Source organism: Salipiger marinus, assembly GCF_035481585.1.
Lineage (GTDB): Bacteria > Pseudomonadota > Alphaproteobacteria > Rhodobacterales > Rhodobacteraceae > Salipiger > Salipiger marinus.
Window position 1 is genome coordinate 1 of sequence record NZ_JAYKSL010000012.1, and the last position, 42,658, is coordinate 42,658.

Here is a 42,658-nt window from a genome sequence, read left to right on the forward strand (position 1 = left end):
CTTGCGCATCTGCATCTGGTGCTGGCGCAGCCCGACCTGCCGCAGCCGCTGCTGCGCGACCGGCTGGCGCTGCGCGCGGCAGAGGCCAGTGTCGCCTTTCAGGGCCGCCGGGAATCTGCGCGCGAGCTGCGCGATGCCCTGCACCTGCTGCGGCCCGGCGATCTGCCCGGCCCGGCGGGCGACAGCTATCAAAGCTGGCGGCGCGCCGTTACGCGCCCCATTTCGGTCGCGGCGCTTCACCGGGCGCTGCCCGATGTCGCGCCCGACCAGCTTGTGCTCTGGCTGGATGCCGGTCAGGGCGGCCCCATCCCGCGCGCGGCGCTGGTGCTGGAAACCGTGCTGGCCGAGGCGCCGCGCGCCGAAGGGGTGGCGCTGATCCTTGCCGATGCCGCGCTGGCGCAGGCTCTGGGCTGGGACCATCTGCTGCCGCTCTTGGCCGCAGGACTGACCGCTGCCGATCTGCGCAAGACGGGCGAGCCGCTGCGGCGCGCCTGCCATCGCGCGGTGACCGCCTCGGCGCAGGAGGCGGCGCGTCTGGCGCAGGAGGTCACGCGCCGGGCCGTGGGGCTGCGGGCCGTGGCGCCGAAGCTGCGGGCGAAACGGGCGGGGGAGGCGGTGGCGCTGTTCCTGTCCCATGATGCGCTGGCGCCCGCTGCCCTGCCGCTGCCGGACCGCGCGGCGCGGCGGCTCTGCGACCGGCTGGTGCAGCTTGGCGTGGTGCGGGAACTCACCGGGCGGGACAGTTTCCGCCTTTACGGGCTCTGATCATGGCGCCAGAGGAGCTTGACCGCGACCTGACCGACCTGCCGGCGGCGCTGCGCTGGCGCGAATGGATGCGCCGGATCGAGGCGGTGCTGTTCGCGAGTGCCGCCCCCGTCGCGCGCGTGGATCTGGCACGTGTCGTGGGGCAGGGGGCGTCCGTCGATCTGCTGATCGAGGATCTGGCCTCCGATCTGGAGGGCCGGTCGTTCGAACTGGCCCGAGTGGCCGATGGCTGGGTGCTGCGCACCCGGGCGGCCTATGCCCCGGCGATCCGCGCCGTAACCACCGCCCGCGACCAGCTTCCGGACCTCAGCGAGTTCGACCTCGCGGTGCTGGCGGCCATCGCCTATCACCAGCCGGTCAGCCGCGACGGGCTGAAGGACATCTTCGGCAAGGAAATCAGCCGCGATCTGATCGGGCGGCTCTCCGCGCGCAACCTGATCGGCACCGGTCCGCGCGAACCGCGCCGGGGCGCGCCCTATACCTTTGTCACGACGGACCGCTTCCTGATGGCCTTCGGGCTGGAAACCCTGCGCGACCTGCCCGACCCCGAACAGCTGGCGGAGGCGGGGCTGTCGCGCGCCTGAGGCGGGTCAGGGCCGGGCCGCGCGCACGCTGCCGCGCCCCACGAATTCGCCGCTGATCAGCACCTTGGTGGCGGGTTCCGGGCGGGTGGCGATCAGCATGTCATCCAGCAGGCGAATGGCCATGGCGCCGATGCGCCGCTTCGGCACCTCCACCGTGCTGAGTGCCGGATCGCTCATGGCACTCATCGGCAGGTTGTCGAACCCGGCGATGGACACGTCTTCGGGGATGCGCAGGCCGCGCTCGCGCAGCGCCTTCATGAAGCCGAAGGCGATCATGTCATTGGCGCAGAAATAGGCCTCCGCCACCTCGCGCCCCTCGGCCAGCTGCCGCAGACCGTCCTGATAGGCGCCGTCCAGCGTCGAATCCACCGACAGGATCAGCGCCTCGTCCGCGGCGAGGCCCAGTGCTGCCATGCCGCGCAGGAAGGCGCTGCGGCGCAGGGCGAAATTGGTCACCTCGGTGTGGCTCGCCACCATGCCGATGCGCCGGAACCCCTGCCCGGCCAGATGGCGCAGCACCGCGAACACCGCCTGATCGTTGTCCATGTCGACAAAGCTGACATCAAGCTGCGGATGATAGGTGTCGATGAACACCATGGGCAGCGGCACACGGGCCAGCACCTGCACCTCCTCCTTGGTCAGTTCGGTGCCAAGGATGACCGCGCCGCGCACGTCGCCCGCGCGCAGCGTGTCGGCGATGCGGTCCACCTCGGTGCCCTCAAAACTTTCGACCTGCAGCGAATAGTCCCGCCGCGTCGCCTCATAGGACATGCCGTCGATGTAATCGGCGATGAAATGGCTGTGGTCGCGGTTCACCGTGTGGCCATGGCGCGCGATCTTCAGAAAGCGCAGCGTGTTGACGGCATCGGGCCGGGTCCGGTCGGTGCGGGGCTTGTATTTCATCTGCCGCATCGCGCTCAGCACGCGCTTGCGGGTCGCCTCTGAAATGTCGCCCTTGCCGTTCAGCACCAGCGAGGCCGTCGCCGCCGAAACCCCGGCCTGTTCCGCCACCTGCCGCAGCGTGACCGGCTTTTTCGCGTCTGTCGTCATGGCGTGCTGCAGATCCCGTGCGGCGTTTGGTGTTTAGTAAACATCTGGCCAAACGCGCCAAAGCGCAAGCAGGAACCCGGCAGAGATCAGACCAGAAAACCTGTTGAGTGCCGCAAAATTGTTTGTTATCGATTTAGTAAATCAAGAATAAGTTTACTAAATCCCAGGGGAGGAGAGGATGCGTAAGCTTGATGGCCGTCTGGTCATTCTGTCCGTGCTTGTGCTGGTCCTGCTGGGTGCGGGCGGCCTTGTGTCAGGCGGCACCTATCTTTCGCTCTTCAACCTGCAATCCATGGCGACTCAGGTGCCCGAGATCGGGCTGCTGGCCATCGGGGTCATGCTAGCCATGTGCGCGGGCAATGGCGGGATCGACCTGTCGGGCATCGCCCTCGCCAATCTGGCGGGGGTGGCCTCGGGCGTGGTGGTCACGCAGTTTGTGTCGGCGACAGAGGCGCCTTGGCTTTTCACGCTTGCCTTTGCCGCCGGGGCGCTGGTGGTGGGCGCGCTTGGCGGGCTGCTGAACGGGATCATCATCGCGCGGCTTGGCATCACGCCGATCCTCTGCACGCTGGGCACGCAGATGCTGTTCACCGGGCTTGCGGTGGTGGTGTCGGACGGGCGGTCGGTGACCATCGGCTCGCCGGACCCGATGTATGAGCTGGGCAATGGCGTGATCCTTGGCGTGCCCTACAGCTTTCTGATCTTTCTGGCCGTGGCGCTGGTGCTGGGGGCGGTGCTGCGCTTTACCCCCTTCGGGATGCGGCTGATGCTGACCGGGGCCAATGCCAAGGCCGCCGATTTCAGCGGCTTTCCGAAAAAGACCATCTTCACCGTGACCTATACCCTGTCCGGCCTGCTGGCGGGCCTGTCCGGGGTCATCATCGCCGCGCGCAACGTCAACGTGAAATGGGATTACGGCACCAGCTACCTGCTGATCGCGATCCTGATCGCGGTCATGGCGGGGGTGCGGCCCGAAGGCGGCTATGGCCGGATCGTCTGCGTCGTGCTGTCGGCGGTGGTGCTGCAGCTGCTGTCCAGCCTGCTGAACTTTATCGGCCTGTCGAATTTTGTGCGGGATTTTGCATGGGGGGCCCTGCTGCTGGGCTTCCTTGCGGTGGGGCGGTTCGGGCTCATCGAAAGCCTTGCCGCCGCAGTTACCTCGGCGCGGTCCCCTCGCGCGTCGAAGGGCTGAGCACGAGGGAACTCTAGGGAGGAGTTGACCATGAAGAAAACCTTGAAACTGGGTGTCGTGGCGGCGCTGCTGGCCTCGGGCGCCACGGCGGCGCTGGCCGAGGGCACCATCACCACCGTCGTCAAGATCAGCGGCATTCCGTGGTTCGACCGCATGGAAACCGGGGTGGAACTGTTCGCAGAACAGAACCCGGAAATGTCCATCAGTCAGGTCGGACCGGCCTCTGCCGACAGCGCGCAGCAGCTGCAGATCGTGCAGGATCTGGTCGCCAAGGGCACCGACGCGCTGGCGGTGGTGCCGATGGATCCGGCGATCCTTGAGGGCATCTTCAAGCGCGCGATGGACCGGGGCACGATCATCGTGACCCACGAGGCCGACAACCAGATGAACACGATGGTCGACGTGGAGGCGTTCGACAATGCCGAATACGGTGCGGCGCTGAACGCGCGGCTGGCAGAGTGCATGGGCGGCGAAGGCAAGTGGACCACCTTCGTGGGCTCGCTGGGCAGCCGCACCCATATGCAGTGGGTCGGCGCGGGCGAGGAGAACGCCAAACAGCATGCGGGCATGGAACTGGTCGATCCGAACAACGAAAGCTTCGACGACGCCAACGGCACCTATGAAAAGGCCAAGGAGATCCTGCGCAAGCATCCCGACATCAAGGGCTTCCAGACCTCTGCGGGCAATGACGTGCTGGGCGTGGGCCGCGCCATCGAAGAGGCCGGGCTTGCAGGCAAGGTCTGTCTGGTGGGCACCGGCCTGCCGAACCCCTCGGCCTCCTATCTGGACAGCGGCGCCATCACCGCCATCGGCTTCTGGGATCCGCAGAAGGCGGGCATGGCGATGAACGCCGTGGCCAAGATGCTGCTGGAGGGCAAGGAGTTGACCGACGGCATGGATCTGGGCGTGGAGGGCTATAACAGCGTGACGCTCAAGGACGGTCCCGGCGAGGGCAAGCTGCTGATCGGCAATGGCATGGTTCTGGCCGACAAGGACACCTACAAGGACTACCTGTTCTGAGGCTGTCTTATCGTGCGGGGGTGCGGCGTGCCGCGCCCCCGGTCTTTCCGATCAAGAGGCGCATTTCCCCGTGACCCAGAGCGATCTTTTGGACCATCCGTTTCTTGAACTGCGTGGCATCCACAAGCGGTTCGGCGGCGTGCACGCGCTGCGCGGCGTCGATCTGACCCTGCGCGCGGGCGAGGCCTATCATCTCTTGGGCGAAAATGGCTGCGGCAAGAGCACGGTCATCAAGATCATGTCCGGCGCCCATGCCCCGAGCGAGGGCGAGATCCTGCTGGACGGCGAGCGGCACGCGGCGCTGAGCCCGATCATGGCGCTGCAGGCCGGGATCGAGACGGTGTATCAGGATCTGTCGCTGCTGCCCAATCTCAGCGTGGCGGAAAACGTGGCGCTTGGCGAACAGCTGGTCGGCGGCGGCGGGCGGATGCTGCGCTGGCTCGACCGGGGCAGGCTGGGCCGGACCGCCGCGCAGGCGCTGCGCGAAGTCGGGCTGGAGCCCACGCGCGCACTGCTGGCAACGCGGGTGTCCGATCTGCCGCTGGCGCTGCGCCAGCGCGTCGCCATCGCCCGCGCCATCGCGCAGGAAGCGCGGCTGGTCATCATGGACGAACCCACGACCTCTCTCACCCGCCACGAGGTGGAAACGCTGATCGAAGTGGTGGGGCGGCTGCGCGCGCAGAATGTCGCGGTGCTGTTCGTCACCCACAAGCTGGAGGAATGTTACCGCATCGGCGGGCAGGCCATCGTGTTCCGCGACGGACAAAGCGTGGCGCAGGGGCCGATCGCGGGCTACAGCCGCTCGGAACTGAGCGAGCTGATGACCGGGCGCGAGATCGAGGCGCGGCGCTACCGCACGGGCCAGCCCGAGGGCGGCGAGCTGCTGCGGCTGGAGGGGCTGGGTTCGGGCGAGGCGTTTCAGGATGTCAGCGCCACGCTGCACCGGGGCGAGATCCTTGGCATCACCGGCCTGTCGGATTCGGGGCGCAACGAACTGGCGCTGGCGCTGGCCGGGCACCGCCAGATCACCGAAGGCCGCGTCAGCATGGATGGCGGCCCGGTGCGGCTCGACACGCCCGCGCAGTCCATCGCACTTGGCATCGGCTATGTGCCCGAGGACCGGCTGGGCGAGGGGCTGTTCATCGAGAAATCCATCCTCGACAACGAGGTGCCGCTGATCCTTGACCGGCTTCTGGGCCCGCTTGGCACCATCGACCGGTCGAAGGCCCGCGCCGCCGCACAGGACATCTCGGCAGAGATGACGCTCAACACCTCCGACATCGACCTGCCTGCGGGGGCGCTCTCGGGCGGCAACCAGCAGCGGGTGCTGATCGGGCGCTGGCTGAGCATCGCACCGCGGCTTCTGGTGCTGCACGGGCCGACGGTGGGCGTGGATGTGGGATCGAAGGACACGATCTATCGCGCGATCCAGTCCATGGCCGAACGCGGCATCGGGCTGATCATCGTGTCCGACGACCTGCCCGAACTGCTGCAGAACTGCGACCGCATCCTTGTGATGACCGCCGGGCGCATCGCCGCCGAGGTGCGCGGCGACGCGGCCTCCGAAGATGACATCTATCAGGCAATGCTGGCCTCCCGTCCGGAGGCTGCGGAATGACCATGACCCGATCCGATCCCCAGACTGCCGCCCGTCCCGGGCTTGCCGAAACCTTCGCCCGCCGTCCCGAACTGGTCAGCCTCTGCCTGCTGGTGGTGATCTGCGTGGCGGTGGCGGTCATCAACCCGGCCTTCCTGTCGCCGGGCTCGCTCATCGACATGGGCCGCGCCTCGGTGGTGACCGGGCTTTTTGCGCTGGGGGTCTTCGCCATCCTCGCGGCGGGGGGCATCGATGTCAGCTTTACCGCCATCGCGGCGCTGACCATGTATGCGCTGACGCTTTTCGTGCTCAATGTCGCGCCGGGCCTGCCCATGGCTGTCATCCTGCTGATCGCGGTGGCGGGCGGCACGGTGCTGGGCGCCATCAACGGCTGGCTCGTGCACACGCTGCGCGTGGCCGCCCTGATCGTCACCATCGGCACGCAATATCTGTTCCGCGGCATCCTGCTGGCCTTCATCGGCACGGTCTGGCTGATGGAACTGCCGCCGCAGATGACCGCCTTCGGCAAGGCCTCGCTGCTGGACTTCACCACCGCCAATGGCGCCACCGTGACGCTGCCGTGGTATTTCCTGATCTTCCCTGCCGCCGCCGTGCTGACATGGCTCATCTTCAACCGCACGCTGATGGGCCGCGCGATCTTTGCCACCGGCGGCAATCCCGAGGTGGCGGCCCGGCTTGGCTATGACCAGCGCACCGTGCATCTGTTCGTCTTTGCCTTTGCGGGCGGGCTCGCCGGGCTTGCGGGCATCGTGCATGTCTGCGCCAACCGCATGGCCAATCCTTTTGACCTCGTGGGCACCGAAATCGGGGTCATCGCGGCGGTGGTGCTGGGCGGCGCGCGCATCACTGGCGGCACCGGCTCGGTCTTCGGCACCGTCACCGGCGTGCTGCTTATCACCGTCGTCAACAACGTGCTGGTGCTGGTGGGCATTCCCTCCACATGGCAGCGCGTCGTGGTCGGTGCCTTCATCCTTCTCGCGGCGGCCTTCTTCGTGACGCGCCGCCGCAAACTGCAATCCCAGATCCGGAAGCAAGCGATATGAAAAAATTCCTCAACACGCCCGAAGCCTTTGTCGACGAGATGCTGGAGGGCATCTATCGCGCGCATCCGCAGGTGACCCATGCCGCAGGCGACCTGCGCTGCTACGTCACCGCCAATCCGGTGCCGGGCAAGGTCGGCATCGTCACCGGCGGCGGGTCGGGGCACCTGCCCACCTTCCTTGGCTTCGTGGGCGAAAACATGCTGGACGGCTGCGCCGTGGGGGGCGTGTTCCAGTCGCCCAGCTCCGACCAGATCCTCGAAGTGACCAAGCATGTCGATCAGGGCGCGGGGGTGCTGTATCTTTACGGCAATTACACCGGCGACATCATGAACTTCGACATGGCGGGCGAACTGGCCGAGCTGGAGGACATCACCACCCGCACCGTCATGGGCAATGACGATGTCGCCTCTTCGGTGGTGGGCGAAGAACACAAGCGGCGCGGCGTGGCGGGGATTTTCTTCCTCTACAAGGCTGCCGGGGCCGCCGCCGCCGAGATGCTGCCGCTCGACGAGGTGGCGCGCATCACCGACAAGGCCCGCGCCCGCACCCGCACCATGGGTGTCGCGCTGTCGCCCTGCATCGTGCCGGAAGTCGGCAAGCCCAGCTTCACCATCGGCGAGAACGAGATGGAGATCGGCATGGGCATCCATGGCGAGCCGGGCATCTCGCGCGAGCCGCTGAAGCCCGCCGACGAGGTGGTGGACGTGATGATGGCGCGCATCTTTGCCGAAACCGACTACAAGAGCGGCGACGAGGTGGCGGTGCTGATCAACGGGCTGGGCGCCACCCCGCTGGAAGAGCTGTATATCCTGTTCCGCCGGGTCTCGATCCTGATGGAAGAGCGCGGCGTGACCATCCGGCACTGCTGGCTGGGGGAGTTTGCCACCTCCATGGAAATGGCGGGGGCCTCGATTTCCGTGCTGCATCTGGATGACGAGCTGGAGCCGCTGCTGGCCAAGCCGGTGCACACGCCGTTCTTCAAACATATCAAGGTGTAAGCCATGGCGATGACCGCAGAGCAGACCCGCGCCTTCTATCCCGCATGGGCGGAGCGTTTTGCCGCCGAACGCGAGGCGCTGATCGCGCTGGATGGCAAGGTGGGCGACAGCGATCTGGGCATCACCATGTCCAAGGGCTTTGCCGCCGCGCGTGACGCGGTGGCAGCGCTGGAGGAGGCCACGATCGCCGGACAGATGAAGGCGGCGGGGGCGGCGCTGGCCAAGGCCGCGCCTTCGACCATGGGCACGCTGATGGCGACAGGGTTCCTGCGCGGCTTCAAGGCGCTGGAAAGTGCCGAGCAGTTCGGCACCCCCGAGGCGGCGACCTTCTGGCGCGCCTATGCCGAAGGTGTGGCGCAGCGCGGCAAGGCGCAGCTTGGCGACAAGACCGTGCTCGACGTGCTCGATCCCATCGCCGCAGCGCTGGAGGCCAGCGGCTCGCCCCTGCCGCAGGCGCTGGACGAGGCGGTGACGGCGGCAGCCGCAGCGCTGGAGGCGACCAAGGACATGGTGGCCCAGCATGGCAAGGCCGCCGCCTTTCAGGAGAAATCGCGCGGCCTTCCCGATGCGGGCGGCACCGTCGCCGTGATGCTGGTGGAAGTGATGCGCGACGTGGCCCACCGCCCGTAAGCCGGGCAGGGACCACGGCAGCTGCCACGAACGCGCGGGCCGCAGGGTCCGCGCGTTTTGCCATGTTCTGCAGCCGCAGCGGCGCCCATGCTGCATGTGCGAAAAGCCTCATCCTGTGATCTGATTCGCTCATGTGGCGGGCCGAAAGCGCGCCTGCTGCCCTGAATGCGCGCGATGACACCTACCTAATGCCCTGAAATGACGCAGTTTTATATACGATGTGAGTTTTTGTTTGCAGAAAGATGAAATTACATCATTCTGGCGCCAAAGAGGGGGAGTCCGATGAGCGAAGCGCACCGCCATCATGCCATTGCCAATCTGCTGGAAGAGCGGCCCTTCGTTTCGGTGAAGGAGCTTCAGCTGATGCTGCGCGTCTCTGCCGCCACCGTGCGCCGCGACATCGACAAGCTCGACGATGCCGGCGTGGCGCGGAAGGTGCATGGCGGGCTCGCGGCGCTTGAAGGCGGGCGCCAGCGCAAGGCGGTGTCGCTGCCCTTTGTCGAAAACCGCGACATCGCGGTGGAGGCAAAGCGCGCCATCGCGGTGGAGGCGTCAAAGCTGGTGCGCGATGGCAGCCTGATCATCGTGCATGGCGGATCCACCTGTTTCGAATTCGGCACCCGCATCGCCAACCGCAATCTGCGCGTCTTCACCAATTCCATGCCGCTGGCCGCCTATCTCAGCGAACAGGGCACCTGCCAGCTGACGGTGGGCGGCGGCGATCTGCACCGCGAACCCGGCATCCTTTATGATCCGGCGCGGGGCGGCTACGAATTCTACGCCGCGCAATTCTATGTCGGCGCGCTGGGGGTCAGCCAGGACGGGCTCTTGGAAAACCACCCGCTGCTGGTGCGCTTCATCAACGACATGTGCGGGCTCGCCAACGAGATCATCGTGCTGGTCGACAGCCGCAAGTTTTCCGAACGCCCGTCCAGCGTGGCGCTGCCGCTGAGCCGGGTGACGCGGCTTATCACCGATGACGGCCTGTCGGACCGCGACGCCGCCATGCTGGAAGAGGAAGGCGTGGCCTTCAGCATCGCGCCAACGGCACGGGGGGCGGCATGACCGAGGCTCAGGGAACCCCGCTTCTGGAAATGCGCGGCATTTCCAAGACCTTCGGCCCGGTGCGGGCGCTGGCCGACGTGTCGCTGACCGTCTGGCCCGGCGAGGTGCACGCCCTGATGGGGGAAAACGGCGCGGGCAAGTCGACACTGATGAAGGTGCTGTCGGGCGCCTATGTCGCCGACCGCGGCGGCGAGGTGCGGGTGGATGGCGTGCCGGTGCCGACGGGGGATCCGAAACAGGCCCGCGCGCGCGGCATCGCGGTGATCTATCAGGAACTGTCGCTGGCCCCGAACCTGAGCGTGGCCGAAAACATCTTTCTGGGGCGCGAACCCTCTGCCGGCGGGCTGGTGAACCGGGCGCGCATGTATGACCGCGCCCGTCCGGTGCTGCGGCGGCTTGGCGTGGATTTTGGCCCGGAAACCCGGGTCGCGGGCCTGTCTCTGGGCGAGCGGCAGCTGGTGGAGATCGCCCGCGCGCTGGCCTCGGACGCGCGGATCATCGTCATGGACGAACCCACCACCTCGCTGTCCAGCCGCGAGACGGAAAAGCTGTTCGAGGTGATCACGGCACTGACCGGGCAGGGCATCGCCATCATCTATATCAGCCACCGCATGGACGAGGTGTATCGCCTGTCCGACCGCTGTTCGGTGCTGCGCGACGGCAGCTATGTCGGCACGCTGGACCGCGACGAGCTGTCGGCGCGCAAGCTGGTGGCGATGATGGTTGGGCGCGATCTCAGCTCGTTCTACAAGAAGGACCATGTGGCCAGCGAAGGCGCCCGCAACGTGGTGCTGAAGGTGGAGGGCATGTCGGATGGCAGGCTGGTGAAGGACTGCAGCTTCGAGGTGCACGAGGGCGAGGTGCTGGGCATCTCGGGCCTTGTCGGGTCGGGGCGGACGGAACTGGCGCGGCTGATCTATGGCGCCGATCCCGCCAGCGCAGGCCGGGTGTGGCTGAACGGCACCGACGTGACGCCGCGCAGCCCGCGCGCGGCGCTGGATCACGGCATCGTCTACCTGACCGAGGACCGCAAGTCGCTGGGCCTGTTTCTGGACATGACAATTCAGGAAAACATCTCCATGTGCGTTCTGGAAAAGGATGCAGGGACGGCGGGCACGCTGAATTTCCGCGCAGCGGCCAGCCGCGCGGCCTCGGCCATCAAGAACCTCGCCATCAAGACCCCTTCGGCGAAGCTGCCCGTCGGGGCGCTGTCGGGCGGCAACCAGCAGAAGGTGCTGCTGGCGCGCCTCTTGGAGGCCAAGCCCCGGGTCGTGATCCTCGACGAGCCGACGCGCGGCGTCGATGTGGGCGCAAAATCCGAGATTTACCGGCTGATCGACCAACTGGCCCGCGAGGGGCTGGCGGTGGTGATGATCTCGTCCGAACTGCCCGAGATCGTGGGCGTCGCGGACCGGGTGCTGGTCATGCGCGAGGGTCGGATCGTGGGCGAGGTCCGCGCCGCCCCCGGTCGTCCGGTGGAACAGGAAGAGATCATGACGCTGTCGACGGGAGCCGCCGCCTGACGGCAGCCCCGCGACCGCAAGGGAGGAAAGAATGAGCGACGCGCAAGAGGGAACCGGGGCGGCCAAGTCCGGCGGCACCGCCGCCCGGATGAAAGGCGCCGTCATGGCGATGGGGATGCTGCCGGTGCTGATCCTGCTGGCCATCGGCTTCGAGCTGATGACCGGCAAGTTCCTGTCGGTGAACAACCTGTCCATCGTGACGCAGCAGGCCTCCATCAACGTGGTGCTGGCGGCGGGCATGACCTTCGTCATCCTGACCGGCGGGATCGACCTGTCGGTGGGCGCGGTGCTGGCGGCCTCGGCCATGGCGGCGGTCAGCATGTCGCTGATCCCCGATCTGGGGCTGCTCGGCATTCCGGCGGGGCTGGCCGTGGGGCTGGTCTTTGGCCTCGCCAATGGCTGCCTCATCGCCTTTCTCGGCCTGCCGCCCTTCATCGTCACGCTGGGCTCGCTGACCGCCGTGCGCGGCGTGGCCCGGCTGATGGGGGATGACACGACGGTGTTCAACGCCGATCTGCCCTTTGAATTCATCGGCAACGGCACGCTGTTCGGGGTGCCATGGCTGGCGATCTTTGCCCTGATCACCGTGGTGGTGTCGTGGTTCATCCTGCGCCGCACCGTGCTGGGCACATGGATCTATGCCGTGGGTGGCAACCCCGAGGCGGCGCGGCTTACCGGCATCAAGGTCAGCCTCGTGCTGCTCTTCGTCTATGCCATGTCGGGCCTGCTGTCGGGTCTGGGCGGGGTCATGTCGGCGGCACGGCTTTACGCGGCCAACGGGCTGCAGCTGGGTCAGGCCTACGAGCTGGACGCGATCGCGGCGGTGATCCTTGGCGGCACCTCCTTTGTCGGCGGGGTGGGGTCGATCTGGGGCACGCTGATCGGCGCGCTGATCATCGCGGTGCTGTCCAACGGGCTGATCCTGACCGGCGTCTCCGACATCTGGCAGTTCATCATCAAGGGGCTGGTCATCATCGCCGCCGTGGCGCTGGACCGCTACCGGCTCAAAGGCGGGGCGCGGACCTGACCGGTCTGCCCCTGGAACACGCTCACGCATCATAGGGAGGAAACCATGCGTAAGATCACCACATTGCTGACGACCGCGACCTGCGCGGCGCTGCTGGCCGCAGGCGGCGCGCAGGCTCAGGACAAGAAACTGGAAAGCATCGGCATTTCGGTCGGCCTGCTGGGCAACCCGTTCTTTGTCGCCACCATCAAGGGCATCGAGGACCGCGCCCGCGAGATCAATCCCGACGTGCAGGTGACCTCGGTCTCGGCGGATTACGACCTGAACAAGCAGGCCAGCCAGATCGACAACTTCATCGCGGCGGAGGTGGACATCATCATGCTGAACGCGGTGGATGCCAATGCCATCGCCCCGGCGGTGAAGCGTGCCAAGGCGGCGGGCATCGTGGTCGCGGCCTTTGACGTGTCCGCCCCCGGTGCCGATGTCACCGTGATGACCGACAACGTCGATGCCGGGCGCAAGGCCTGCCAGTATATCGTCGACAACCTCGAAGGCGGGGCAGGCGACGTGGTCATCATCAACGGGCCGCAAAGCTCGTCGATCATCGACCGGGTGGCGGGCTGTCAGGAGGTGTTCAGCGCCCATGACGGCATCAACGTGCTGTCGGACGACCAGAACGGGCAGGCCTCGCGCGATGGCGGGCTGGACGTGATGCAGGGCATCCTGACCCGCTATGACCATATCGACGGCGTCTTCGCCATCAACGACCCGACCGCAGTTGGCGCGGCACTGGCGGCCAAGCAGCTGGGGCGCGACGAGTTCATCATCACCGGCGTCGATGGCGCCCCGGTGATCGAGGACGAACTGTCCAAAGGCGACGGCTCGCTCATCAAGGCTTCCGCCTCGCAGGATCCGTATGTGATGGCGGGCGAGGCGCTGAAGATGGGCTATGACGTGTTCATGGGCAACACCCCGGCAGAAGACACCGTGCTGCTGGAGCCGGAACTGATCACCGCCGACAATCTTGAAGGCTATCAGGGCTGGACCGACCCGCGCTGATCGCTTCCCCGGACGGTGCCCTGCGGGGCGCCGTCCCTCTCCGGACAGAGGTCCGGACCCCCGGACGTGACAAACCACGAGGAGCAGCGATGACGCTTGCCGCACTCAGACAGGCTGTTCTTGATGCCAATCTCGCCACCGTGCAGCACGGGCTGGTCAAGGCGACCTTCGGCAATGCCAGCGGCATCGACCGCGCCTCGGGACGCATCGCCATCAAGCCGTCGGGCGTGCCCTATGACGACATGACGCCGGACCATATGGTCATCACCGATCTGGACGGCGGCACGCTGGACAACAGATACCGCCCGTCTTCGGATCTGGACACGCATCTGGTGCTTTACCGCGCCTTTCCCACCATCGGCGCGATCATCCACACCCATTCCACCTATGCCACGATCATGGCGCAGGCCCGGCGCCCGATCCCGCCGCTTGGCACCACCCATGCCGATTACTTCCACGGCACCATCCCGGTGACCCGCGACCTGACCCCCGAAGAGATCACCTCGCGCTATGTGGAGGCGACGGGCGAGGTCATCGTCGAGACGGTAGGGGCGGGCGATCCGCTGGCGATCCCGGCGGTGCTTGTGGCGGGGCATGGCCCCTTTGTCTGGGGCCGCGATCCCGAAGAGGCGGTGCTGAACGCGCTGATCCTTGAAGAAGTGGCAAAAATGGCGTGGCATGGCGCCGCGCTGGAGGCATCGCCGCCGCCGATCTCGCAGGCGCTGCTGGACCGCCACTTCCTGCGCAAACACGGGGCGAACGCCACTTACGGGCAGTAGACGCTGCCACAGATGTCAAGGGAGGAGCCGTCGATGCCACTGGTCGCCGGAGCAGATTTCGGCACGCTCAGCGTGCGGGTCACCATCATGGACACCCAAAGCGGCGAGATCCGCGGATCCGCCTCTGCGGGCTACCCGCTGCACCGCGATCCCACCGATCCGCTGGTCGCGCGGCAGTCGCATGACGACCAGATGGAGGCGCTGTGCCGCGCCATGCGGCAGGCCATCGACGCGGCGGGGATCGACGGCGAAAAGATCGCCGCCTTTGCCGCCGACACCACCGGATCGAGCGTGATCCCGCTCGACGACCGGCTGCAGCCCTTGGCGGACTATTACCTGTGGTGCGATCACACCGCCCATGCCGAGGCCGCCGAGATCACCGCCCGCGCCCGCGAGGACGGGATCGAGGCCATCGACTGGTGCGGCGGCACCTACAGCCACGAATGGGGCTATTCCAAGCTGCTGCATTTCCTGCGCCATAATCCCGGCCTGCGCGACCGCGTGGCCACGGCGGCGGAAAACTGCGACATGATCGCGGCCACGCTCTGCGGCATCACCTCTCCGGCGGACATGCCGCGCAGCATCTGCGCCATGGGGCATAAATGGATGTGGGGGGAGCGCTGGGGCGGGCTGCCGCCGCAGGAGTTCCTGTCCCGCGTCGATCCGCTGCTCGACGGGATCAACGACCGCATCACCGGGCGCTGGGGCCATTCGCTGCAGCAGGCCGGGCGGCTTGGCGCCGACTGGGCCGGGCGGATGGGGCTGGCGGCGGGCATTCCGCTGCCCTTCGGCGCCTTTGACGCGCATTGGGATGCGGTCGGCACCGGCTGTGCTGCGGGGGATGTGGTCAATGTGGTGGGCACCTCCACCTGCATCATCGCGCTGGCCGATCCGGCCAGCGGTCCGGTGCCCGGCATCTGCGGCGCGGTGCCCGGCAGCGTCGTGCCCGGGGTCATCGGGGTCGAGGCGGGGCAGTCCGCCACGGGCGATCTGTTCGAGGCCATCGCGCGGCGCGCGGGCACCGATGTGGCCAGCCTCTGCGCGGGGCTGGAAAACTACGGCCCCGGCGCCAGCGGCCTGATGCGCCTGCCTTGGGACAATGGCGACCGCACCGTGCTGGTGCGTCCCGATCTGGGTGGCATCACGCTGGGCTGGGATCTGGCGCATGGCCCCGCCGACGAGATGCACGCCGCCATCGAAGGCATGGCGCTGCATGTCAGCCTCATCATCGACCGGATGCGGTCGGGGGGTGCCGAATTCACCCGGGTGATCAACGCGGGCGGCATCCCGCAGAAAAATGACGTGCTGAACCAGATCTATGCCGATGTGCTGCAGCGCGAGGTGCATGTGCCGCAGCGCTCGCCGGTGGGGGTGGGGGCCTGCATCTTCGCCGCCATGGCGGCAGGGGCTTTCCCCGATCTGGCTACGGCGCAGGCCGCCATGTGCCCGCCGATGCGCGTCTTTGCACCCCGGCCCGAGCGGGCGGCGGCCTATGCCGAGCTGTCTGGCATGTTCCGCGACGTCTATCAGGCGTTTGGCGCGGGCGAGCCCTGCGATCTGGGCCGGGTGCTGCCGACGCTGCGCCGCTTCCGCCTGGGCCACTGAGACTGGGGCGCGCGGCGGTCAGAGCAGGGCGGCCTTTTCCGGCACGGCGTTCCAGTAGCCGTCCTGTATGACGCGGCGCATCGCCTCGCGCGCCTCCTGCGGCGCGCCAGAGGCGATGGCGGCCACGATGGCGCGGTGGCTCTGCGCCACCTTCTCGCGCCGGTCCGACAGCGCCGCCCCCTGATCCGACAGGAACAGCGAATAAAGCGCTGTCTGCACCAGATCGCCCAGCGACTGCAGGAACCGGTTGCCCGAGAGCCGCAGCACCTCCTTGTGGAATTCGTAATCGGCCAGCGCAAAATCGGCGCGGCTGTCGGCGCGGGCCAGATCGTCGCAAAGCTCGTAAAGCTGCGCGCAGGCGATGCGGTTGGTCCGTGCGGCGGCCTGAGCGGCGGCGGCGGGTTCAAAGATCATGCGGATTTCGAACAGTTCCTCGTAGAAGCGCGTCGGGTTCTTGACCGTGGCATGCCAGCGCATCACGTCCTGATCGAACATCGTCCATTCATTGGCGGGCCGGACATGGGTGCCGACCTTGGCCTTGGACTGGATCAGCCCCTTGGCGATCAGGGTTTTCTTGGCCTCGCGCACGACGGTGCGCGAGACGCCGAACATCTCGCACAGGTCGGGATCCAGCGGGATCATGGTTTCCGGCGGGTATTCGCCCGCGACGATGGCGCGGCCCAGCTGATCCACAACAAAGGCCGTGTGGTTGGAGGCGCGTTCGCCCCCGCCCCCCGCCTGCACCAGCGTCATGAGGGAGCGGCGGAGCCAGTCGCTGTTCGTCGTCTTGCCTGCGTTGCCCAAGTCAGCCCTTTCTGGAGGAGGATGAACGCGAAAAGCAGCCCTCCGATCACGATCTTTGTCCACCAGCTGGACAGTGTCCCGTCGAACACGATGTAGGTCTGGATCAGGCCCATGATGAGGATGCCGAAGAAGGTGCCCGCCACAAAGCCGTAACCTCCGGTCAGCAGGGTTCCCCCGATCACCACGGCGGCGATCGCGTCCAGCTCCACGCCAACGGTGGCCAGCGAATAGCCGGCGGAGGTATAGAGCGAGAAGACGATGCCGGAAAGCCCCGCCAGCCCCCCCGAAATGGCATAGGTGCAGATGGTGGTGGAGGCGAGCGGCACGCCCATCAGCCGCGCGGTCTGTTCGCCGCCGCCAAGCGCATAGACGTTCTGGCCGAAGCGGGTGCGATGCGCCACCACGATGCCCACAAGGAAGGTCAGCACCATGACCCCGCCGATCAGCCGGAACCGCCCGCCTGACGGATCGCGCCAGTACAGCCCCTGCAGCGTGTCGTAGAATTCATGGGTGATGGGCACGGATTCCGTCGACAGCACATAGGCGGCGCCGCGCGCAAGGAACATGCCCGCCAGTGTCACGATGAAGGGCGGCATTTCTAGGTAATGGATCAGCGCCCCCATGATGGCGCCAAAGACGGTGGCGATGACCAGCGCCAGCGCAAAGGCCATGAGCGGGTGCATCTGCGTGTCCCGCAGCACCACGGCAAGGAACACGCCGGTAAAGGCGATGACCGATCCGATGGACAGGTCAATGCCGCCCGACAGGATGACAAAGGTCATGCCGACCGCCGCGATCCCCAGAAAGGCATTGTCGGTCAGCAGGTTGGCCACCACGCGGGTGGACAGCATCGCCGGATAGGCCGAAGCGCAGAGCGCGAAGGCCAGCACGAAGGTGGCGAGCGTGACCAGAAGCGGCAGATGGGTCGAGCGGATCATCGCGCCGCCTCCTTCTTGCGTTTGGGCAGGGTGTCCGCGGCCCCGGGGCGCGGCTGCGGCTGCGGACCCGCCGCGCGCAGCATGTAAAGCAGATAGCCGATGCGCGGCGACTGGATGACGAGGATGGCGAGGATCAGCAGCGCCTTGATGACAAGGTTGAATTCCGGCGGCAGCCCCGACAGCAGGATGACCGAATTGATGCTCTGGATGATCATGGCCCCCAAGAGCGAGGCGAGGATCGAAAATCGCCCCCCCAGCAGGGAATTGCCGCCGATCACCACGGCAAGGATCGCGTCAAGCTCCAGCCACAGCCCGGCATTGTTGGCATCCGCGCCCTTGATGTCGGCGGCCACGATGACCCCCGCCAGCGCCGCGCAGAGCCCCGACACAAGATAGACGCAGATCAGCAGCACCCGGCTGTTGATCCCCGCCAGCCGCGAGGAGCGTTCGTTGATGCCGATGGCCTCGATCAGCATGCCAAGTGCCGTGCGCCGCACCAGCGTGATGGCCACGGCCCCCAGCGTCACCCAGATCAGGATCGGCGTGGGCATGCCCAGCACCGTGCCCGCGCCCAGATGGATCAGGCCCTCGTTCATGAAGGTCAGGATGCGGCCTTCGGTGATCAGCTGCGCGATGCCGCGCCCGGCCACCATCAGCACCAGCGTGGCGACGATGGGCTGGATGCGCAGCACTGCCACCAGCACGCCGTTCCAGAGCCCGCACATTCCCCCGGCCAGCAGTGCTGCCAGCAGGGCGGTGCCCCAGCCATGCCCCTCCACCACCATGGAGGCGGCGACGGCCCCCGCCACCGCCATGACCGTGCCCACCGACAGGTCGATGCCGCGCGTGGCGATGACCAGCGTCATGCCGATGCACAAAAGCGCCACCGGCGCGCCCCGGTTCAGCACGTCGATCAGGTTGCCGAAAAGACGGCCATTGCGGAAATCGATATGGAAGAAATCCGGAAAGATCAGCACGTTCAGCAGCAGGGCAATGGCAAGGATGACCAGCTGCGGGGCGATCCGGCGCAGGATCGCGGATTTGGGACCGGGCATCAGACAGGCTCCGCATGGGGGTGGGGATCGTCGGCGATGGCCTGCACGATCGTGTCGGGGGTGATCTGGTCGCCGGTCAGTTCGCAGATCTGCACGCGGTCGCGCAGCACCACCACCCGGGTGGAATAGGCCACCAGCTCTTCTAGTTCGGAACTGGCGACCAGCAGCGCCATGCCATCGGCGCGCAGCTGGTCGATCAGCGCGATGATCTCGGCATGGGCGCCCACGTCGATGCCGCGCGTGGGCTCGTCAAGGATCAGGAAGGCCGGGTTGGTGGCCAGCCAGCGCGCCAGCAGCGCCTTCTGCTGGTTGCCGCCCGACAGCAGCCGGATCGGCGTGTCGAGGCTGGCGAGCCGGATGTCCAGCGCGCGCACGTAACGGTCGGCGATCTCGGTCACCTTGGCGCGGGGGATCGGGCGCATCCAGCCCTGCCGCGCCTGCAGCGCAAGGATGATGTTGTCGCGCACCGACAGGTCGCCGACGATGCCTTCGGACTTGCGGTCCTCGGGGCACAGCGCAAAGCCATGCGCCACGGCATCGCGCGGGGTGCGGATGGTGATGTCGGTGCCGCGCAGGCGGATCCGGCCCTGATCGGGCATCACCGCGCCAAAGATCACGTTGGCGGTTTCGGTGCGGCCCGATCCCAGCAGCCCGGCAAGCCCCACCACCTCGCCTTCGTGGATGTCCAGCGAGAAGGGTTCGATCATGCCGCGCCGCCCCAGATCCGCGACCTGCACCAGCGGCTTGCCGACCGTGCCGGTCTTCTTGCTGTGCACCCGCGCTTCCAGCTGGCGGCCCAGCATCATGGTGATGACCTCGCGGCGGGACACCTCGGCCAGCGCGCAGTCGCCCACCACCCGGCCATTGCGCAGGATCGTGGCGCGGTCGCAGATCTCGAAGACCTGATCCAGAAAATGCGTGATGAAAACGATGGCAAGCCCGCGCGCCTTCAGCTGCCGGATCACCGAGAACAGCAGCGCCACCTCGTCGCGGTCAAGGCTGGCGGTGGGTTCGTCAAGGATCAGCACCTTGCCCGACATGTCCACCGCGCGGGCGATGGCCACCACCTGCTGCACCGCCACGGAATAGGCGGTCAGCGGTTCGGTCGGGTCGATCTTCAGCCCGTAGCCCGCCAGCGTCTCCCGCGCCATCGCGTTCATCCGGCGGCGCGAGACGAAGCCGCCGCGCAGCGGCTGGCGGCCCAGAAACAGGTTCTCCGCCACCGTCAGGTTGGGCAGCAGGTTCACCTCCTGATAGACGGTGCCGATGCCCAGCTTCTGGCTGGCGGCGGTGGAGGCGGGATTGATCGGCGCCCCGTCCAGCAGCAGCGTGCCCGCGTCGCGCTGATAGGCGCCGGTCAGGCATTTGATCAGCGTGGATTTTCCCGCGCCATTTTCGCCCAGAAGGGCGTGCACCTCGCCGGGATTCAGCCGCAGCTCCACGTCATCCAGCGCGATGGTGCCCGGAAAGAATTTCGAGATGCCCCGCGCGTGCAGCACCGGGCGGACAGGATCTGTCATGATATACCCTCACCGGATGGGGCTTGCAGGCAGAAGAACAACGGCCCGGCGGAACCGGGCCATCGGGCCGGAGGCGAGTGCGCCCCCGGCCCGGACGGGCCTCAGTAGCCCAGGTTCTTCTTCTCTTCATACACCGCCTGATTGTCGTCGGCTGCGGTGTAAAGCTTCGACTCGGTCTGGATCCATTTGGCGGGTTCGGTGCCATTGGCCAGATACGCCTCCAGCGCGTCCAGCGCCGGGCCTGCCATGTTCGGCGTCAGTTCGATGGTGGCGTTCATCTCGCCATTGGCGATGGCCAGATGCGCGTCGGGCACCGCGTCGATGGCGACGATCTTGATGTCCTCGCCGGGCTTCAGCCCTGCTTCCTTGATCGCCTGAATGGCGCCAACGGCCATGTCGTCGTTATGCGCGTAAAGCGCGCAGATCGTGTCGCCCCCCTCGGCCTTGAGGAAGCTTTCCATCACGACCTTGCCCTGCGCGCGGGTGAAGTCGCCGGTCTGGCTGCGCACGATTTCCAGATTGTCCTGCCCGGCGATGCCTTCTTCGAAGCCCTTCTTGCGGTCGATGGCGGGCGAGGATCCGGTGGTGCCCTGCAGCTCGACGATGCGGCAGTCTTCGCCTGCCATTTCCTCGGCCAGCCATTCGCCCGCGACCCGGCCCTCATGCACCAGATCCGAGGTGACGGCGGTCAGATACAGATCTTCGGGCGCGTCCACGGTGCGGTCCAGCAGCACCACGGGAATCTCGGCGTCCTTCGCCTCTTCCAGCACCTCGTCCCAGCCGGTCGCGACCACGGGCGCCAGCAGGATCGCATCGACGCCCTGCGCGATGAAGCCCCGGATGGCCTTGATCTGGTTTTCCTGCTTCTGCTGGGCATCCGCGAATTTCAGCTCGATGCCCCGGCTCTCGGCTTCCTGCCGCGTCACCGTGGTTTCGGCGGCGCGCCAGCCGGATTCCGACCCGATCTGGCTGAACCCGATGGTCATGTCCGCAGCCAGCAGCGCGCCGGGCGACAGGACGAGCACGCTCGCCAGCAATGTTGCTTTGAGTGTCATGTTTTTCCTCCCTGACGGAGCAACCTCCCGCTCCATGGAGTTCATTAAGTAATACTTTATTAGTTTTGTAAACGCTCTTGTCACAGATCCGTGCAAGCGCCCGGAAAGCAATGGCTTGCCGGGCCGCCCGGGCAGGGCAGCGGCGAATCAAGGGGGGAGTATGGGAGGGAAAAGGGCGCTCAGGCCCCGGCGATCAGCAGGATGCCATCGGCGATCAGCGCGGGCTTGGTCTGGTCCTCGATCTCGATCACCGACTGCAGCGCGATGCGGGCGCCTTGGCCCTTTGGCGTGACCTCGCCCACCTGCTGCCGCAGCCGGATCCGGGCGCCGATCGGCACCGGCGCGGTAAAGCGCACCCGGTCATAGCCATAGGTCAGCCCGGCACCGCGCGCCTCGATCCGGAACAGCTGCCGCTGCAGCCTGGGGATCAGCGACAGCACGAACAGGCCATGCGCGATGGTCCGGCCCCCGGGCTGTTCACGCGCCGCCCGCGCGGCATCGACATGGATCCAGTGATCGTCGCCGGACAGATCAGCAAAGGCGGTGATCTGGGCCTGCGTGATTTCGGTCCAGCCGGTCACGCCAAGGCTCTGGCCCCGGTGCGCGGCCATGTCCAGCGGGGTCTCTACGACGATCATGGGGCTTTCCTTCCTAAAAGATGAAAGAATCATATTTACAATTTTTACCTTGCACAAGCCTCTCCCCTTGTGGATGTTCGGGCCGGAATCGAGGGAGGAAGCAGGATGACCGGAAACCTTGGACATCTCCGGGTGCTGGATCTGAGCCGCGTCTTTGCGGGGCCATGGGCCGCGCAGATGCTGGCGGATTTTGGCGCCGATGTCGTCAAGCTGGAACATGTGGCGGGCGGGGATGACGTGCGCCGCATGGGGGTGCCGCATCTGGGGCCGGACGGCGTGCCGTCGGGGGAAAGCTCCAGCTTTCTGGCGATGAACCGGGGCAAGCGGTCGGTCGCGCTGGATCTGAAATCCGCCGAGGGGCAGCAGATCGCGCGCCAGCTGATCGCGGGCGCCGATGTGCTGATCGAGAATTTCAAGACCGGCACGCTGGCCCGCATGGGGCTGGATTACCAGAGCGTCGCGCAGCTGAACCCCCGGCTGATCTACTGTTCGATCACCGGCTTCGGCCAGACCGGCCCGATGGCGCATCTGCCCGGATATGACCCGATCTTTCAGGCGATGAGCGGCCTTCTGAGCATGACCGGCAGCCCCGAGGACCAGCCCGGCGGCGGGCCCGCGCTGGTGGGCTATTCCATTTCCGACATCACCGCCGGGCAATATGCGGTCGCGGCCATCCTTGCGGCGCTGGCGCATCGCGACGCGGTGTCGGGCGAGGGGCAGTTCATCGACATCGCGCTTCTGGACACGCAGATCCACGCGGCCTCGCATATGGCGATGAATTACCTCTCCTCCGGCAGGCTGCCGCATCGCAACGGCACCGCCTCGCAGATCACCTGCCCGTGGCAGGCCTTTGACTGTGCCGACCGCCCGATCATGATCGCCATCGGCAATGACCCGCAGTTCCGCCGCTTTGCCGAGTATCTGGGGCTAGAGGGCGTGGCGGATGACGCGCGTTATGCCACCAACCTTGCTCGGCTGCAGAATGCCGACAGCCTGATCCCGATGATCGCGGCGCGGCTGGCGGAGAAATCCGCCGATGCCGCCCATGCCGAGCTTGAGGCGATCGGCATTCCCGCCGGGCCGCTCAATTCCATCGAGGACATGCTGCAGATGCCGCAGGTTCAGGCGCGGGGGCTGCTGAAGCAGATGGACCACCCCACCGCCGGGCGCATGTCCTATATCGACAATCCGGTGCGCTTTTCGGGGGCGCCCCCGGCTGACCGCCGACCGCCGCCGCTATTTGCCGAACATACCGACGAGGTGCTGCGCGATCTGGGTCTGACCGAGGACCGCATCGCCGATCTGCGCGCGCAAGGCGCGATCCGATGACGGGGGCAGGCATGGACGACTGGATCGAAAACAGCCGCATGATCCTTGACAGCGCGCGGGCCATCGTGCCCGCCGACGGGGCGCTGGCGCGCATCCGCGGGCTGCGCGGGCAGGGGCCGGGCTTTGATCCCGCGATGGTGGCAGAGGCGGGCGGGCTCGGGCTTTACCTGATGCGCGTGCCCGAGGCGGCGGGCGGGCTGGGGCTTGGCCTGCGCGAAACCTGCGCGCTGATGCGCCTGCTGGGGGAGGGGCTGGTGCCCGAACCGATTGGCGCCACGATCATGGCGGGCGCGCTGCTGGGGCAGGCTTTGCCGGAGCAGGCGGCCAGCGGTGATGCGGTGATGGTTCCCGCATGGCAGGACAGTCCCGGCAGGCTGGACTGGCAGGGCGGCGCCGAGGGCGGGCGGCTGTCGGGGCGCAAATGCGCCATTCCGGGGGCAGGTGGCGCCGATCTGATCGCGGTGCTGACCGGGGCGGGCGTGGCCGTGGTGCCGCGCGACGCGCCCGGCGTCACGCTGCATCTGGAAGAGACGTTGGATGGCGGGCAGATGGCCACGCTGCAGCTCGACGGGGTGCGGGCCGACCTGCATCCCTGTCCCGGCGCGCAGGCGGTGGTGCAGGATGCGGCGCTGGCCCATGCCGCCTATCTGCTGGGCCTGTCGGAGCGCGCCTTTGCCCTGACGCTGGATTATCTGCGGATCCGCGAACAGTTCGGGCGCCCCATCGGCAGCTTTCAGGCGCTGCAGCACCGCGCCACCGATCTGAAAATCCGCATCGAACTGCTGCGCGCGGCTGTAGAGGCTACCGCAGCCCGCATCGATCTTGGCGCGGATCCAACGCTCCGCGCTCGCGACACCGACCGCTGCCTGCTGCGCGCGGCGGAAGCGGCGCTGCTGGTCTCGCGCGAGGCAGTGCAGATGCATGGCGCCATGGGCATCACCGACGAGGCCGATATCGGCCTTTTCGTGCGCAAGGCGATGACGCTGGCCCATCTGTTCGGAGCGCCTGCCGCGATCCGGGCCCGGCTGGCGCAGGGACTGGAGGCTGCGGCATGACCCCCGATTACACTGCGATGAGCGATGCGGAGTTCCGCGCCCTGATCCGGGATTTTGTCGAGACGGAGTATCCCGACATCCCGCGCTTTCCGCTGGAGCGGCTGCACTGGGACGTGGTGAAACCGTGGTATCTGAAGCTGTCGCAGCGCGGCTTTCTGTGCCCGACATGGCCGGTGGACCGGGGCGGCATGGGGCTGACCGCAGCCAAGCATCTGATCATGGTGGAGGAACTGGAACGCTTCGGCGCCGCCCGCGTGCATGACATCGGCCCGGTCATGCTGGGCCCCCTGCTGCTGAAATATGGCACCGAAGCGCAGAAGGACCATTTCCTGCCGCGCATCCTGTCGGGCGAACATGTCTGGGCGCAGGGCTATTCCGAACCGGGGGCGGGATCCGATCTTGCCGCCGTGCGCTGCGAGGCGGTGCAGCAGGGCGGGGACTGGGTCATCAACGGCCAGAAGACATGGACCACGCTTGGCATGGATGCCAACTGGATCTTCATCCTCGCCCGCACCGACAAGACCGTGAAGAAGCAGGCCGGGATCAGCTTCCTGCTGGTGCCCATGGACGCGCCCGGCGTCAGCACCCGCAACATCCTCAACCTGTCCGGCGAGGCGGAGTTCTGCGAGGTGTTCTTTGACGACGTGCGGGTGCCGCTGGATCACATCGTGGGCGAGGTCAATCAGGGCTGGACCGCCGCCAAGGCGCTGTTGGGGCATGAACGGGTCTTCATCGGCGCGCCGCGCCTGTCGGCCAGCGCGCTGGCGCGGCTGGAACATCTGGCCCGGCATATGGGGCAGTGGTCCGATCCGGTGTTCCGCGACCGGTTCGTGGCGCTGCGCTGCGACGTGCTGGACTTGGGCGATCTGTTCCAGACCTATCTGGACCGGCTGCGCGACGGCACAGAGATCGGGGCGGATGTCGCCATGCTGAAGGTCTTCCAGTCCGAACTGTATCAGCGCATCTCGGATCTGACGATGGAGGTGGCAGGCCCCGCCTCTGGCCTGCGCCATCCGCCACAGGGCGACCGGCGGCTGCATGCCGCCGCCACCTATCTGTCGGCGCGTCCGGTGACGATCTTTGGCGGCTCCACCGAGATCCTGCGCAACGTGCTGGCCCGGGCGGTTCTGGGCCTGCCGGGCTGACACAAGTTTCATTGAATCATAGAATTGACTTTTCAATTCATATGACCCAGCATCGGATCTGCGCGACCCTGCCGGGGTCGCGCCCATTCCGGGCAACGGACGTAAAGGGAGGATCTCGTTTGTTTCGCTCAACCATCCTGAAGACCGCGGCACTGGCCGCGGCCCTGGTCTGTGGTCAGGCAGCTTTCGCGGAGGAGGTGACGCTGCCACGCACCATGATCTGGACATCCTACGATCTGGGATCCAGCGGCTATGTCGAGGCTTCGGCCATGGCGGATGCGCTGGACAAGCAGTTCGGCACCACCATCCGCCTTACGCCATCGGGCACCGCCATCGGGCGGCTGCTGCCGCTGGTGCGCGGGCGCGCCAGCTACGGGCTGATGGGCAATGAAATCCTGTTCGCCTCTGATGCGAGCTATGAATTTGCGGCGCGCGACTGGGGCCCGCAGGATCTGCGCGTGCTGCTGGGACGTCCGGCGGGTGTGGGGCTGGTCGCGGGCGGGGATACCGACATCGAGACCCCGGCGGATCTGCCCGGCGTCAGTGTCGGTTTCGTGGAGGCAAGCCCCTCGACCACGCTCAACACCGAGGCGGCGCTGGCCTTTGCCGGGCTGACGCCCGATGACGTGGAAAAGATCATGTATCCCGGCTATGGCGCCATGCTTGCGGCCTTTGTCGCGGGCGAGGTCGATGTGGTGCCGGTGACGCCCGCCGTGGCCGCGCTGCGCGAGGCCGAGGCGGGGCGCGGCTTCCGCTGGCTCGACATGCCGGGCGAGGATACCGAAGGCTGGGCTCGCATCAGCGACCGATCCAGCCTGTTCCAGCCGCGGACCATCACCGTGGGCGCGGGCATTTCCGAAGACAATCCCGCCCAGCTGATGGGCTACAGCTATCCGCAGATCACCGCGCTGGCCACGGCGGACGAGGACGAGGTCTATAACCTTGTGAAGGCGCTTGATCTCAGCTTCCCGGCCTACAAGGACGCGAATGCCGACATGCCGCTCTGGGTGCTGGAGGAGTCGGGCACCACGCCGTCTGGTGCGCCCTTCCATCCCGGCGCGATCCGCTACCTGCGCGAGCGCGGCATCTGGGACGACCAGGATGACGCGTGGAACGACAAGCGGATTGCCGCCATCGAGACGACCAAGGCACTCTGGGCCGAGGCCGTCAAGGAGGCCGATGCCAGCGGCGTGTCCAATGACGACTGGCCGGCCTTCTGGGAAGATTACCGCGCCAGCCACGCCCGGTAATCCCGGATTCCGGGGACGCAGGCCCGGCCCGGTCCGGGCTGCGTCCTGACCGGGCCGCGCGCCCCCGCACCGCCTGTCTTCCGACACTTGCCCACAGGATATGGTCATGTCCCCCGACGCTTCCCCCCAAGCCCCGCAGGTCGCCAGATACTGGCGCGCCACGGACACGCGCCTTTCCGGACCCGCGTGGTTCGCGGTGCTGGCCCTGTCCGCCACCGGCATCCTGTTGATCATCAACCAGATCTTCAACCTGCAGGTGCTGGGCTTCCGCCCGATCAGCACCGCCTATTACTACATGGTGCTGGGCCTGTTCATGCCGGTCGCCTTTCTGGGCACGCCCGCGCGCGCGGCGGATGCGACCCGCGTCCGCTGGTATGACTGGGGCCTCGCGGCGCTGGCCTTCGCGGTCTGCATGACCTTCGCGTGGAACACCGATGCCATCCTCTATCAGGGCTGGGAATTCGAGGCGCCGCCCCTCATCATCGTCATGGCGACCGTGCTTGTCCTGCTGTCGCTGGAGGCGGTGCGGCGCTGCGCGGGCCTGCCGCTTTTCATCATCTGCCTGATCTTCGCGACCTTCCCGCTTTATACCGGGCATCTGTCGGGCTTCCTGTGGGGCGCGCAGATGAGCTTCAGCGAGACGGTGCTGAGCCATGCGCTGGGGGTCGAAAGCATCATCGGCATCCCGCTGCGGGTGATCGCGGATCTGCTGATCGGCTTCATCCTGTTCGGCGTGGCGCTGACCGTGTCGGGGGGCGGCACCTTCTTCATGGATCTGGCCAGCGCGCTGATGGGCCATGCCCGGGGCGGCCCGGCCAAGGTGGCGATCCTGTCCTCGGGGTTTTTCGGCTCGCTTTCGGGCAGCGTCATCTCCAACGTGATCTCCACCGGGTCGATGACCATTCCGACCATGAAGAAATGCGGCTACCCGCCCACCTATGCGGCGGCGGTGGAATCCTGCGCCTCCACCGGCGGGGCGCTGATGCCGCCCGTCATGGGGTCCGTGGCCTTCGTCATGGCCTCGTTCATGAACGTGCCCTATGCCGACATCATGATCGCGGCCACGGTTCCGGCGCTGCTGTTCTATCTGGTGCTGCTGATCCAGACCGACTGCTACGCCGCGCGCAACGGGCTGAAGGGCCTGCCGCGCGACGAGCTGCCGAAGCTCTGGCACGCGCTGCGCTCGGGCTGGATCTATCTGGTCAGCCTTGCCGCGCTGGTGGTGCTGCTGCTGGCCACCAATGCCGAGGCGAAGGCGCCATTTTATGTCACCGTGCTGCTGCTGGTCACGGCACTGGTCCGCGCCCGCAAGGACGGGATGCTGGCCCCGCTTGTCGCCATGGTGCTGGAGGTGGGCGCCACCATCGGCATGCTGGTCGGCGTGCTGGCAGGCGTCGGCATGATCGTGGGGGCGCTGGCCATCACCGGGGTCGGCAACGCCTTCAGCCGCGAGCTTCTGCAATATGCGGGCGGCAATCCCTATCTGCTGCTGCTGCTGGGGGCGCTGACCAGCTTCATCCTTGGCATGGGGATGACGGTGTCGGCCTGCTACATCTTCCTTGCCGTGGTGCTGGCGCCCGCGCTGGAACAGGCGGGGTTCAGCCAGATGGCCTCGCATCTCTTCATCCTCTACTGGGCGATGCTGTCCTACATCACCCCGCCCGTGGCCATGGCTGCCGTGGCCGCCGCCTCCATCGCCAAATCTCCGGCGCTGCAGACCGGGGTGCTGGCGATGCGGCTGGGGGCGATCCTGTTCGTGCTGCCTTTCCTCTTCGTGCTGAACCCCAACCTGATCCTAGAGGGCGAGCCGCTCAACATCGCCATCGCCGTGTCGACTGCGGTGCTGTCGATCCTGATGCTGGCCGCCGCGTCGGAGCGCTGGATCTATCTGCTGAACCGTCGCGCCAAGGGCTGGGAGGTGCTGGTGCTGCTGGCAGGCGGGCTGTGCCTGCTGGTGCCCGAACGGCTGACGGATCTTGCGGGGCTGGCGGCGCTGGCGCTGGTGATGGGCGCGGGCTTCGCCACCCGCGCCCCGGCCCCCAAGACCCCCGCAAAGGAGACCGTGCGATGACCCATCCGTTTCAGGTCACCCGCCCCGATGGCTGCCGCCTGCAGGCCCGGCTTGACGGGCCCGAGGAGGCGCCCTGCGTGGTGCTGGTGAATTCCGTGCTGACCGATCTTGCGGTCTGGGATGCGCAGATCCCCGCGCTTGCCGCGCGCTACCGGGTGCTGCGGTATGACCAGCGCGGCCATGGCGGATCCGACGCGCCCGAGGGGGCGATGGATTTCGACCGGTACGGCGCCGATCTGCTGGCGGTGATGGACGGCGCCGGGGTGGACCGCTGCGCCGTGGTGGGCCTGTCCATGGGCTGTCCCACGGCGCTTGCCGCCACAGCCGCCGCCCCCCACCGTTTTGCCGCGTTTGTGGCGGTGGACGGCGTCGCCAGAAGTGCCCCGGGCCGCGAGGCGTTCTGGGCCGAACGGCGCGACACCGCGCGGCGCGACGGGATGCAGGCCATCGCCGACAGCACCGCGCCGCGCTGGCTGCCCGGCCTTGCCCCGGAGGCGGAGCAGAGCCAGCGCCTGCGCCGGATGATCGCCGCCACGCCAGTGGCGGGCTTTGCCGCCGCGACCCATGCGCTTGGCGCCTATGACCACGCCGCCGCTGCCGCAGCACTTGCCTGTCCGGTGCTGGCCATCGCGGGGGCCGAAGATGGCGCCATGCCCGAGGCCATGGCCCGGCAGTTCGGAGGACTTCCCGGCGCGCAGACCGCCGTGATCCCCGGGGCAGGCCACCTGCCCAATTTCCAGACCCCCGACGCCTTTACCCGCGTCCTGCTGGCCTTCCTTGACGGCAAGGCCTTCCAGACCACGAAGGAGCCCGCCTGATGTCAGGTCCGCTGTCCCATATCCGAGTTCTTGACCTGAGCCGCATCATGGCCGGTCCATGGAGCGGCCAGACCCTTGCCGATCTTGGCGCCGATGTCATCAAGGTCGAACGCGCGGGCGAGGGCGACGACACCCGCCGCTGGGGCCCGCCCTTTCTGAACGATGCCGAAGGCAGGCCGACGCAGGAGGCGGGCTATTACCTGTCGGTGAACCGGGGCAAGCGGTCCGTGGCGCTGGATCTGAAATCCGAAGCGGGCCGCGAGACGGTGCGCGCCCTTGCCGCGCAAAGCGACATCCTGCTGGAGAATTTCAAGACCGGCACGCTGGACCGCATGGGGCTGGGTTATGACGATCTGCAGAAGGTCAATCCGCGGCTGATCTACTGCTCCATCACCGGCTTCGGGCTGACCGGGCCGCGCGCGGGCGATGCGGCCTATGATTTCATGATTCAGGGCATGGGCGGGCTGATGAGCGTGACCGGCGCCCCGGATGACACCCTCGGCGGCGGTCCGCAGAAGGTGGGGGTGCCTATCGTCGACATCATGACCGGCATGTATGCCTCCATCGGGGTGCTGGCGGCGCTGGCGCAGCGCGACCGCACCGGCAAGGGCGATCACATCGATCTGGCCATGCTCGACGTGTCGGTGGCGATGCTGGCCAATCAGGCGATGAATTATCTTGTGTCGGGGCAGCCGCCGGTGCGCCGCGGCAACCGGCATCCGAACATCCAGCCGCAGAACGTCTATCCGGTGGCTGATGGCCATATCGTGCTGGCCGTGGGCAATGACGGGCAGTTCCGCAAGTTCGCCGAGGCCATCGGCCGCCCCGACCTGCCCGATCTGCCGGAATTTGCCACCAATGCCGGGCGGGTGGAAAACCTGCCCGCGCTGGAAGAGATCCTGATCGAAGCGCTGGCGCAGGGCACGGTGGATCACTGGGTCGCCCTCTTTGCGGCGGCGGGCGTGCCATCGGGGCCGATCAACACTGTGGACCGGGTGTTCGAGGATCCTCAGGTGCGCCACCGCCAGATGCTGCGCGACATCCCCCATCCGCTGGGCGGCGATCTGAAACAGGTGGCGAGCCCGCTGAATTTCCGCAACGCGCCGCTGGCCTATGACCGGGCGCCCCCGCTGCTGGGACAACATACGGAGGAGGTGCTGGACATGCTCGGACTGAAGGAGCGCCAGTCATGAACGACCAGATCAGGACCGGCCCGGCCCAGACCGGGGGCCGCATCAGCTTTCCCGCCCCCGCCGAGATGACCGCAGCGCAGCGCGAGGTCTATGACCAGATCGTGTCCGGCCCCCGGGGCGTGCTGGTGGGGCCGCTGCGCGCGGCGCTGCACAACCCCGTGCTGGCGGACCGCTGGCAGCGTCTGGGGCAGGTGCTGCGCTTTGAAACCTCGATCCCGGCGCGGCTGAACGAACTGGCCATCCTTGTGACCGCGCGGCGCTGGAACAGCGATCTGGAATGGACGATCCACGAACGCGACGCCGCGCGCGCCGGGCTTGATCCGCGCTTCGCGGCGGCGATCCGCAGCGGCGGCGCCCCCGATTTCGGCGAGGATGCCGCCGCGCGCGAGGTCTACGAATACACCCGCCAGCTGCAGACGCATGGCAATGTCACCGATGCCGTCTATGACGCCATCGTGGACCGCTGGGGCGAGGTCGGCGTGGTCGAACTGACGGCGGTGATCGGCTATTATTCCATGGTGGCGATGACCCTGAACGTCCACCGCATTCCGCTGCCGGACGGGGCGGGCGACACCCTGCCCGGACCGCATGACACGCTGAGCGCGCTGGCGCCCGCGCGGGAGGGCTGAGCATGTTCTACGATCCCCGCAGCGAAGATCACGGTCTGCCGCATAACCCATGGCTGGCGCTGATCGTGCCGCGCCCCATCGGCTGGATCTCCACCACGTCGGCGGCGGGCGTGCCGAACCTTGCGCCCTACAGCTGTTTCAACGCGATTGCGGGCAAGCCGCCTTTTGTGATGTTTTCGTCCGACAGCCCCAAACACAGCGTGACCAATGCCGAAGAGACCGGGTTTTTCTGCGTCAACATCGCGACTTATCCGCTGCGCGAGGCGATGAACCGCTCCTCCGCGCCCTATCCCGAAGGCACCGACGAATTTGTCGAGGCGGGGCTGACCGCCGTGCCCTGCCGCAACATCCCGGTGATGCGGGTGGCGGAATCGCCGGTCTCCGTCGAATGTCGCCTGTCGCAGCTTGTCACCCTGACCCCCGCCACCGGCGCCGACTGCGCCAACCGCATCGCCATCGGCGAGGTGGTGGGCATCCATATCGACGAGGCGGTCCTGCGCGACGGGCTGGTCGATGTGGAGGCGCTGCAACCGCTGGGGCGCATGGGCTATATGGAATATACCGTGCCGCCCCGGTCCTTCACCATGTCCCGCCCGGTGCTGGACGCGCAGGGAAAGGCCGCAAAATGACCGCCAGTTTTGACACGCTGACGCTGGAAATCCGCGATCTGGTCGCCACGGTGACCTTCAACAGGCCGCCGGTCAACGCGCAGAACAACCGCCTGCGCGAAGAACTGGCCGAGGTGATCGACGAACTGGGCGACCGGTCCGACGTGCGCGCCATCATCCTGACCGGGGCGGGCAAGACCTTTTCCGCCGGGGCCGACCTGTCCGAACGCCCCACACAGGATCCGGGCCGCTACACCGCTCATAACCGCCGGGTGCGCGCCAGCTTCGACTGCCTGCTGGAATGCCCCAAGCCGGTCATCGCCGCCATCAACGGCGCCGCCATCGGTGCGGGCTGCGTTGCGGCGCTTTGCTGCGATATCCTCGTGACCTCGGAGCGGGGCTTTCTGCAGATGACGGAGGTGACGGTGGGTCTGGCGGGCGGGGTCGCCCATGTGCGGCGGCATTTTGGCGAATCCGACGCGCGGCTGCTGATCTACACCGCCCGCCGCATCTATGGCCCCGACCTGCTGCGGATGAACGTCGCCTCTGCCTGCACCGCGCCGGAGGATCTGCTGGACGCGGCATGGACCATCGCCGCAGACATCGCCCGCGCCAGCCCTTCGGCGGTGCGCGCGGCGAAGCGGTCGTTTCAGCTGACCGAAGGCATGTCGATCTATGACGCCTACCGGTTCGAGCAGAACCAGACCAAGGCGCTGTCCACTTCCGAAGACAGCGCCGAGGCGATGGCGGCGTTTCGCGAAAAGCGCGCGCCGGTGTTCCGCGGCTGAGCGTGCGCCCCCGGTCGCCGGACCGGGGGTCAGCGCAGCTTGACCTCGATCTTCATCATGTCGCCGCGATAGATGCCATTGGCCAGCAGGATGATGTCGCCATGCTGGTCCACCGCGATCCGCTGCACCTTGGCCACCGGATCGCCGATCGACACGTTGAGCTGGCTGGCGGTTTCCAGATCGGCGGATCCGATGGTGACGATCTGCACCGCATCCTCCACCGTGTGGCCGGGCAGTTCATGCGCCAGCCGCATCGCGGTCAGCCGGGTATAGGCGTCGTCCGGGATCAGCGGGCAGAGCCGTTCGTCCACATAGACATCGCCCAGCAGGAACGCGGTGCCCGCGCGGCTGTGACGGCGGCGCAGGTGCCGGTAGGTGGGCGCGGGCGTGCCGATGGCGCTTTCCCGATGCGGCAGCGAGGTGCCGCGTTCATCGCCCAGGATCTCGATCAGCGCATTGTCCCGCGCGATCAGCAGGCCGGACCAGTCGGTCTTGACCTCGCACCACAGGTCGCGGCTGGGGCGTTCCACCACGAAGGTGCCCTTGGCGCGGTAGCGCTCGATCAGGCCTTCATCCTCGATGATGTCCAGCGCCTGCCGGATCGTCATGGTCGCCACGCCGCATTGTTCGGCCAGTTCCTTGACCGTGGGGATCTTGGCGCCCACCTTCCACTCGCCAGTCTCGATCCGCTGCCGGAACAGGCTGGCAAGCTGGATGTAGCGGGACACGTTGCTTTTCTGAAGCGCCCTGACCGTTGCGTTATCTGCCCTCACGGGTGGCATGGGTTGCCCCTTGTTGATCTCTGTCCCCAAGATATAGCCGCCCGGGGCCCCGGCATAAAGCCCAAACCCTAGGTTTTTGACACTTGTGCCGCGCCTCGGCGCCTATCCTGCGGAAAACCGCAGCTGGCCTGCGGTGACATCCACCGCGTCGGGCTGGTCGTCCTGCACCATCGTGGCGCTGACGGAATGGCGTGCCTGCCATGCCGCCGCGACCCCGGCAAGCTGCGGGAAATGGCCGCGCCAGTCCGCATCATTCCAGCGGAAATCAAGCTGCCCCAGCGCGCAGACCAGCGCGATCTGGCCAATGCCGAACGGGGCCCCGGCCAGATCCTCCGCCTCTGTCTCCAGCGCGGTCATGGTCGCCTGAACCTTGGCCTGCCAGCCGGAGGTGATGCCCTGCCACGGCCCCGCCTCGCGCAGAAGTTCGGTCCGCCACAGCAGCAGCATCTCCAGCAGCCCGTCGCCCATGGCCTGCCAGCGCAGCTGCCGGAGGCGCGCGGCAGGCTCCGCCGGAAAAAGCCCGGCCTTCGCCCGCAGATCCAGATATTCGCAGATCACCCGGCTGTCGAAAAGCGCGGGACCGTCGCCGGTGACCAGCGCCGGGATCTTGCCCAGCGGGTTGTCGGCCAGCACCGCCGCATTGGGCGGCAGATGCAGCGCCACGACCGACCGCTGCAGCGCCACCTCCGGCAGCAGGCCGGTTTCGTGCAGGGTGATCATCACCTTGCGGACATAGGGCGACCGGGGCGACCAGTGCAGGGTCATGGTCATGGGCGCGGCCTCCGTGCAGGTTGGTAAGTCATCTTGCGTCAGCCTTTCTGTTCGGTCCTGATCTGGTCCAGCACGCGGGCGACCGGGCCCGCGCAAAAGCCGTGGCCGACCGCCTGCCGCAGCGCATCCTGATCGGCCGCAAGTGCCGCCTTCTGCTGCGCTGCAGCCCAGTGAAGCGGCCCGCCGCGCCAGCGCGGAAAGCCATAGCCGTTGGTCAGCGCCACATCCACATCCGACGGGCGCTGCGCCACGCCTTCGTCCAGCAGCAGCGCCGCCTCGTTGACGATGGCGGCCAGAAGCTGGCGCTGGATCGTCGCCGCATCCGGCACCTTGGGCGCAATCCCGGCCTGCTGCCGCGCGGCCTCGATCATCGCCGCCACCTCGGGCGAGGGCATGGGGGCACCGTCGGGGTAGTCATACCAGCCCGCGCCGGTCTTGCGGCCCAGCCGTCCGGCCTCGCAGAGCTGATCGGGGATGGCCACATATCGCGCCTGCGGGTCGCGCCGGGGGGCCTGCCGCTTGCGCATGGCCCATGCGATGTCCAGCCCCGACAGGTCGGCCACCGCAAAGGGCCCCATGGCGAAGCCGAACTCTGTTGCTGCCGCGTCGACCTGCTCCGGGCTTGCGCCATCCAGCACCAGCAGTTCGGCGCGGCGGCGATAGGCGGCGTAGATCCGGTTGCCGACAAAACCTTCGGCCACCCGCGCCACCACCGGTTGCTTGCCAAGATCGCGCGCCAGCCGCAGCCCGGTGGCCAGCGCCACGTCAGAGGTGGCCTGCGCCCGCACCACCTCCAGCAGCGGCATGACATCGGCGGGGCTGAAGAAATGCAGCCCCAAGAGCCGCTGCGGATCGGTAAGCGCCGCGCCCATCTCGTCGATGTCGAGATAGGAGGTGTTGGTGGCCAGCAGCGCCTGCGGCGGCAGCGCGGCTTCCATGCGCGCCAGCACCTGCTGCTTGACCGCCATATCCTCGAACACCGCCTCGATGCCCAGATCGCACCCGGCAAGCGCGCGATCCTCCAGCGCGCCGGTCAGGGCGGCGCGGCGCGCGGCGGCCTCGTTTGCGGAGAGGCGCCCCTTGGCCACGGCCTTGTCCAGATGTGCGGCCAGCCCGGCCATGGCCCGGTCCAGACTCGCCTGATCGCGTTCGACCAGCACGACCGGCAGCCCGGCGGCAAGGAAAGCCCGCGCGATGCCCTGCCCCATGGTGCCGCCGCCCACCACACCCACGCGGCTGATGCGGCGGGCCTGCGCCATATCCAGCCCGTCCACCGTCGCCGCGCGGCGTTCGGCAAAGAACAGATGGCGCAGCGCCACGGCATCCTCCGCCAGCCGCAGGCGCTGGAACACCGCGCGCTCTTCGGCGAGCGCCGCCGCCGCATCCTGCCCGGCGCTGGCGCGGACCAGCCGGATCGCCTCCGCCACGTTGGGGCGGCCTTTGCCGCGCCGCAGCGCCCGCGTCGCCGCCGCGTCGATCCGCTCCGGGGCCTCGGCGGGCGGGGTCAGGTCCAGCGCCCGCCGCTTCGGCTGTGGTGCGTCAGCAAGAAAGGCCAGCGCCCCTTCCAGCAGATCCCCGGTCACGATGCGGTCGATCAGCCCGTCCTCCTGCGCCACGTCCACGCGGATCCGCGCGGCGCTGCAGATCAGCTCGATCGCGCGCGCGACCCCGGCCAGCCGGGGCAGGCGCTGCGTGCCGCCCGCGCCGGGGACAAAGCCCAGCCCCACCTCGGGCAGGCCGACCTGCGTGCCGGGCGCGGCCAGCCGGTAATCGCAGCCAAGCGCCAGTTCGAACCCGCCGCCAAGCGCCACCCCGTGCAGCGCCGCCACGACGGGAAAGGGCGCCTCTTCGATCAGGCGGATCACCTGCGGCAGGTCGGGCGGGGCCAGCGGTTTGCCGAATTCGCGCAGATCGGATCCTGCGACAAAGCAGCGGCCCGCCCCGATCAGCACGGCGGCGGTGGCCCCCTGCCGGGTGGCGCGGGCGATCCCCTCGGCCAGCCCGGCGCGGACGGCATGGGATCCGGCATTGACCGGGGGATTGTCGATGCGCAGCACGGCGGTGCTGCCGATCATCTTGAACCGCACGCCGGGGGCGGCTGCTGTCTCTGGCTGCATGTCCACCGCGTCTGTCTCCTTCGGGTCCGTGGGTGCCGGGTCCGGACCTTAAGTTACATTAAGCTAGTTGTATAGTTCAAATTCTTGACGCATCTTTCGGGCAACGCCATTTCCGGAAAGGACTGCCATGAGACCCTTCGAGCGGCTGCGCGTCATCGACGCCACCCATGTGCTGGCGGGGCCCTTCGCCGCCTATCAGCTGGCGGTGATGGGTGCCGATGTCATCAAGATCGACCGTCCGGGCGAGCCCGATCAGGTGCGCCTGCAGGGGCCGGATGCAGAACTGAGCGCCGCCGAGATGGGCACCACCTATCTGGCGCAGGGGGCGAACAAACGCTCTGCCGCGCTGGATCTGAAAACCCCCGGCGGGCAGGAGGCGCTGCGGGCGCTGCTGCGCGACGCCGATGTCTTTGTCGAGAATTACCGCCCCGGCGCGCTGGCCTCGCTGGGGCTGGGCTATGACGAGATCGCGCGGATCAACCCCCGGCTGGTCTATTGTTCTGTGTCGGCCTTCGGGCAGGACGGGCCGCGCGGGCCGGAAACCGGCTATGACTTCGTGTTTCAGGCGGTGGCGGGGCTGATGGCGCTGACCGGCACCGAAGAGACCGGGCCGCTCAAGTCCGGGGCGCCGGTGGTCGATTACGCCACCGGCTACATGACCGCCTTTGCGATCAGCGCCGCGCTGTTTCACCGCGAACGCAACGGGCGGGGTCAGCATATCGACCTTGCCATGTTCGACGCGACGCTGATGCTGATGAGCACCCATGTCACCGCGCTGACCGCAGGTGGCAAGGCACCCCATCCCGAGGGCAACCGGTTCAACGTGGCGGGGGTGGGCGCCTATGACACCGCCGACGGGCTGCTGATGCTGGGCGCTGCCAACATGCGCCAGCAGAAACGCCTGTGGGAGGCGCTGGACCGGCCCGACATGGTCAAGACCCGCCACGCCGACCGCATCCCCGCCCATGCCGCCGAGGCGGCGGTGCTGCGCGAGGTGATGCTGACCCGCACCGCCTCCGAGTGGGAGGCGTATCTGCGCGACCATGGTGTGCCCGCAGGCAAGGTCCGCCCGCTGGAGGAGGCGCTGGCCGATCCGCAGCTGGCGCATCGTGGCGTGCTGCAGCCGCTGCCGCAGCCATTGGGCCGGGCGGGGGAGTATCGCGTGCCGGTGGCGCCCTTCCTGATGTCCGAAGGCAGCCCCAGCGTTTCGACGCCGCCACCGCATCTGGGCGCCCATACCACCGAGGTGCTGGCCGAGGCCGGTTTTGATCCCGATCGCATCGCCGCCCTGCTGTCCGAAGGGGCCGCGGTGCAGGGCCGCGCGCCCGGGGCGGATCAATAAAGTTGAAGAATCATATTTATGATTTTATAAATCCGCTCACCCGTGCCGACCGGCGCGGGGCGTGACGGAGGAGGAGAGATGATGAAAGCGATCGTTGCAGCGATGGGGCTGACCCTTGCCCTGACCGGGGGCGGCATGGCGGAGACCGGGGCGGTGGAAAAGACGGTGATGAACGGCGAGACGCAGGTGGGCTATTCGGTCCGTGGCGAGGGGCCGCTGGTGGTGATGATCGCCTCCACCGGGCGCGGGGCTGCCGAATTCGGCCCGCTGGCCGATCGGCTGGCCGAACGCGGCTACAAGGTGGCGCTGCCGGAGCCGCGCGGCATCGGGCAGAGCACTGGCAGGCTGGAAGAGGTGAGCTTTCACGATTTTGGCGATGATTTTGCCGCCGTGATCACCGAGGAGGGCGGCGATGCGATCGTGGCGGGCCATGCCTATGGCCAGTGGATCGCCAAGACCATCGCCTCGGACCATCCCGATCTGGTGCGCGGGCTGGCGCTGGTGGCGGGGGGCGCCAAGTCCTGGCCTGCCGAGCTGTCCGACGCGATCACCATGATCAACGACCCCGCCTCCAGCCGGGCGCAGCGCATGGAGGGGCTGATGCTGGCGTTTTTCACCGACGAGCAGACCGCCGAGCCATGGCTGGAGGGCTGGCATCAGGACGTGACGCAGAGCCAGCGCGCCGCCCGCAAGCTGACCGAGCGCGACAGCTACTGGGCCGGGGGCAGCGCGCCGATCCTTGACCTGCAGGCCGGATCCGATCCGTTCCGCCCAGAAGAGTCTCGCAACGAGGTCCGGGACGAGCTGGGCGCAGACCGCGTCACGGTCAAGGTGATCGAGGGCGCGAGCCACGCGCTGCCCGCCGCAAAGCCGGTGGAGACCGCGGATGCCATCGCCGACTGGGCCGATACGCTGCCCCGGCGCTGACAGAGTCCCTGCGGGGCGGGAACGGGGTCTGCGCCCCGCTGTCCTGCTCCGGACAGGTGGCACACAGGGTCACGGCTCGGACGGGCGCCCCGGCAGGATCACGGGGCGCCCGATCCCTGTTTTGCGGGGCTGTTGCAGATTTCCCGTGACAGACCTGTCTAGTCCTGTCTAGTCTTGCTGAGCAGACAGGGGACAGCATGGCGCAGCCCGAACCCAGGACCAAATCCGAACGCATCGCCCGGGTGCTGGAGGCCGAGATCCGCTCCGGCTTTCTGCATGACGGCGCGGCGCTGTCGAGCGAGACGGCGCTGGTCGCGCGGTTTGCCGTGTCGCGCGCGACGGTGCGCAAGGGGCTGGGGGTGCTGGCGGCCAAGGGGCTGATCCGCACCAAGGTCGGCATCGGGTCCTTCGTGACCTATGGCGGTGCTGTGATCGACAACGGTCCGGGCTGGAGCCTTGCGCTGTCCGAGGGCGAGACCCGCATGGGGGTGCGCATCCTGAGCATCACCCGGCAGCCGATGGATCTGGACGCGCCGCAGGTCGCGGCGGCCGAGGTGCTGGCGGTGGACCGGCTGCGCTTTCGCGAAAACACCGGCCGGGCGCTGACGCTGGAACGGTCCCGCGTGCCGTGGCGCGAGGATTTTGCCGCCCTGCTGCGCACCGGGCTGGAGCAGGGCTCGCTCAGCCGCGAGCTGGAGCTGCGGGGGCTGTCGCCCGCCTCGGGGGAGGAATGGGCCAATGTCCTGCCCGCGCTGTCGGCGGCGGATGCGGCGCTGATGGGCCGCAGCGCGGGCGAGCCGATGCTGCGCCTGCGCCGCCTGACCCGCACCGCCTCGGGGCGGGTGGTGGAATATGTGGAAAGCCTGCTCGACCCCGAGCTTTTTGGACTGCACATGGAGTTCTGAGCATGGATGACGCAGCCTTCCTTCGCGCCCGTGCCACGCTGCTGGGTCTTGCCATGGGCGATGCGCTCGGGATGCCCGCGCAGACCCTGACCCGGGCGGAAATCCGCGCGCGCTATGGCCGGATCACCGGCTTTGTGGCGCCGTTTGCCGGGCATCCGGTGTCGCACGGGCTGCGCGCCGCGCAGGTGACCGACGACACCGAACAGACCCTGCTGCTGGCACGGCGGCTGATCGCCGATCCGGTCGGGTTCGACGAGGCGGGCTGGGCCCGCGACCTGCTGGACTGGGAGGCGGGGATCCGGGCCAAGGGGCTGCAGGATCTGCTGGGGCCCTCTTCGCGCGCGGCGATCGAGGCGCTGCTGGCCGGGGCCTCGCCAGAGGTGACGGGGGCGCGCGGCACCACCAATGGCGCCGCGATGCGCATTGCCCCCATCGGCATCATGACCCCGCCCGAGACTGCCGCGCTGGTGGCGCGGGTGGCGCGGACCTGCCGGGTGACCCACAACACAGGCGAGGCCATCGCCGCCGCCGCCGCCGTGGCCATGACGGTCAGCTGCGGCCTTGCCGGGGCGGATATGGATGCGGCGCTGGATCCGGCGCTGGCCGCCTGCCGGGCCGGGCAGGCGCAGGGCAATGCCGTGGGCGAGCCCGACATGGCGGGGCGCATCGCGCTGGCGCTGCGGCTGGCAGAGGGCGGCGACGAAGCGGCGCTGATCGCGGGCATCGGCAGTTCCGTGGCCAGCCGCGACAGCGTGCCCATGGCCTTTGGCCTGCTGCGGCTGGCGCGGGGCGATCTGTGGCGGGCGCTGGAACGGGCCGCCAATGTGGGCGATGACACCGACACCATCGGCGCCATGGCGGGGGCGATGGCCGGGGCCTTGGGCGGCAGCGTGCCAGAGGCGGCGGCGGCAGAGCTGCGCGCGGCCAATGATCTGGATCTGGACGGGGTGGCGCGGGGCCTGCTGGCGCTGCGCGCAGCCGCCGAGAGGAAGCCATGAGCCTGCTTCTGCAGATGACCGGCCCGGTGATGGATCTGACCTATCACCTGCGCGCGCTGCCCGCCTCGGGCACCGAGGCGGAGGTAACGGGCTTTGCCATGGCCCCGGGCGGAGGCTTCAACGCGATGGCGGCGGCGCGCGCGGCGGGCATGGCGGTGCGGCTTGGCGGAACGCTGGGCAGCGGCCCCTTTGCCGGGATCGTGGCGGCGCGGCTGGCGGATCTGGGCATCGCGCTTGCGCGCCCGCCGCGTGCGGGGCTGGATCAGGGCTGCTGCACCGTGCTGCTGGAACCTGATGGCGAACGCAGCTTCATCGCCTTTCCCGGCGCGGAGGGTCATGTTGCGCCCGGGGATCTGGCGGCCATAGATCTGGCGGGGGTCAGCCATGTGCTGCTGTCCGGCTACACGCTGCATTACCCGCAGGCGCGTGCGGCGGTGGCGGAGTGGGTGGCGCGGCTGCCGCGCGCGGTGGTGCTGGTTTTTGATCCCGCGCCGGTGGTGGCGCGGCTGGCGGAGGAGGTGCTGCGCCCGGTCATGGCGCGGGCCGACTGGATCAGCGCCAATGCCGCCGAGGCCGCCGTGCTGACCGGCGAGCCCGACCCCGGGGAGGCCGCGCGTGCGCTGGCACGGGGGCGGGCAGGGGCGGTGCTGCGTCAGGGCGCCATGGGCTGTCTGCTGGCCAGCGGTGGCACGCTCTGCGCGGTGGCCCCGCACCGGGTCACCCCGGTGGACACCAACGGCGCGGGCGACTGCCATATCGGCAGTTTCATCGCGGAACTGGCCCGCAGCGACGATGCGGTGCGGGCCGCGCGCTATGCCAACGTGGCCGCGGCGCTGTCGATCACCCAAGCGGGGCCTGCGACCGCCCCGGCACGGGAGCAGGTGCTGCCCCTGCTCTGAAATTCCGACACCCGGGCATCCGCACCGGATCCCATCGACCAACACGGAGGACCAACCCATGAAACCAGCACTGCTTTCCCTTCTTGCCCTCGCCGTGACGACGGGGGGCGCCGTGGCGGAGGAGATCCGCGTGCTCAACTGGCAGGGCTACGGCACCGATCAGGACTTTGCCACCGCGCCTTTTGCCGAGGCCACGGGCCACAGCATCGTGCATGAATATTTCAACTCCGAACAGGAGATGCTGACCAAGCTGCGCACCAATCCCGGCGCCTATGACGTGGTGCTGGTCAATGCGGTCTACACCCAGCAGGCGGTGGCGGAGGGGCTTCTGGCGCCCATCGACACCTCGGGGATGGAGAATTACGCGGGCGTGCCCGAGAGCTTTGCCCAGAACCCCATGCTGGTGCAGGAAGGCACGGTCTATGGTGTGCCGTGGACATGGGGCCTGACCTCTTTCGCCATCAACAGCTCGGTCATCGACACCGCCCCCGACAGCATTCAGGCGCTGTGGGATCCGGCCTATGCGGGCCGGGTTTCCATCCGCGATGACGCGGTGGAGGCGCTGCAGCTTGCGGCGCTGGCCACCGGGCAGGACATCAACGACATCACCGATCTGGAGGCGGCGGAGGCCAAGCTGGCGGAGCTTCTGCCCAACCTGCGCACCTTCTGGAGCAGCGAGAACGACTGGAACCAGTTCATGGCGGCGGGGGAGCTGGACATCGCCAGCTACTGGTCGGGCTCGGCCAGCCGCTCGGCCTCGCTGGGGCTGCCGGTGGAATTCGTGGTGCCGCAGGAAGGCGCCATCGGCTGGCTGGACGGGCTGTCGGTCCCGGCCACCTCCGAACACAAGGAGGCGGCGCAGCAGTTCATCGACTGGATGATCGATCCCGAGTTCTACGTGCGCTGGGATCAGGACGGCGCCCCCGCCTCCGCCAATGCCGAGGCTGCGGCGGCCCTGCCCGAGGAGGCGTTCAACAAGCGCGTGCTGGGTGATCCGGAAGTGGCGGCGCGCGTCACCTTCCAGACCCCGCTCAGCAACGACCGGCGCGAGACCTATCTGGAGATCTGGCAGCGCCTGAAGGCCGCGCAGTAACCCGGCCGGGGGGGGCCTGCGGGCCCGGCC

39 protein-coding genes and 2 pseudogenes are annotated in these 42,658 nt (G+C 67.9%); 31 read left to right on the top strand and 10 right to left on the bottom strand.

The genetic code is table 11. The features are described from left to right. Positions 1-765, top strand: a 765-nt coding sequence (locus VK682_RS16005; protein WP_324782214.1) for a DUF1403 family protein, incomplete at its 5' end; no start/stop codon positions are given. Between the two features lie 2 nt (positions 766-767). After that, positions 768-1,349, top strand: a complete 582-nt coding sequence (gene scpB, locus VK682_RS16010; protein ID WP_230796608.1) for an SMC-Scp complex subunit ScpB — start codon at positions 768-770, stop codon at positions 1,347-1,349. Positions 1,350-1,355: 6 nt separating this feature from the next. On the opposite strand, the gene VK682_RS16015 is transcribed toward scpB, so the two are convergent. Then, a complete protein-coding gene (locus VK682_RS16015; RefSeq protein ID WP_324782215.1) occupies positions 1,356-2,399 on the bottom strand; it encodes a LacI family DNA-binding transcriptional regulator in 1,044 nt (347 codons plus the stop codon). A 178-nt stretch (positions 2,400-2,577) separates the two neighbouring features. Here VK682_RS16015 and VK682_RS16020 point away from each other — a divergent pair, with 178 nt between their 5' ends. From VK682_RS16020 to VK682_RS16075, 13 genes and pseudogenes are all read left to right on the top strand, one after another. Beyond that, the gene (locus VK682_RS16020) at positions 2,578-3,591 is read left to right on the top strand and encodes an ABC transporter permease (RefSeq protein ID WP_324782216.1); all 1,014 of its coding nucleotides are present in this window, start codon (positions 2,578-2,580) and stop codon (positions 3,589-3,591) included. Between the two features lie 30 nt (positions 3,592-3,621). Further along, entirely contained in the window at positions 3,622-4,611 is a 990-nt protein-coding gene (locus tag VK682_RS16025; protein WP_324782217.1) for a substrate-binding domain-containing protein, read from the top strand. A gap of 70 nt (positions 4,612-4,681) precedes the next feature. After that, positions 4,682-6,229 carry a sugar ABC transporter ATP-binding protein gene (locus VK682_RS16030; protein ID WP_230796602.1) on the top strand — a complete coding sequence of 516 codons (1,548 nt, stop codon included), beginning with the start codon at positions 4,682-4,684 and terminating at the stop codon, positions 6,227-6,229. After that, positions 6,226-7,272 (top strand): ABC transporter permease, encoded by a 1,047-nt coding sequence (locus VK682_RS16035; RefSeq protein WP_230796601.1) that lies wholly within the window; start codon positions 6,226-6,228, stop codon positions 7,270-7,272. The genes VK682_RS16030 and VK682_RS16035 overlap by 4 nt, the downstream gene beginning before the upstream one ends. Continuing rightward, positions 7,269-8,270, top strand: a complete 1,002-nt coding sequence (locus tag VK682_RS16040; RefSeq protein ID WP_230796600.1) for a dihydroxyacetone kinase subunit DhaK — start codon at positions 7,269-7,271, stop codon at positions 8,268-8,270. The genes VK682_RS16035 and VK682_RS16040 overlap by 4 nt, the downstream gene beginning before the upstream one ends. A 3-nt stretch (positions 8,271-8,273) precedes the next feature. After that, a complete protein-coding gene (locus VK682_RS16045) occupies positions 8,274-8,900 on the top strand; it encodes a dihydroxyacetone kinase subunit L (protein ID WP_230796599.1) in 627 nt (208 codons plus the stop codon). A gap of 282 nt (positions 8,901-9,182) precedes the next feature. After that, positions 9,183-9,965 (top strand): DeoR/GlpR family DNA-binding transcription regulator, encoded by a 783-nt coding sequence (locus VK682_RS16050; protein ID WP_089846151.1) that lies wholly within the window; start codon positions 9,183-9,185, stop codon positions 9,963-9,965. A 68-nt stretch (positions 9,966-10,033) separates the two neighbouring features. After that, positions 10,034-10,474 (top strand): annotated as a pseudogene (locus VK682_RS27375) (ATP-binding cassette domain-containing protein); the annotation flags it as partial. Positions 10,475-10,804: 330 nt separating this feature from the next. Beyond that, a pseudogene (locus tag VK682_RS27380) lies at positions 10,805-11,488 on the top strand (ATP-binding cassette domain-containing protein); the annotation flags it as partial. Positions 11,489-11,519: 31 nt separating this feature from the next. Further along, the gene (locus VK682_RS16060) at positions 11,520-12,515 is read left to right on the top strand and encodes an ABC transporter permease subunit (RefSeq protein WP_230796598.1); all 996 of its coding nucleotides are present in this window, start codon (positions 11,520-11,522) and stop codon (positions 12,513-12,515) included. A 45-nt stretch (positions 12,516-12,560) separates the two neighbouring features. After that, positions 12,561-13,514, top strand: coding sequence for an ABC transporter substrate-binding protein (locus VK682_RS16065; RefSeq protein ID WP_089846157.1), 954 nt, complete (start codon positions 12,561-12,563; stop codon positions 13,512-13,514). A gap of 89 nt (positions 13,515-13,603) precedes the next feature. Further along, complete coding sequence (gene araD, locus VK682_RS16070; protein WP_230796597.1) at positions 13,604-14,293, top strand: L-ribulose-5-phosphate 4-epimerase AraD; 690 nt, start codon at positions 13,604-13,606, stop codon at positions 14,291-14,293. 33 nt (positions 14,294-14,326) lie between these two features. Beyond that, a complete protein-coding gene (locus tag VK682_RS16075) occupies positions 14,327-15,898 on the top strand; it encodes a ribulokinase (RefSeq protein ID WP_324782218.1) in 1,572 nt (523 codons plus the stop codon). An 18-nt stretch (positions 15,899-15,916) separates the two neighbouring features. On the opposite strand, the gene VK682_RS16080 is transcribed toward VK682_RS16075, so the two are convergent. The 6 genes from VK682_RS16080 to VK682_RS16105 all read right to left on the bottom strand — a co-directional run bounded on the left by VK682_RS16080 (position 15,917) and on the right by VK682_RS16105 (position 21,908). Further along, positions 15,917-16,651 carry a FadR/GntR family transcriptional regulator gene (locus VK682_RS16080; protein WP_089846162.1) on the bottom strand — a complete coding sequence of 245 codons (735 nt, stop codon included), beginning with the start codon at positions 16,649-16,651 and terminating at the stop codon, positions 15,917-15,919. Further along, the gene (gene yjfF, locus VK682_RS16085) at positions 16,648-17,640 is read right to left on the bottom strand and encodes a galactofuranose ABC transporter, permease protein YjfF (protein ID WP_207543599.1); all 993 of its coding nucleotides are present in this window, start codon (positions 17,638-17,640) and stop codon (positions 16,648-16,650) included. Before yjfF ends, VK682_RS16080 begins: the two co-directional genes overlap by 4 nt. After that, the gene (locus VK682_RS16090; protein ID WP_230796595.1) at positions 17,637-18,695 is read right to left on the bottom strand and encodes an ABC transporter permease; all 1,059 of its coding nucleotides are present in this window, start codon (positions 18,693-18,695) and stop codon (positions 17,637-17,639) included. The genes yjfF and VK682_RS16090 overlap by 4 nt, the downstream gene beginning before the upstream one ends. Then, entirely contained in the window at positions 18,695-20,215 is a 1,521-nt protein-coding gene (locus VK682_RS16095) for a sugar ABC transporter ATP-binding protein (RefSeq protein WP_230796593.1), read from the bottom strand. The genes VK682_RS16090 and VK682_RS16095 overlap by 1 nt, the downstream gene beginning before the upstream one ends. Before the next feature lie 101 nt (positions 20,216-20,316). Continuing rightward, positions 20,317-21,270, bottom strand: coding sequence for a galactofuranose ABC transporter, galactofuranose-binding protein YtfQ (ytfQ, locus tag VK682_RS16100; protein ID WP_089846169.1), 954 nt, complete (start codon positions 21,268-21,270; stop codon positions 20,317-20,319). Between the two features lie 179 nt (positions 21,271-21,449). Then, complete coding sequence (locus tag VK682_RS16105) at positions 21,450-21,908, bottom strand: MaoC family dehydratase (RefSeq protein ID WP_324782220.1); 459 nt, start codon at positions 21,906-21,908, stop codon at positions 21,450-21,452. Positions 21,909-22,013: 105 nt separating this feature from the next. Between VK682_RS16105 and VK682_RS16110 the strand changes: the two genes are divergently transcribed. The 10 genes from VK682_RS16110 to VK682_RS16155 all read left to right on the top strand — a co-directional run bounded on the left by VK682_RS16110 (position 22,014) and on the right by VK682_RS16155 (position 32,794). Beyond that, positions 22,014-23,237 carry a CaiB/BaiF CoA transferase family protein gene (locus tag VK682_RS16110; RefSeq protein ID WP_230796590.1) on the top strand — a complete coding sequence of 408 codons (1,224 nt, stop codon included), beginning with the start codon at positions 22,014-22,016 and terminating at the stop codon, positions 23,235-23,237. Continuing rightward, positions 23,234-24,292 carry an acyl-CoA dehydrogenase family protein gene (locus VK682_RS16115; RefSeq protein ID WP_324782221.1) on the top strand — a complete coding sequence of 353 codons (1,059 nt, stop codon included), beginning with the start codon at positions 23,234-23,236 and terminating at the stop codon, positions 24,290-24,292. Before VK682_RS16110 ends, VK682_RS16115 begins: the two co-directional genes overlap by 4 nt. Continuing rightward, positions 24,289-25,437, top strand: a complete 1,149-nt coding sequence (locus tag VK682_RS16120) for an acyl-CoA dehydrogenase family protein (RefSeq protein WP_230796588.1) — start codon at positions 24,289-24,291, stop codon at positions 25,435-25,437. Before VK682_RS16115 ends, VK682_RS16120 begins: the two co-directional genes overlap by 4 nt. Before the next feature lie 119 nt (positions 25,438-25,556). Then, entirely contained in the window at positions 25,557-26,687 is a 1,131-nt protein-coding gene (locus tag VK682_RS16125; RefSeq protein WP_230796587.1) for a TAXI family TRAP transporter solute-binding subunit, read from the top strand. Between the two features lie 106 nt (positions 26,688-26,793). Continuing rightward, complete coding sequence (locus VK682_RS16130) at positions 26,794-28,758, top strand: TRAP transporter permease (RefSeq protein ID WP_230796586.1); 1,965 nt, start codon at positions 26,794-26,796, stop codon at positions 28,756-28,758. Next, entirely contained in the window at positions 28,755-29,576 is an 822-nt protein-coding gene (locus VK682_RS16135) for an alpha/beta fold hydrolase (protein ID WP_230796584.1), read from the top strand. Before VK682_RS16130 ends, VK682_RS16135 begins: the two co-directional genes overlap by 4 nt. Then, complete coding sequence (locus VK682_RS16140; protein ID WP_230796582.1) at positions 29,576-30,769, top strand: CaiB/BaiF CoA transferase family protein; 1,194 nt, start codon at positions 29,576-29,578, stop codon at positions 30,767-30,769. The genes VK682_RS16135 and VK682_RS16140 overlap by 1 nt, the downstream gene beginning before the upstream one ends. Next, a complete protein-coding gene (locus VK682_RS16145) occupies positions 30,766-31,398 on the top strand; it encodes a carboxymuconolactone decarboxylase family protein (RefSeq protein ID WP_089846185.1) in 633 nt (210 codons plus the stop codon). Before VK682_RS16140 ends, VK682_RS16145 begins: the two co-directional genes overlap by 4 nt. Positions 31,399-31,400: 2 nt before the next feature. Next, positions 31,401-32,027, top strand: a complete 627-nt coding sequence (locus tag VK682_RS16150; RefSeq protein WP_230796581.1) for a flavin reductase family protein — start codon at positions 31,401-31,403, stop codon at positions 32,025-32,027. Then, positions 32,024-32,794 (top strand): enoyl-CoA hydratase/isomerase family protein, encoded by a 771-nt coding sequence (locus VK682_RS16155; RefSeq protein WP_230796580.1) that lies wholly within the window; start codon positions 32,024-32,026, stop codon positions 32,792-32,794. The genes VK682_RS16150 and VK682_RS16155 overlap by 4 nt, the downstream gene beginning before the upstream one ends. A gap of 29 nt (positions 32,795-32,823) precedes the next feature. Here VK682_RS16155 and VK682_RS16160 read toward each other — a convergent pair whose 3' ends face one another. The 3 genes from VK682_RS16160 to VK682_RS16170 form a co-directional block, all read right to left on the bottom strand. After that, a complete protein-coding gene (locus VK682_RS16160) occupies positions 32,824-33,522 on the bottom strand; it encodes a GntR family transcriptional regulator (protein ID WP_324782222.1) in 699 nt (232 codons plus the stop codon). Positions 33,523-33,678: 156 nt separating this feature from the next. After that, positions 33,679-34,347 (bottom strand): glutathione S-transferase family protein, encoded by a 669-nt coding sequence (locus VK682_RS16165; protein WP_230796578.1) that lies wholly within the window; start codon positions 34,345-34,347, stop codon positions 33,679-33,681. 38 nt (positions 34,348-34,385) lie between these two features. After that, positions 34,386-36,464, bottom strand: a complete 2,079-nt coding sequence (locus tag VK682_RS16170) for a 3-hydroxyacyl-CoA dehydrogenase NAD-binding domain-containing protein (RefSeq protein WP_230796721.1) — start codon at positions 36,462-36,464, stop codon at positions 34,386-34,388. Between the two features lie 127 nt (positions 36,465-36,591). On the opposite strand from VK682_RS16170, the gene VK682_RS16175 reads away from it, so the two are divergent. From VK682_RS16175 to VK682_RS16200, 6 genes are all read left to right on the top strand, one after another. Beyond that, positions 36,592-37,806, top strand: coding sequence for a CaiB/BaiF CoA transferase family protein (locus VK682_RS16175; RefSeq protein ID WP_230796577.1), 1,215 nt, complete (start codon positions 36,592-36,594; stop codon positions 37,804-37,806). A gap of 81 nt (positions 37,807-37,887) precedes the next feature. Further along, positions 37,888-38,733 (top strand): alpha/beta fold hydrolase, encoded by an 846-nt coding sequence (locus VK682_RS16180; protein ID WP_230796576.1) that lies wholly within the window; start codon positions 37,888-37,890, stop codon positions 38,731-38,733. Between the two features lie 197 nt (positions 38,734-38,930). Continuing rightward, positions 38,931-39,638 carry a GntR family transcriptional regulator gene (locus tag VK682_RS16185; RefSeq protein WP_230796575.1) on the top strand — a complete coding sequence of 236 codons (708 nt, stop codon included), beginning with the start codon at positions 38,931-38,933 and terminating at the stop codon, positions 39,636-39,638. Positions 39,639-39,640: 2 nt separating this feature from the next. Beyond that, positions 39,641-40,636 (top strand): ADP-ribosylglycohydrolase family protein, encoded by a 996-nt coding sequence (locus VK682_RS16190; protein WP_230796574.1) that lies wholly within the window; start codon positions 39,641-39,643, stop codon positions 40,634-40,636. Then, positions 40,633-41,535 carry a PfkB family carbohydrate kinase gene (locus tag VK682_RS16195; protein WP_230796573.1) on the top strand — a complete coding sequence of 301 codons (903 nt, stop codon included), beginning with the start codon at positions 40,633-40,635 and terminating at the stop codon, positions 41,533-41,535. The genes VK682_RS16190 and VK682_RS16195 overlap by 4 nt, the downstream gene beginning before the upstream one ends. A gap of 58 nt (positions 41,536-41,593) precedes the next feature. Then, positions 41,594-42,628 carry an ABC transporter substrate-binding protein gene (locus VK682_RS16200; protein ID WP_230796572.1) on the top strand — a complete coding sequence of 345 codons (1,035 nt, stop codon included), beginning with the start codon at positions 41,594-41,596 and terminating at the stop codon, positions 42,626-42,628. The last annotated feature ends 30 nt before the right edge of the window (positions 42,629-42,658 follow it).

Coding starts and splice junctions, on each gene's coding strand:
- scpB (WP_230796608.1), top strand. CDS start 768: ATGGCGCCAGAGGAGCTTGACCGCGACCTGACCGACCTGCCGGCGGCG.
- VK682_RS16015 (WP_324782215.1), bottom strand. CDS start 2,399: ATGACGACAGACGCGAAAAAGCCGGTCACGCTGCGGCAGGTGGCGGAA.
- VK682_RS16020 (WP_324782216.1), top strand. CDS start 2,578: ATGCGTAAGCTTGATGGCCGTCTGGTCATTCTGTCCGTGCTTGTGCTG.
- VK682_RS16025 (WP_324782217.1), top strand. CDS start 3,622: ATGAAGAAAACCTTGAAACTGGGTGTCGTGGCGGCGCTGCTGGCCTCG.
- VK682_RS16035 (WP_230796601.1), top strand. CDS start 6,226: ATGACCATGACCCGATCCGATCCCCAGACTGCCGCCCGTCCCGGGCTT.
- VK682_RS16040 (WP_230796600.1), top strand. CDS start 7,269: ATGAAAAAATTCCTCAACACGCCCGAAGCCTTTGTCGACGAGATGCTG.
- VK682_RS16045 (WP_230796599.1), top strand. CDS start 8,274: ATGGCGATGACCGCAGAGCAGACCCGCGCCTTCTATCCCGCATGGGCG.
- VK682_RS16050 (WP_089846151.1), top strand. CDS start 9,183: ATGAGCGAAGCGCACCGCCATCATGCCATTGCCAATCTGCTGGAAGAG.
- VK682_RS16060 (WP_230796598.1), top strand. CDS start 11,520: ATGAGCGACGCGCAAGAGGGAACCGGGGCGGCCAAGTCCGGCGGCACC.
- VK682_RS16065 (WP_089846157.1), top strand. CDS start 12,561: ATGCGTAAGATCACCACATTGCTGACGACCGCGACCTGCGCGGCGCTG.
- araD (WP_230796597.1), top strand. CDS start 13,604: ATGACGCTTGCCGCACTCAGACAGGCTGTTCTTGATGCCAATCTCGCC.
- VK682_RS16075 (WP_324782218.1), top strand. CDS start 14,327: ATGCCACTGGTCGCCGGAGCAGATTTCGGCACGCTCAGCGTGCGGGTC.
- VK682_RS16080 (WP_089846162.1), bottom strand. CDS start 16,651: ATGACGCTGGTGCAGGCGGGGGGCGGGGGCGAACGCGCCTCCAACCAC.
- yjfF (WP_207543599.1), bottom strand. CDS start 17,640: ATGATCCGCTCGACCCATCTGCCGCTTCTGGTCACGCTCGCCACCTTC.
- VK682_RS16090 (WP_230796595.1), bottom strand. CDS start 18,695: ATGCCCGGTCCCAAATCCGCGATCCTGCGCCGGATCGCCCCGCAGCTG.
- VK682_RS16095 (WP_230796593.1), bottom strand. CDS start 20,215: ATGACAGATCCTGTCCGCCCGGTGCTGCACGCGCGGGGCATCTCGAAA.
- ytfQ (WP_089846169.1), bottom strand. CDS start 21,270: ATGACACTCAAAGCAACATTGCTGGCGAGCGTGCTCGTCCTGTCGCCC.
- VK682_RS16105 (WP_324782220.1), bottom strand. CDS start 21,908: ATGATCGTCGTAGAGACCCCGCTGGACATGGCCGCGCACCGGGGCCAG.
- VK682_RS16110 (WP_230796590.1), top strand. CDS start 22,014: ATGACCGGAAACCTTGGACATCTCCGGGTGCTGGATCTGAGCCGCGTC.
- VK682_RS16115 (WP_324782221.1), top strand. CDS start 23,234: ATGACGGGGGCAGGCATGGACGACTGGATCGAAAACAGCCGCATGATC.
- VK682_RS16120 (WP_230796588.1), top strand. CDS start 24,289: ATGACCCCCGATTACACTGCGATGAGCGATGCGGAGTTCCGCGCCCTG.
- VK682_RS16130 (WP_230796586.1), top strand. CDS start 26,794: ATGTCCCCCGACGCTTCCCCCCAAGCCCCGCAGGTCGCCAGATACTGG.
- VK682_RS16135 (WP_230796584.1), top strand. CDS start 28,755: ATGACCCATCCGTTTCAGGTCACCCGCCCCGATGGCTGCCGCCTGCAG.
- VK682_RS16140 (WP_230796582.1), top strand. CDS start 29,576: ATGTCAGGTCCGCTGTCCCATATCCGAGTTCTTGACCTGAGCCGCATC.
- VK682_RS16145 (WP_089846185.1), top strand. CDS start 30,766: ATGAACGACCAGATCAGGACCGGCCCGGCCCAGACCGGGGGCCGCATC.
- VK682_RS16150 (WP_230796581.1), top strand. CDS start 31,401: ATGTTCTACGATCCCCGCAGCGAAGATCACGGTCTGCCGCATAACCCA.
- VK682_RS16155 (WP_230796580.1), top strand. CDS start 32,024: ATGACCGCCAGTTTTGACACGCTGACGCTGGAAATCCGCGATCTGGTC.
- VK682_RS16165 (WP_230796578.1), bottom strand. CDS start 34,347: ATGACCATGACCCTGCACTGGTCGCCCCGGTCGCCCTATGTCCGCAAG.
- VK682_RS16170 (WP_230796721.1), bottom strand. CDS start 36,464: ATGCAGCCAGAGACAGCAGCCGCCCCCGGCGTGCGGTTCAAGATGATC.
- VK682_RS16175 (WP_230796577.1), top strand. CDS start 36,592: ATGAGACCCTTCGAGCGGCTGCGCGTCATCGACGCCACCCATGTGCTG.
- VK682_RS16180 (WP_230796576.1), top strand. CDS start 37,888: ATGAAAGCGATCGTTGCAGCGATGGGGCTGACCCTTGCCCTGACCGGG.
- VK682_RS16185 (WP_230796575.1), top strand. CDS start 38,931: ATGGCGCAGCCCGAACCCAGGACCAAATCCGAACGCATCGCCCGGGTG.
- VK682_RS16190 (WP_230796574.1), top strand. CDS start 39,641: ATGGATGACGCAGCCTTCCTTCGCGCCCGTGCCACGCTGCTGGGTCTT.
- VK682_RS16195 (WP_230796573.1), top strand. CDS start 40,633: ATGAGCCTGCTTCTGCAGATGACCGGCCCGGTGATGGATCTGACCTAT.
- VK682_RS16200 (WP_230796572.1), top strand. CDS start 41,594: ATGAAACCAGCACTGCTTTCCCTTCTTGCCCTCGCCGTGACGACGGGG.